Annotated in this window: 59 protein-coding genes and 1 tRNA gene; 28 read left to right on the top strand and 32 right to left on the bottom strand. The window is 68.2% G+C overall.

Annotated features, from left to right (window positions below):
• Positions 1–4: 4 nt before the first annotated feature.
• The 5 genes from EV644_RS35320 to EV644_RS35300 form a co-directional block, all read right to left on the bottom strand.
• Complete coding sequence (locus EV644_RS35320; RefSeq protein ID WP_132194503.1) at positions 5–1,366, bottom strand: dipeptidase; 1,362 nt, start codon at positions 1,364–1,366, stop codon at positions 5–7.
• A gap of 6 nt (positions 1,367–1,372) precedes the next feature.
• The gene (locus EV644_RS35315; protein ID WP_132194505.1) at positions 1,373–1,816 is read right to left on the bottom strand and encodes a hypothetical protein; all 444 of its coding nucleotides are present in this window, start codon (positions 1,814–1,816) and stop codon (positions 1,373–1,375) included.
• On the bottom strand, positions 1,813–3,276 hold the full coding sequence (gene gadC, locus EV644_RS35310) for a glutamate/gamma-aminobutyrate antiporter GadC (protein WP_132194507.1): 1,464 nt from the start codon (positions 3,274–3,276) through the stop codon (positions 1,813–1,815). Before gadC ends, EV644_RS35315 begins: the two co-directional genes overlap by 4 nt.
• Positions 3,277–3,477: 201 nt before the next feature.
• Positions 3,478–4,782: an APC family permease gene (locus tag EV644_RS35305; protein ID WP_132194509.1), complete on the bottom strand. Its 1,305-nt coding sequence runs from the start codon at positions 4,780–4,782 to the stop codon at positions 3,478–3,480.
• A gap of 8 nt (positions 4,783–4,790) precedes the next feature.
• Entirely contained in the window at positions 4,791–5,927 is a 1,137-nt protein-coding gene (locus EV644_RS35300; protein ID WP_132194511.1) for an aminopeptidase P family protein, read from the bottom strand.
• A 184-nt stretch (positions 5,928–6,111) separates the two neighbouring features.
• Between EV644_RS35300 and EV644_RS35295 the strand changes: the two genes are divergently transcribed.
• From EV644_RS35295 to EV644_RS47325, 3 genes are all read left to right on the top strand, one after another.
• Entirely contained in the window at positions 6,112–8,085 is a 1,974-nt protein-coding gene (locus tag EV644_RS35295; RefSeq protein WP_132194613.1) for a thioredoxin domain-containing protein, read from the top strand.
• A gap of 224 nt (positions 8,086–8,309) precedes the next feature.
• Positions 8,310–10,382 carry a M4 family metallopeptidase gene (locus EV644_RS35290; RefSeq protein WP_241999232.1) on the top strand — a complete coding sequence of 691 codons (2,073 nt, stop codon included), beginning with the start codon at positions 8,310–8,312 and terminating at the stop codon, positions 10,380–10,382.
• 163 nt (positions 10,383–10,545) lie between these two features.
• Positions 10,546–10,677 carry a hypothetical protein gene (locus EV644_RS47325; RefSeq protein ID WP_255511420.1) on the top strand — a complete coding sequence of 44 codons (132 nt, stop codon included), beginning with the start codon at positions 10,546–10,548 and terminating at the stop codon, positions 10,675–10,677.
• Between the two features lies 1 nt (position 10,678).
• Here the strand turns inward: EV644_RS47325 and EV644_RS35280 are convergent, their stop codons facing one another.
• Positions 10,679–11,197, bottom strand: coding sequence for a hypothetical protein (locus tag EV644_RS35280; RefSeq protein ID WP_241999235.1), 519 nt, complete (start codon positions 11,195–11,197; stop codon positions 10,679–10,681).
• Between the two features lie 113 nt (positions 11,198–11,310).
• Between EV644_RS35280 and EV644_RS35275 the strand changes: the two genes are divergently transcribed.
• Complete coding sequence (locus EV644_RS35275) at positions 11,311–11,712, top strand: nitroreductase family deazaflavin-dependent oxidoreductase (protein WP_241999238.1); 402 nt, start codon at positions 11,311–11,313, stop codon at positions 11,710–11,712.
• 8 nt (positions 11,713–11,720) lie between these two features.
• Here EV644_RS35275 and EV644_RS35270 read toward each other — a convergent pair whose 3' ends face one another.
• Positions 11,721–12,905, bottom strand: a complete 1,185-nt coding sequence (locus EV644_RS35270; RefSeq protein ID WP_241999239.1) for a phosphotransferase — start codon at positions 12,903–12,905, stop codon at positions 11,721–11,723.
• 139 nt (positions 12,906–13,044) lie between these two features.
• On the opposite strand from EV644_RS35270, the gene EV644_RS35265 reads away from it, so the two are divergent.
• The gene (locus EV644_RS35265; RefSeq protein WP_132194515.1) at positions 13,045–13,530 is read left to right on the top strand and encodes a MarR family winged helix-turn-helix transcriptional regulator; all 486 of its coding nucleotides are present in this window, start codon (positions 13,045–13,047) and stop codon (positions 13,528–13,530) included.
• Positions 13,531–13,551: 21 nt separating this feature from the next.
• Here the strand turns inward: EV644_RS35265 and trhA are convergent, their stop codons facing one another.
• Positions 13,552–14,256: a PAQR family membrane homeostasis protein TrhA gene (gene trhA, locus EV644_RS35260; protein WP_132194517.1), complete on the bottom strand. Its 705-nt coding sequence runs from the start codon at positions 14,254–14,256 to the stop codon at positions 13,552–13,554.
• 216 nt (positions 14,257–14,472) lie between these two features.
• Between trhA and EV644_RS35255 the strand changes: the two genes are divergently transcribed.
• From EV644_RS35255 to EV644_RS35235, 4 genes are all read left to right on the top strand, one after another.
• On the top strand, positions 14,473–15,252 hold the full coding sequence (locus EV644_RS35255) for an isoprenyl transferase (protein WP_132194519.1): 780 nt from the start codon (positions 14,473–14,475) through the stop codon (positions 15,250–15,252).
• Between the two features lie 1,446 nt (positions 15,253–16,698).
• Entirely contained in the window at positions 16,699–18,033 is a 1,335-nt protein-coding gene (gene phoH2, locus EV644_RS35245) for an RNA 5'-3' helicase PhoH2 (protein ID WP_132194521.1), read from the top strand.
• 171 nt (positions 18,034–18,204) lie between these two features.
• Complete coding sequence (locus EV644_RS35240; protein ID WP_132194523.1) at positions 18,205–18,903, top strand: aggregation-promoting factor C-terminal-like domain-containing protein; 699 nt, start codon at positions 18,205–18,207, stop codon at positions 18,901–18,903.
• A gap of 74 nt (positions 18,904–18,977) precedes the next feature.
• Positions 18,978–19,661, top strand: a complete 684-nt coding sequence (locus tag EV644_RS35235; RefSeq protein WP_132194525.1) for a spermidine synthase — start codon at positions 18,978–18,980, stop codon at positions 19,659–19,661.
• Here the strand turns inward: EV644_RS35235 and EV644_RS35230 are convergent.
• The gene (locus EV644_RS35230; RefSeq protein ID WP_132194527.1) at positions 19,646–20,038 is read right to left on the bottom strand and encodes a DUF3224 domain-containing protein; all 393 of its coding nucleotides are present in this window, start codon (positions 20,036–20,038) and stop codon (positions 19,646–19,648) included. The two genes, EV644_RS35235 and EV644_RS35230, sit on opposite strands and share 16 nt — an antisense overlap.
• A 103-nt stretch (positions 20,039–20,141) precedes the next feature.
• Between EV644_RS35230 and EV644_RS35225 the strand changes: the two genes are divergently transcribed.
• The 3 genes from EV644_RS35225 to EV644_RS44855 all read left to right on the top strand — a co-directional run bounded on the left by EV644_RS35225 (position 20,142) and on the right by EV644_RS44855 (position 22,668).
• Positions 20,142–21,545 (top strand): class II fumarate hydratase, encoded by a 1,404-nt coding sequence (locus tag EV644_RS35225; RefSeq protein WP_132194529.1) that lies wholly within the window; start codon positions 20,142–20,144, stop codon positions 21,543–21,545.
• Entirely contained in the window at positions 21,542–22,234 is a 693-nt protein-coding gene (locus tag EV644_RS35220) for a ribonuclease FAU-1 family protein (RefSeq protein ID WP_132194531.1), read from the top strand. Before EV644_RS35225 ends, EV644_RS35220 begins: the two co-directional genes overlap by 4 nt.
• 272 nt (positions 22,235–22,506) lie before the next feature.
• Positions 22,507–22,668, top strand: a complete 162-nt coding sequence (locus EV644_RS44855) for a hypothetical protein (protein WP_158293013.1) — start codon at positions 22,507–22,509, stop codon at positions 22,666–22,668.
• A 188-nt stretch (positions 22,669–22,856) separates the two neighbouring features.
• On the opposite strand, the gene EV644_RS35215 is transcribed toward EV644_RS44855, so the two are convergent.
• Both EV644_RS35215 and EV644_RS35210 read right to left on the bottom strand, forming a co-directional pair.
• Complete coding sequence (locus EV644_RS35215) at positions 22,857–23,282, bottom strand: nitroreductase/quinone reductase family protein (protein ID WP_132194533.1); 426 nt, start codon at positions 23,280–23,282, stop codon at positions 22,857–22,859.
• A gap of 117 nt (positions 23,283–23,399) precedes the next feature.
• Entirely contained in the window at positions 23,400–25,070 is a 1,671-nt protein-coding gene (locus EV644_RS35210; protein ID WP_132194535.1) for a fumarate hydratase, read from the bottom strand.
• Between the two features lie 194 nt (positions 25,071–25,264).
• On the opposite strand from EV644_RS35210, the gene EV644_RS35205 reads away from it, so the two are divergent.
• Complete coding sequence (locus tag EV644_RS35205) at positions 25,265–25,963, top strand: DUF1707 SHOCT-like domain-containing protein (RefSeq protein WP_132194537.1); 699 nt, start codon at positions 25,265–25,267, stop codon at positions 25,961–25,963.
• Between the two features lie 9 nt (positions 25,964–25,972).
• Here EV644_RS35205 and EV644_RS35200 read toward each other — a convergent pair whose 3' ends face one another.
• The 5 genes from EV644_RS35200 to glpX all read right to left on the bottom strand — a co-directional run bounded on the left by EV644_RS35200 (position 25,973) and on the right by glpX (position 29,681).
• The gene (locus tag EV644_RS35200; RefSeq protein WP_132194539.1) at positions 25,973–26,359 is read right to left on the bottom strand and encodes a hypothetical protein; all 387 of its coding nucleotides are present in this window, start codon (positions 26,357–26,359) and stop codon (positions 25,973–25,975) included.
• Positions 26,360–26,637: 278 nt separating this feature from the next.
• Entirely contained in the window at positions 26,638–27,051 is a 414-nt protein-coding gene (locus tag EV644_RS35195) for a hypothetical protein (RefSeq protein ID WP_132194541.1), read from the bottom strand.
• A gap of 136 nt (positions 27,052–27,187) precedes the next feature.
• Positions 27,188–27,688 carry a hypothetical protein gene (locus EV644_RS35190; RefSeq protein WP_132194543.1) on the bottom strand — a complete coding sequence of 167 codons (501 nt, stop codon included), beginning with the start codon at positions 27,686–27,688 and terminating at the stop codon, positions 27,188–27,190.
• Positions 27,689–27,690: 2 nt separating this feature from the next.
• Positions 27,691–28,650 carry a carbohydrate kinase family protein gene (locus EV644_RS35185; protein ID WP_132194545.1) on the bottom strand — a complete coding sequence of 320 codons (960 nt, stop codon included), beginning with the start codon at positions 28,648–28,650 and terminating at the stop codon, positions 27,691–27,693.
• The gene (glpX, locus tag EV644_RS35180; protein ID WP_132194547.1) at positions 28,647–29,681 is read right to left on the bottom strand and encodes a class II fructose-bisphosphatase; all 1,035 of its coding nucleotides are present in this window, start codon (positions 29,679–29,681) and stop codon (positions 28,647–28,649) included. The genes EV644_RS35185 and glpX overlap by 4 nt, the downstream gene beginning before the upstream one ends.
• Positions 29,682–29,743: 62 nt before the next feature.
• Between glpX and EV644_RS35175 the strand changes: the two genes are divergently transcribed.
• Together EV644_RS35175 and EV644_RS35170 are read left to right on the top strand one after the other, a co-directional pair.
• A complete protein-coding gene (locus tag EV644_RS35175) occupies positions 29,744–30,328 on the top strand; it encodes a DUF4245 domain-containing protein (RefSeq protein ID WP_132194549.1) in 585 nt (194 codons plus the stop codon).
• Positions 30,329–30,447: 119 nt separating this feature from the next.
• On the top strand, positions 30,448–31,119 hold the full coding sequence (locus EV644_RS35170) for a nucleotidyltransferase family protein (protein ID WP_132194551.1): 672 nt from the start codon (positions 30,448–30,450) through the stop codon (positions 31,117–31,119).
• Between the two features lie 40 nt (positions 31,120–31,159).
• On the opposite strand, the gene EV644_RS35165 is transcribed toward EV644_RS35170, so the two are convergent.
• A complete protein-coding gene (locus EV644_RS35165) occupies positions 31,160–32,254 on the bottom strand; it encodes an enterochelin esterase domain-containing protein (protein ID WP_158293012.1) in 1,095 nt (364 codons plus the stop codon).
• A gap of 81 nt (positions 32,255–32,335) precedes the next feature.
• Here EV644_RS35165 and EV644_RS35160 point away from each other — a divergent pair, with 81 nt between their 5' ends.
• Positions 32,336–32,941: a TetR/AcrR family transcriptional regulator gene (locus tag EV644_RS35160; protein ID WP_158293011.1), complete on the top strand. Its 606-nt coding sequence runs from the start codon at positions 32,336–32,338 to the stop codon at positions 32,939–32,941.
• On the opposite strand, the gene EV644_RS35155 is transcribed toward EV644_RS35160, so the two are convergent.
• Together EV644_RS35155 and EV644_RS35150 are read right to left on the bottom strand one after the other, a co-directional pair.
• Entirely contained in the window at positions 32,895–33,215 is a 321-nt protein-coding gene (locus EV644_RS35155) for a DMT family transporter (protein WP_132194557.1), read from the bottom strand. The two genes, EV644_RS35160 and EV644_RS35155, sit on opposite strands and share 47 nt — an antisense overlap.
• Positions 33,215–33,814 (bottom strand): flavodoxin family protein, encoded by a 600-nt coding sequence (locus EV644_RS35150; protein WP_132194559.1) that lies wholly within the window; start codon positions 33,812–33,814, stop codon positions 33,215–33,217. Before EV644_RS35150 ends, EV644_RS35155 begins: the two co-directional genes overlap by 1 nt.
• Positions 33,815–33,873: 59 nt before the next feature.
• On the opposite strand from EV644_RS35150, the gene EV644_RS35145 reads away from it, so the two are divergent.
• Positions 33,874–34,518, top strand: a complete 645-nt coding sequence (locus EV644_RS35145) for a TetR/AcrR family transcriptional regulator (protein WP_132194561.1) — start codon at positions 33,874–33,876, stop codon at positions 34,516–34,518.
• On the opposite strand, the gene EV644_RS35140 is transcribed toward EV644_RS35145, so the two are convergent.
• Genes EV644_RS35140 through xseA form a run of 3 tightly spaced genes read right to left on the bottom strand, consistent with a single transcriptional unit; the run spans position 34,459 to position 36,529 of the window.
• Positions 34,459–35,088, bottom strand: coding sequence for a GNAT family N-acetyltransferase (locus EV644_RS35140; RefSeq protein WP_132194563.1), 630 nt, complete (start codon positions 35,086–35,088; stop codon positions 34,459–34,461). The two genes, EV644_RS35145 and EV644_RS35140, sit on opposite strands and share 60 nt — an antisense overlap.
• Before the next feature lie 2 nt (positions 35,089–35,090).
• A complete protein-coding gene (locus tag EV644_RS35135) occupies positions 35,091–35,306 on the bottom strand; it encodes an exodeoxyribonuclease VII small subunit (protein WP_132194565.1) in 216 nt (71 codons plus the stop codon).
• On the bottom strand, positions 35,303–36,529 hold the full coding sequence (gene xseA, locus EV644_RS35130; RefSeq protein WP_132194567.1) for an exodeoxyribonuclease VII large subunit: 1,227 nt from the start codon (positions 36,527–36,529) through the stop codon (positions 35,303–35,305). The genes EV644_RS35135 and xseA overlap by 4 nt, the downstream gene beginning before the upstream one ends.
• 191 nt (positions 36,530–36,720) lie before the next feature.
• On the opposite strand from xseA, the gene EV644_RS35125 reads away from it, so the two are divergent.
• The 4 genes from EV644_RS35125 (at position 36,721) to EV644_RS35110 (ending at position 39,609) form a co-directional block, all read left to right on the top strand.
• Positions 36,721–37,131, top strand: a complete 411-nt coding sequence (locus EV644_RS35125) for a hypothetical protein (protein ID WP_132194569.1) — start codon at positions 36,721–36,723, stop codon at positions 37,129–37,131.
• A 98-nt stretch (positions 37,132–37,229) separates the two neighbouring features.
• Positions 37,230–37,303 (top strand) — tRNA-Met (locus EV644_RS35120).
• A gap of 125 nt (positions 37,304–37,428) precedes the next feature.
• Positions 37,429–38,460, top strand: a complete 1,032-nt coding sequence (locus tag EV644_RS35115) for a 4-hydroxy-3-methylbut-2-enyl diphosphate reductase (RefSeq protein WP_132194571.1) — start codon at positions 37,429–37,431, stop codon at positions 38,458–38,460.
• Between the two features lie 405 nt (positions 38,461–38,865).
• Entirely contained in the window at positions 38,866–39,609 is a 744-nt protein-coding gene (locus tag EV644_RS35110; RefSeq protein WP_132194573.1) for a GNAT family N-acetyltransferase, read from the top strand.
• Here the strand turns inward: EV644_RS35110 and EV644_RS47955 are convergent.
• From EV644_RS47955 to EV644_RS35080, 6 genes are all read right to left on the bottom strand, one after another.
• Positions 39,587–39,880 (bottom strand): ATP-binding protein, encoded by a 294-nt coding sequence (locus tag EV644_RS47955; RefSeq protein WP_369410581.1) that lies wholly within the window; start codon positions 39,878–39,880, stop codon positions 39,587–39,589. The genes EV644_RS35110 and EV644_RS47955 overlap by 23 nt on opposite strands.
• Positions 39,881–39,904: 24 nt before the next feature.
• On the bottom strand, positions 39,905–41,020 hold the full coding sequence (locus EV644_RS35100) for an aromatic ring-hydroxylating oxygenase subunit alpha (RefSeq protein WP_132194575.1): 1,116 nt from the start codon (positions 41,018–41,020) through the stop codon (positions 39,905–39,907).
• A 7-nt stretch (positions 41,021–41,027) separates the two neighbouring features.
• Positions 41,028–41,477 carry an SRPBCC family protein gene (locus tag EV644_RS35095; protein WP_132194577.1) on the bottom strand — a complete coding sequence of 150 codons (450 nt, stop codon included), beginning with the start codon at positions 41,475–41,477 and terminating at the stop codon, positions 41,028–41,030.
• The gene (locus EV644_RS35090; RefSeq protein WP_241999240.1) at positions 41,474–41,875 is read right to left on the bottom strand and encodes an ArsR/SmtB family transcription factor; all 402 of its coding nucleotides are present in this window, start codon (positions 41,873–41,875) and stop codon (positions 41,474–41,476) included. Before EV644_RS35090 ends, EV644_RS35095 begins: the two co-directional genes overlap by 4 nt.
• A gap of 208 nt (positions 41,876–42,083) precedes the next feature.
• A complete protein-coding gene (locus EV644_RS35085) occupies positions 42,084–43,274 on the bottom strand; it encodes a glycoside hydrolase family 64 protein (RefSeq protein WP_132194581.1) in 1,191 nt (396 codons plus the stop codon).
• Positions 43,275–43,872: 598 nt separating this feature from the next.
• Complete coding sequence (locus tag EV644_RS35080; protein ID WP_132194583.1) at positions 43,873–45,096, bottom strand: DNA recombination protein RmuC; 1,224 nt, start codon at positions 45,094–45,096, stop codon at positions 43,873–43,875.
• 129 nt (positions 45,097–45,225) lie between these two features.
• On the opposite strand from EV644_RS35080, the gene EV644_RS35075 reads away from it, so the two are divergent.
• Positions 45,226–45,522 (top strand): hypothetical protein, encoded by a 297-nt coding sequence (locus EV644_RS35075; protein ID WP_132194585.1) that lies wholly within the window; start codon positions 45,226–45,228, stop codon positions 45,520–45,522.
• Between the two features lie 52 nt (positions 45,523–45,574).
• Here EV644_RS35075 and EV644_RS35070 read toward each other — a convergent pair whose 3' ends face one another.
• Both EV644_RS35070 and EV644_RS35065 read right to left on the bottom strand, forming a co-directional pair.
• Complete coding sequence (locus EV644_RS35070; protein WP_132194587.1) at positions 45,575–46,360, bottom strand: polysaccharide deacetylase family protein; 786 nt, start codon at positions 46,358–46,360, stop codon at positions 45,575–45,577.
• Positions 46,361–46,472: 112 nt separating this feature from the next.
• Positions 46,473–47,351, bottom strand: coding sequence for a DUF817 domain-containing protein (locus tag EV644_RS35065; RefSeq protein ID WP_132194589.1), 879 nt, complete (start codon positions 47,349–47,351; stop codon positions 46,473–46,475).
• Positions 47,352–47,459: 108 nt separating this feature from the next.
• On the opposite strand from EV644_RS35065, the gene EV644_RS35060 reads away from it, so the two are divergent.
• The 5 genes from EV644_RS35060 to EV644_RS47950 all read left to right on the top strand — a co-directional run bounded on the left by EV644_RS35060 (position 47,460) and on the right by EV644_RS47950 (position 51,902).
• A complete protein-coding gene (locus tag EV644_RS35060; protein ID WP_132194591.1) occupies positions 47,460–47,987 on the top strand; it encodes a GNAT family N-acetyltransferase in 528 nt (175 codons plus the stop codon).
• Between the two features lie 175 nt (positions 47,988–48,162).
• Positions 48,163–49,239: a redox-regulated ATPase YchF gene (gene ychF / locus EV644_RS35055; RefSeq protein WP_132194593.1), complete on the top strand. Its 1,077-nt coding sequence runs from the start codon at positions 48,163–48,165 to the stop codon at positions 49,237–49,239.
• 73 nt (positions 49,240–49,312) lie between these two features.
• Positions 49,313–49,720: an NUDIX domain-containing protein gene (locus EV644_RS35050; protein WP_132194595.1), complete on the top strand. Its 408-nt coding sequence runs from the start codon at positions 49,313–49,315 to the stop codon at positions 49,718–49,720.
• A gap of 430 nt (positions 49,721–50,150) precedes the next feature.
• A complete protein-coding gene (locus EV644_RS35045) occupies positions 50,151–51,425 on the top strand; it encodes an endonuclease/exonuclease/phosphatase family protein (RefSeq protein ID WP_199240170.1) in 1,275 nt (424 codons plus the stop codon).
• Positions 51,426–51,623: 198 nt separating this feature from the next.
• Positions 51,624–51,902 carry a DUF6881 domain-containing protein gene (locus tag EV644_RS47950; protein WP_369410579.1) on the top strand — a complete coding sequence of 93 codons (279 nt, stop codon included), beginning with the start codon at positions 51,624–51,626 and terminating at the stop codon, positions 51,900–51,902.
• 84 nt (positions 51,903–51,986) lie between these two features.
• On the opposite strand, the gene EV644_RS35040 is transcribed toward EV644_RS47950, so the two are convergent.
• Positions 51,987–52,388, bottom strand: coding sequence for a hypothetical protein (locus EV644_RS35040; protein ID WP_132194597.1), 402 nt, complete (start codon positions 52,386–52,388; stop codon positions 51,987–51,989).
• Positions 52,389–52,717: 329 nt separating this feature from the next.
• Here EV644_RS35040 and EV644_RS35035 point away from each other — a divergent pair, with 329 nt between their 5' ends.
• Positions 52,718–54,037, top strand: coding sequence for an alpha/beta hydrolase (locus EV644_RS35035; protein ID WP_132194599.1), 1,320 nt, complete (start codon positions 52,718–52,720; stop codon positions 54,035–54,037).
• Positions 54,038–54,597: 560 nt separating this feature from the next.
• Here EV644_RS35035 and EV644_RS35030 read toward each other — a convergent pair.
• Positions 54,598–55,149 carry a hypothetical protein gene (locus EV644_RS35030; protein WP_132194601.1) on the bottom strand — a complete coding sequence of 184 codons (552 nt, stop codon included), beginning with the start codon at positions 55,147–55,149 and terminating at the stop codon, positions 54,598–54,600.
• Positions 55,150–55,326 lie beyond the last annotated feature (177 nt).

The following is a 55,326-nucleotide window of genomic DNA, read 5'->3' as shown; positions in this document are numbered from 1 at the left end:
CCTCCTAGTGGTCAGCCTTGTTCGCAGTGCCCGTTGCGTAGCGCTGGAGGAAGAGGGCCTCGGTCAGCGCCATGGCTTCGAGCTCGTTCGGGTCGACGCTCTCGTTCGGCGCGTGGATGAGCGCCTGCGGTTCCTCCACGCCGATCAGGATGAGCTCGGTCCCGGGGTAGGTGTCCGCGAACACGTTGCACAGCGGGATGGATCCGCCCTGTCCCAGTGTGGCCATCGGCGTGCCGTACGCGTCTTGCATCGCCGTCGCCATGGCTGCGTAGGCGGGCCCGTCGATCTCGGCCTTGAAGGGCGCTCCGGCCGCCTCGATCTCCGTGGTGACCCGGACGCCCCAGGGAGCAGCCGCCTGAAGTTGGTCGATCAGGCTGGTCCCGGCATGGTCCGGGCTCACGCCCGGCGGGATTCGCAGGTTCAGCCGCGCCGCCGCCCGCGGCACGATGGCCGCCGCCGACCCGACCACCGGAGGGCAGTCGATGCCCAGGATGGTCACCGCCGGCCGCGCCCACAGCATGTCCGAGACGCTGCCGTCCCCCGACAAGGAGACGCCCTCCACCACCGTCGCGTCGCTGCGGAACTGGTCGGGCGGATAGGGCTCGCCCGACCAGGTCTGGGTGTTGTCCAGCCCTTTGATCGTGGTGTTGCCATGCTCGTCGCGCAGGCTGGCAAGCATCGCGACCAGGGCCGCGAGCGCGTCCGGGGCAGGGCCGCCGAACGTGCCGGAGTGGACCTCGGAGCCGAGCGCCTCGACAGTCACGACCACATTCACCATTCCGCGCAGGCTCACCGTGGCCGCCGGGTGGCCGACGGCCGCGTTGCCGGTGTCACAGACAAGAATCGTGTCCGCGCGGAGCAGATCGGCGTGGTCAGGCACGAACGCCTCGAGGCCACCGGTCCCCTGCTCCTCGGATCCTTCGACCACGAGCTTCAGGTTCACCGGCACCTGCGCACCGAGCGCACGCAGCGCCGTGAGGTGCATGACGATGTTGCCTTTGCAGTCGGCGGTTCCGCGGCCGTACCAGCGGCCGTCCACCTCGGTGAGCTCGAACGGCGGAGTGCGCCAGGCGTCGTCGTCGAGTGGTGGCTGGACGTCGTAGTGGGCGTACAGCAGCACCGTGGGAGCGCTGGGATCCGAGCACGGCCGCGACCCGACGACGGCGCGACTGCCGTCCGCCGTCTCCTGCAGGTTCGCGTCGGAGAATCCCAGCTCCTTGAACTTGTCCAGCACCCAGGTCGCGGCGCGCTCGCATTCCTCAGCAGGGAACTGGCGGGGATCCGCCACGGACTTGATCGCGACGAGCTCGGTGAGCTCGTCCCGAGCCTGCGGCATCAGCTCCGCGATCCGGGTGCGCAGTTCCATCTCCACTCACCCCGCGACGTCGTCGGTCTTGAGGTCGTCGACGAACTCCTGGAAGTCCTGCAGTTCGTCCGGGCAGTAGATCTTGATGATCAACAGCTGGCCTTTGACGACCCGGCTGTCCGCGATCACGGGGCGCATCCCCGGCCCGGCGGCGCCGTTGGACAGCAGCGACAGCAGGATCCCGCGGTTGAGGGCCTCGTTCGGATTGTCGCAGGTCGCGCCTCCGTCGTCGCCCAGAACCCTGACGACCTGGTCGCGGGTCGGTGTTCTCGCCCCCTCGGCCTGGAGGGCAGCGATGAACTGGTCAGCCTTCTGCTCGGCCTGCTGGGTGGACTTCGCGGAGCTGAAGGCGATCAGGCCGATGATCACCAGGATCACGAGGACCACTCCGCCGACGATGTAGATGGTCGAGCGTTCGCGACCGGTCTGTGTCTCCACCTGAGTGCTCATGACTGCGTCACCCCTTCCGGCTCAGGCTGCTTCCATGACTCCTTGCGGAACCGGTAGAACAGGAAAGGCACGAGCAGGCCGAGGCCGAGGGCGCCGCCGCCGACGATCGCGAGGTACACGCCGGAGTTGCCGGACTCGAACTGCGAGGGCGGGATGAACCCGACCAGCAATGCCGCCAGCGAGGCCGCGAACCCGACGCCGCACATCCCGACGAGCATCGGCGCCCGGTAGCCACGGGCGCGGTCCGGGTACTTGCGGCGCAGCTGGACCGCGGCGACGAACATCAGCAGGTACATGATCAGATACACCTGTGTGGTGATCACCGAGAAGATCCAGTAGGCGCTCGACACATCCGGGATGAACGCGTAGGCGAGGCCGATCACGGTGGTGAGCAGGCCTTGGACGACCAGGATGTTCTGCTGGACGCCGTTCTTGTTCAGGCGCTGCAGGTACGGCGGGAGGTAGCCCTCCTGGCGGGAGATGAGCAGCAGGCCCTTGGACGGGCCGGCCAGCCAGGTCAGCATGCCGGCGACAGAGGCCGTGACCAGCATGATCCCGACGATCGGGGTCAGCCACTGCCAGCCGAAGTTGGCGAAGACGGCGTCGAAGGCCTGCATCACCCCGGCGGTGAGGGAGAGCTCTTCGGCGGGGACGATCCAGCTGATCGCCAAGGCGGGGAGGATGAAGATCGCCAGCACCAGGCCCATGGCCAGGAATATCGACTTCGGGAACTCCTTGCCCGGGTTCTTCAGCGACGACACGTGGACCGCGTTCATCTCCATACCGGAGTAGGACAGGAAGTTGTTGACGATCAGGACCAGGCTCGAGAGCCCTGCCCAGACAGGGAAGATGTTGTCCGCGGTCATCGGTGCGGCCGACGGGTTGCCCTGGCCGAGGAAGACGACGCCGAGGGTGACCAGCACGACGCCGGGGATCAGCGTGCCGATGATCAGGCCGCCGCTGGCCAGGCCGGCCACGCCCTTGGTGCCGCGTGAGGAGACCCAGACACCTGACCAGTAGACGACGATGATGACCGCCGCGGTCCACACACCACTGCTGGCCAGCTCGGGGTTGAACACGTAGGCCAGGGTGCTGGCCACGAACCCCAGGAGGCTCGGGTAGTAGAAGATCGTCATCGCGAACTGGCACCACACCGCCAGAAAGCCCATCGGCTTCGAGATGCCTTCCGATACCCAGTTGTAGATCCCGCCCTGCCAACCCGACGCCAACTCCGCGGAAACAAGCGAGGTGGGCAGCAGGAACACGACGGCCGGGAGCAGGTACAGGAAGACGCAGGCCAGTCCATAGACGGCCATGGTCGGCGCGGCCCGGAGGCTGGCCACCGAGCTCGTCGTCATCATCGCCAGCGCCACCCACGAGATCCACGCGGTGGCGGGGAGCTTGGTCTTGGCGGCCGCGGCCGCCAGAGGTGGCTCGACGGGTACGTCTGCTGAGCTCATCGCAACCACGCTCTGAGGGACTTGCTACCGGTTCTGAATCCCTGGCCGGGCGGCCAGCCACAAGATAGAGGAGTGCTTCGAAGTTCCGACACCATCATCGCCCCCTTGGCCACGATGTAGCGCTGGTTAGTGGCCTAAGGCTAGGAATCCGCGATCGGCAGCGGATCATCCACAGCGGATGAAAGGTGACACCCGGTCACCTCACTCGTGAACCGGGTCGCGGCGGCTCCGCAGCCGGCTCCAGATCGCGTCGAGACCGATGGCGAGCACCAGGACGCCGATCATCGCGATGAAGGTCTCGGGGGCGGTCTGCAGGGTCTGCACAGCGAAGACGAGGAGGACCAGGGCCGTCAGCGTGATGCCGGCGATGAGGACCCACGCCCGGGAACCCGTCTCCGCACGGAGTCGGTAGGCCGCGACGGAGGTCACCAGGAAGATGCCCAGGGCCACGACACTGCCCAGGGACGCGATGGCGCTCAGGTCGACGAAGATCCCCAGCAGCAGGATGAGCGCCACTGAGATCAGCAGCCCCCGGGTCCCGCCCACCCGGGCGCGCTGCCCGAAGACCGGCGGGAACATCTCGGACTCGGCCAGCTTCGCGGTGGAGCCGGCGGCGGCGTAGATGTTGGCGTTGACCGACGATGACGTGGCCAGCAGAGCGGCGAGGGCCATCATGGCGAAGCCGGCGTCGCCGAGTGCCGGCTTGGCGGCCAGCGCGAGGGCTGTCTCGCCGTTGTCTATGACCTCCTGGACCGTGAGGGTTCCGAAGACGCCGAGCGAGATGAGGATGTAGAGCGCGGTGGTGACGCCCAGCGCGAGGTACATGGCCCGGGGCAGGTTGCGTTCCGGGTTCGGCAGGTCGGCGCCGGTGAAGCTGATGACCGTGAAGCCCAGGTAGGCGAAGAAGGTCAGCGCGACGCTGGAGAAGATGTCCGTCGTCGGCGGATAGGTCGACGGGGCAAGCAGATCCGGGTCGAGCTGCGCCAGCGTGACGACGATGAAGACCGCGAAGACGGCCAGCAGGACCAGGACGATCAGGCTCTGCACCCGGTCGATGAACCTCGCGCCGGCGATGTTGATCACCGCGACGGCCAGCACCACCACGATGGTCAGGATGGTGGCCCAGCCGGTCGAGTCGTCGAAGAAGAGCGCCGATCCGTAGCTCCCGAACGAGACCGCCACCATCGCGGTGACGATGAGGGCGGCGAAGTAGAGCAGCCATGAGGTGATGGCGGTGATGTGCCCGCGACCGTACCCCTGGAGCAGGAAGGTGACGATCCCTCCCGACGACGGGTACCGCGCGCCCAGCTTGGCCACGGCATACCCCTGCAGGGCGGCCACTATGCCCGCGATGAGGAACGACAACCAGACAGCGGAACCGGCGACCGCACCTGCCTCGCCGAGCAGTGCGAAGATCCCCGCGCCGACCATCGACCCGATGCCGAGGAACGCCGCGCCGCGAACGGTCATGCCCCCCGTCGTGCCGCTCTGCGGGGACGTGGCCATGGCCGCTCCTACTCGACGACGCGGAGGTGGTGGTCCGTGTTGTTGAACCGTCGTCCGGCGTTCTCGGTGACGGTGACGATGTCCTCGATCCTGACCCCGAAGCGGCCGGCCAGGTAGATACCGGGCTCGATGGAGAAGCACATGCCTGGCTCGAGCGGCTGCTCTTCACCCTCCACCATGTAAGGCGGTTCGTGGGTGGTCACACCGATCCCGTGGCCGGTGCGATGGATGAACTGGTCGCCGTAGCCGGCGTCGGTGATGACTGCCCGGGCAGTGCGGTCGATCTCCTGGCACGGAACGCCCGGCTGGACGGCCTCGAACGCCGCTTGTTGCGCCGCCCTGACGATGTCGTGCACCTTCTGCACCTCGGCGCTCGGCTCGCCGACGCAGACAGTGCGCGTGGTGTCGGACCCGTACCCGTGCATCAGGCCGCCGAAGTCGAGCACGACCGAGTCGCCGGGTTGGATGACCCGCTCTCCTGCCTCATGGTGCGGGTTGGCGCCGTTGGGGCCGGATCCGACGACGGTGAAGTCGACCTGTTCATGGCCGAACTCCCGGAGCAGCCGGGCCAGATCGGCCGCGACCTCGGTCTCGCGCCGGCCGGCGAAGCGCACGTGGATGATCTCCAGGTACGTCGAGTCGGCGGCCTCGCCGGCCATGGCCAGCCGCGCCAGTTCGTCGGCGTCCTTGACCGCACGCATCATCGGCATGCCCTGGCTCAACGCGTGGTAGCTCGTCGCAGGTCTCGCCTGTTGCAGCCCGAGCAGGTGCATGGCCCAGGCCGAGTCCGAGATCCCGAACCGGCCGTCGGCCCTCAGCAGGCTTCCGGCCAACGGGTAGGGGTCGGATCCATCGGCCCAGTCGATCATGGTGAGGGCGCCGGCGCCTTCCGCTGACTCCGCATCGGGCCGCTCGAGCGTCGGCACCACCAGCGTGGGTTCTCGATCGGCGGTGAGCACCAGCATCGTGAGCCGCTCCGTGATGGCCGTCGGCTGATAGCCGGTCAGCCACACCAGGTCCGGTCCGGGCGCGACGATGACGCCGGTGAGTCCCGCTCCGACGGCTTCGTCCACGACCCGACTCATTCGTGCGGCGTAGTCGTCCTGGGTGAAGGGGTTGGGTGTCCGCTGCGTGGCCGTCGTCATTTCGCTGCCTCCCGAGTAGCCACGGTAGGACTACCGGTCGCGGCCGGAATCATCCGGAACGGATGATTGCAGCGTCGCGCCGCCGCTGTGTCCGGTCATCCCGGATGGGTAGGGCTGTAGCGAGTGTGTTGTAGTTGATCATGGCGTGGAACGCCCGCACGTGTGATGGGAGACAGCCGCAGTGGTGAACCGCTTGGCGAACGCGACATCGCCGTATCTCCTGCAGCACAAGGACAACCCGGTCGACTGGTACGAGTGGGGACCGGACGCGTTCGAGGTGGCGAAGCGCGACGGCAAACCGATCCTGCTGTCGATCGGGTACTCGGCCTGCCACTGGTGTCACGTGATGGCGCACGAGTCGTTCGAGGACAAGGAGACCGCCGCCTACCTGAACGAGCACTTCGTCACCATCAAGGTGGACCGCGAGGAGCGCCCCGACGTGGACGCGATCTACATGGCGGCGACGGTCGCGATGACGGGCCAGGGCGGCTGGCCGATGACGGTGTTCTTGACGCCGGCGGCCGAGCCGTTCTTCTGCGGCACCTACTTCCCGTCGCAACCGCGCGCGGGGATGGCCACCTTCCGCCAGGTGCTCGAGTCCCTGGTCGAGGCGTGGCGGACCAAGCGCGAGCAGATCGACGGGATCGGCACCCAGGTGGTGTCCCAGCTCGGCGCCCGGACGGCGGCGGCGCAGGGTTCGATCGACGAGCAGACGCTGGAGCGGGCGGTCGCGCTGCTCAAGGTGGACTTTGACCCGGTGGACGGCGGCTTCGGGGCGGCGCCGAAGTTCCCGCCGTCGATGGTGCTCGACTTCCTGCTCCGGCATCACCGCCGGACCGGTTCCGAGGACGCGCTGGCGATGGTGACGCACACCTGCGAGCGAATGGCCCGCGGCGGTATGTACGACCAGCTCGCCGGCGGCTTCGCGCGGTACAGCGTGGACGGGCAGTGGGTCATCCCGCACTTCGAGAAGATGCTGTACGACAACGCGCTGCTCCTGGACGTCTACACCCACTGGTGGGCGATCACCGAGGATCCACTGGCGCGGCGGATCGCCACCGAGACGGCCGACTTCCTGCTCGCCGAGCTCCGCACTCCCGAAGGCGGCTTCGCCTCGGCGCTCGACGCGGACACCGAGGGCGAGGAGGGGCGGTACTACGTCTGGTCGCCCGAGGAGCTCCACCAACTCCTCGGCGAGGACGCCGACTGGGTGATCGACCTCTGCGGCGTGACCGGCACCTTCGAGCACGGCACCTCCGTCCTGCAACTCCGCCGCGACCCCGATGACCCCGCCCGCTGGAAGAAGGTCCAGGCCGTACTGCGCGACGCCCGGAGCACCAGGACCTACCCGGGCCGCGACGACAAGGTGGTTGCCGCCTGGAACGGTCTGGCGATCACCGCGCTCGCGCGGGCGGGCGTAGTACTGGACAAGCCCGAGTACGTCGAGGCGGCGGTGACCGCGGCCGGATTGGTCCGGGAAGTCCACCTCGACGCGTCGGGCCGACTCCACCGGACCTCGCGAGACGGCAAGGTCGGCACCGCGCATGGCGTGCTCGAGGACTACGCCGCCTACGCCCAGGCGTGCCTCACGCTGCTCGGCGTCACCGGTGACGCCGACTGGCTGCGGCTCGCGGAGTCCCTGCTGGACAGGGTTCTCGATCAATTCGTTGCTGAGGGCACCTTCTACGACACGGCCGCGGACGCGGAGTCGCTGGTCTGGCGGCCGCAGGATCCGACCGACAACGCGAGTCCGGCCGGTGTGTCCCTGGCGGCCGAAGCATTGACCACGGCGGCCTCGCTGACCGGATCGGCCCGGTACGAGGCCGCGGCCACGCAGGCGATCAACGCCTCGGCGACGCTGGCCGCGCGGGCGCCGCGGTTCGCCGGCCGGGGACTCGCGGTCGCAGAGACGGTGGCCGCCGGGCCGCTGGAGATCGCCATCGCGGGGGAGTCGGACGAACTGCTGCGGGTCGCGGTCAAGGACTCGCCCTGGGGGACGGCCGTGGTACACGGCGAGCCCGGCCTCGACGTACCGCTGATGGCCGGCCGGGACCTGGTCGGCGGACGGCCCGCGGCGTACGTGTGTCAGAAGTTCACCTGCCGGCTCCCGGTCGTGTTGCCGGAAGACCTTCGACGTGAGTTGACGCCCGCCCGCTGACAACGCGCGCCAGTGCGGGTTTTCCCTGTCGTTTCAGTCCTTTCCCTTGACTCGCGGCCTTGCGAGGGACAGAGTCCTCCCTCAGCCGGATGTAACAGAACTCGCATGTCCTGACACGCAGTGTCACAAGTGCGCAGTGGCACTGTTGCGCCAGATCATCCGGCGTCCCCATTTGAATTGGTCGCTGCGCCCAAACAGCGACCACACCGTGAGGAGATGTTGTCTTGAAACGACTGACATCAGCAGGGGCGGTGGCCATCGTCGCAACAGCGGGATTGGCCGGAGCTTTCACAGGGTCGCCCGCAGGAGCCGCCACCCGTACGGCCCCACTTCCGGCCAGCGGGTTCAACCAGCCGGCCGCCGTCCAGGCCGAGCAGGCGCTGACCGCGCAGACGGCCGCAGCCCTCGGCCTGGGCGGCGGTGAGGTGCTCAAGGTCCGCGACGTCATCAAGGATGCCGACGGCACCGAACACGTCCGCTACGACCGCACCTACAACGGTCTGAAGGTCGTCGGCGGCGACCTGATCGTGGAGCGCAAGAGCGACGCGATCAAGAGCGTGATCTACAACCGCGGCGCGAGCAAGGTGGGTGTCCCGTCCACCAAGCCGACGCTGTCGCAGGCGGCCGCGCTGGCCAAGGGCTCGAAGTCGGCGGACTTCAAGGCCACCAGCAACAAGGGGACGCTGGTCGTCTTCGCGGCCACCGGCAAGCCGGTCCTGGCCTACGAGGTCGTCACCTCGGGCGTCAAGGCCGACCAGACGCCGTCCGTGCTGCACACGTTCGTCGACGCCAAGTCCGGCGCCGTCCTCGCCCAGGACGACGAGATCAAGACCGGTACCGGCAACTCGATGTACGCCGGCACGGTCAGCATCGGCACCTCGGGCAGCTTCACCATGAGCGACCCGAGCCGCGGCGGCAACTACACCACCGACCTGAACGGTGCGACCTCCGGCAGCGGCACCACCTTCACCGACGCCGACGACACCTGGGGCAACGGCAGCACCTCGAGCCGGCAGACCGCCGGTGTCGACGCGCACTACGGCGCCCAGCTCACCTGGGACTACTACAAGAACGTCCACGGCCGCAACGGCATCTTCAACAACGGCCAGGGTGCGCGGTCCCGCGTGCACTACGGCAACGCATACGTGAACGCGTTCTGGGACGGCACCCAGATGACGTACGGCGACGGCTCGGGCAACGCCCGGCCGCTGACCGCCATCGACGTGGCCGGCCACGAGATGAGCCACGGTGTCACCGAGGCGACCGCGAACCTGAACTACTTCGGCGACGCGGGCGGCCTGAACGAATCCACCTCGGACATCTTCGGCACCTCGGTGGAGTTCTCGGCGAACAACTCGTCCGACCCGGGTGACTACCTGATCGGCGAGAAGATCAACATCAACGGCAACGGCACGCCGCTGCGCTACATGGACAAGCCGTCGAAGGACGGGGCCAGCCGGGACTGCTGGAGCACCAGCGTCGGCGGGCTCGACCCGCACTACTCCTCCGGCCCGCTGAACCACTGGTTCTACCTGGCCTCCGAGGGCACCGGCAGCAAGGTGATCGGTGGCGTCACGCACAGCAGCACCGCCTGCGACGGCTCGACCGTGGCCGGCGTCGGCCGCGACGTGGCCGCCAAGGTCTGGTACCGCACGCTGAGCACCAAGCTCACCTCCGGCAGCACCTACAAGGACGCCCGTGAAGGGGCGATCAACTCCGCCAAGGAGCTGTACGGCGCCGACTCCAACCAGTGCAAGGGCATCCAGGCTGCCTTCACCGCCATCTCCGTCCCGGCCGGCGCGGCCGCCTGCACCGGCGACCCCGAGCCGCCGACCGGCGACAACCTGCTGCTCAACCCGGGCTTCGAGTCCGGCCCGGTGAACTGGACCGGCACCGCGGGCCCGATCACCAACAACACCGGGCGTCCGGCCCGGACCGGCACCTGGAAGCTGTGGCTGCAGGGCAACGGCCGGACCACCACGGAGAATATCGGCCAGTCCGTCGCCATCCCGGCGTCGGCGACCTCGGCCAGCCTGTCGTTCTGGATCCGCATCGACACCGCCGAGACCACCAGCTCCACGGTCTACGACACCGCCAAGATCCAGATCGTCGACGGTGGAACCACCACCACGCTGGCGACGTACTCCAACCTCAACAAGAACACCACGTACGTCCAGAAGACGTTCAACGTGACGGCGTACAAGGGCAAGACGGTGACGGTGAAGTTCCTCGGCCAGGAGGACTCCTCCCTGCAGACCAGCTTCGTCATCGACGACACCTCACTGACCGCGAGCTGAATCACCCGGAGTTCGCGTAACACCGCAAGTCCCGCTGTGACCAGTCCGGGGCGTACGGCCTCCGCCCAGGCCGTGCGCCCCGGCTGCCTTCCAGTCCATTGCCACCGGCAACGGCGGCAACCGGTACACCGGCCGGCCCGGCTACCGCGCCTCCGCCGACTGGGTGGAGGCCAAGCTCGACGCGGCCGGCTACACGACCACCCTTCAGTCGTTCTCCACCTCGGCCGGTACGTCGTACAACGTGATCGCGGAGTGGCCGCAGGGCGACGCGAACCAGGTCGTGATGGCCGGCTAGGTCAGACCGGCTTGCAGAGTTTGCCTGGCGGTACGGCGGCCTCGGTGAGCAGCTTGCTCACCGGGGCCACCATCGGCTTCAGCTTCGGGTCCTCCAGCCGGGCCAGGCCACCGCTGGTCGAGACGGCGATGATCATGTCGTCGGGGTGCCGCACGCTCGGCTTGGTGATGCCGACGTCGGCCCAGTCGACCTGCTTCACCGCATCGGTGATGGTGCCGAGGAAGCCTGCGTCCAGCTTGCAGCGCACGGGAGCCTTGCCCCGGGTGCTGACGCTGGCGACTCCGTCGGTGTCGATGAAGACCTTGTCGTTGAACCCGGCGAAGCCTCCGGTCCTGGTCACCGTCAGGGGGAGCGGACCCGCGGCCGTTGTCGGGGTACTGGTGATGGGCGTGCTGGGGGCGGGCGTACTCGTGGCGGGCGCCGAGGGACTGCTCCCGGCGTCGGGAGTCGATTCGTCGCCACACCCGGTCAGGACCAGACCGGCGGTGGCTGCCAGAACTGCGTACCGGATGCTCTTCACACCCTCATCCATACCCGCCTGCGGGGTGACGGCAGACTTCGTGCATGGGCTGGTACACGAATGTCATCCGGTCGTTAGGGCACCGTCCGTGGTTCTCGGCCGTCGGTCGCACAGTGGTACCAATCGATCGCTGGCTGCAGCAGAAGACCAGTGGACGGGTGACCATCCTCGGCCGTTCCGCCTTGCCCACTTTGCTTCTCACCACCCAGGGCAGGAAGTCCGGCCAGCCGCGGACTGTCCCGCTCATCTACGCACCCGACGGAGACGCCTTCGTCGTCACGGCGTCGAACTGGGGCCAGCAACACCACCCCGCATGGTCCGGCAACCTGCTCGCCTGCTCGGACGCCACCGTGGCGTTGTCCGGCGGTAGGGAGGTCCCGGTCCGCGCCACCCTGGCGGAAGGGGCGGAGCGGGACCGGGTCTGGCCCCTGGTCCTCCAGGTCTGGCCCGCCTACGACACGTACGTCGAACGCAGCGGCCGGTCGATCCGCGTCTTCGTACTGACTCCTAGTTGATCTGACTCCTAGTTGATCGTCGAGACCAGGTTCACCAGAGTGCGGGTGAGCCGCACCCGTTGTTCGAACAGCTCGAGGTCACTCTCATTCACCTTGCCGAGTTGCTCGAGTGGCAAGGCAGTGAAGGTGGCACGGGCCAGCAGGGATCCCAGGTAGCCGTAGCGCACCTGTTCCTCCGGTACGACCATTCCTTCGGCGGCCAATCCCTCCATGAACGCCGAAAGAATCACCTCGTGGATCGCCGGCAGTTCCTCCGCCTCCAGCTCGCCGGCATGGGCAAGGCCGATCAGCAGCTGGCCGAGGTCGAAGCCGACGGCCTGCGGGCAGTCGAACCCCCAGTCGATCACCACGAACTCGTCCTGCTTGCCGATCGGGACCAGCAGGTTCTGCGGACTCGCGTCGCCGTGCTGGTAGCACTGCGGCAAAGCATCCAGCGCATCCAGTACCGCGGGCAGCCGCTGACCGAGGTCGAGCAGTTCGTCTCGCAGGCCGTGGTCGCCCGCGTTGCAGACGGCCGTGGCGAGCATGGGGTGCTTCCAGGTCTGGTCGTCAGCAAGCGCGGGCAGGGCGGCCATCATCACCCGCCCATTGGTGTAGTACCGCAACCCGATCCCAGGAGTGGAGATGTCGTCCCGCGGCAGGAACGGCGTGACGAGGTGCGGCTGACGCCGGGCGGACAACCTGCCGAGCAGGTTCGCTGCCCGCTCGAACCTCTCCAGCGGCCAGCAGCCGGGAGCCTGCACCACGTTCTCCATCCAGAGGGTCGCCCGATCGTCGCCGTGCTCGTTGATCGAGTAGAGCGCCGGCAGTCGCAGGCCGTCGGGGAGCACCGACGCGATGTCGCTGCGGTGCACGGCGACCTCGAGCTGCCAGGGCATGTTCTGGATGAAGTTCTCGCGCAACTGCTCGGGCACGAACTGGATGATCGGTGAGTGCCGGACCGACTGGAGCTTCTTGACGAAGCAGGACCAGTCGACGAATGTCCCGTCGGGCAGCTCAGCGGTTCCGAAGACCCGGAGCAGGGCCTCGGTGCTCGGCGTACCAATCGAGTAGTCCACCGGGTCGACCCGCGCGCTGATCGGTTCGGCCTCGGGATGCCCGGTGATGGTCCGGACCAGGCCGGCCAGGGTCTGTTCGTCGGGTGCGTCCCGGCCGAGCGAGGTGAGCGCCTCGGCGGCGATGGTGCTGATCATGGTTCCCCCCGGAGTTGGTGGTCGTGCCTCCGATGCTGCTGCCGAACCTTCAGCTCACCTTCAGATCGATGCCGATCCCCGCGACGATCCCGGCCGAAGAAGTAAAGCAGCCTTACCATCGAGATAGTAAAGTTGCCTTATGACTTCCGTCAACGCCCTTTCGGGCAGTTCAGCATCTTCGCGTGGGCTGCACATCGCCGGTCTGCTCGGGCTCGCACTGAAACGGCTGCGGGCGGAGATCCTCGAGGACTCCGAGGCCGGGTTCCCAGGGTTGCGGGTGTCGCACTTCCGGCTGCTGGAGCTGATGCCCGCGAGCGGTGCCCGGATCACCGACCTGGCCGAGATCGCCGGGATGACGAAACAGGGGCTCGGGCAGCACGTGGACTACCTGCAGGAGCGCGGGTACACGGAGTCAGAGAGGTTGCCCGAGGATCGCCGGGTCCGGCTGGTCCGGCGTACGGCCAAGGGGGACGAGGCGGTGGTGTTCAGCCAGGCGGCGATCGGACGGGTCGAGCGGCACTGGAGGGAACAGCTGGGTCAGGAGCGGTACGAGCTGGTCCGCGAGGCTCTGCTCGAGCTGAGTGGACCGCTCGTCGACGAACTGCGCTGGCTGCAGAAGACCTGAGCTCGGCCGGGGCCGGGTCGGTCAGCCGGCGCGGTAGGTGGCGATGCTGACGGCGACGTAGTGGCAGATGAAGGCGGCCACCGTGCACGCGTGGAAGATCTCGTGGAAGCCGAACCAGGTCGGTGACGGGTTCGGCCGCTTGGTGGCGTAGATGACCGCGCCGATCGAGTACAGGCCGCCGCCGACGGCGAGCAGCGTGACCACGGCCGCGCCGCCCAGGTGGTAGAAGTCGTTCATCCAGAAGATCGCGACCCAGCCGAGCGCCAGGTAGATCGGCGTGTAGAGCCAGCGCGGGGCGTGGACCCAGAAGATCCGGAACAGGATGCCCAGCAGGGCGCCGCCCCAGACCATGCTGAGCAGCAGGACCCGGTCGTCGCCGCGCAGCAGCACCATCCCCAACGGGGTGTAGGTGCCGGCGATCAGCAGGAAGATGTTGCTGTGGTCGAGCCGGCGCAGCACAGCCTCGCCGGTCGGGCCCCAGTAGAACCGGTGGTAGAGCGCGGAGATGCCGAACAACAGGATCGAGCCGAGGGTGTAGACCGCGGCGGCCCAGCGGGCACTCGCGCTCGGGGCCAGGCAGATCAGCACGATGCCGGCGGCGGTGGCGAGCGGGAAGGTGCCGGCGTGCAGCCAGCCCCGCAGCTTGGGCTTGAGCGGGGCCAGCACTTCGGTCAGGCGATGCCCGACTTCCTGGGTCTGATCGCTGGTTGCGGTGCTTGCCGTCATCGCCGTCCCTTCGAGCTCTCGCGGTTCATCCTTACGCAACCGTAACCTACGGAACCGTAGGTTCAATGCTACGTAAGGATGAACTGTAGGCGAGATCACCGCGGCGGACAGTCCACCCGGAGTGTCTGATGCACGAACCAGGCCAAAAGTTCGAACGCCTCCCGGAGCCGAAAACTCCGCTAGCCTCGTAGGCGGGATTCATCGAGGAGAGCATCTGTGCGGACACCTGGCAAGGCAAGGCTGCGCAACGCGGTCTACGGACTGTATGAGCGCCGGCTGGCGCGATCACTGTCGCCGGACCGGATGCCGCGCCACATCGGCGTGATCATCGACGGCAACAGGCGCTGGGCCCGGGCGGTCGGCGACCCGGTGTCACGCGGTCACGAGGCCGGCGCGACGAAGATCTCGGAGTTCCTGGACTGGTGCGACGAGATCGGTGTCAAGGTCGTCACGGTGTGGATGCTGTCCACCGACAACCTGACCCGGCCGGCCGAAGAGCTGGAGCCGCTGCTGCGGATCATCGAGCAGACGGTCGAGGAGCTCGCCTCGATCGGCCGCTGGCGGGTCCACCCGGTCGGCGCGCTCGACCTGCTGCCCGGTGCCACCGCCGAGGTGCTGAAGGGCGCCGAGGCCGCCACCCAGACCGTGGACGGCATGGTGGTCAACGTCGCCGTCGGGTACGGCGGCCGCCGCGAGCTGGCCGACGCGGTCCGCTCGCTGCTGCTCGAGGAGGCCGCCAAGGGCATCTCGATCGAGGAGCTCGCGGAGCGGGTCGACGTCGAGCACATCGCCGAGCACCTCTACACGAAGGGCCAGCCGGACCCGGATCTGGTCATCCGGACGTCGGGGGAGCAGCGGCTGGGCGGGTTCCTGCTCTGGCAGAGCGCACTGAGCGAGTTCTACTTCTGCGAGGCGCTGTGGCCGGACTTCCGGCACGTGGACTTCCTGCGCGCGATCCGGAACTACGCCCAGCGGGAGCGCCGCTTCGGGACGTGAGCACGCTGCCCGGTGCGGAGCCACGCCCGCATCGGCGACACGTCGTACGGCGGCGCAGGTAGTAGGCGTAGGTGGCTGCGCCGAGCGCGGCGCCCCAGACGATCGCCAAGGCACCGGGTGCGGTCAACGCCCAGTTGTCTGGTTCGAACGGCATGCGCAGGTTCATCAAGCCGGCTGGGATCAGCACCAGCGCCACCACGGAGGCCGGCACGATCGCGCGCGACGGGGGCACCCGCTGCCCCGCCTTGAACCAGATCCAGCGGGGGTAGACCTCGCCCCAGCGATGCACCAGACCATGGGTGAGGACGCTGCCTCCGACGCCCATCAACGCCATCGCCAGCCCGATCTCGAGCATGCCCGGCGTGTCCGCCATCATCCGGTGGAACTCGTCGGTGATCCCCAGCGGCCAGCCGAAGTACCAGGCGACTCGGGTGAACTCGTAGGGGAGGTTGGCGACCACTGCGGCCGCCACTGCCCAGCGACCCCACCGCAGGGCCGCAGACGGGGTTGTCCAGGCTCTGTCGGGCTGCTCGCTCCGCCCGCAGCTGATACAGGCCTGGCGGGCTCTGCGGTGGTACGCGAGCGCCGTAGCGGCCCAGAGGAGGCCGCCGACGAACATGAGCACCAGGTTCACCCGGTGCCAGTACAGGATGTCGCCGACCCCGCCCTGCTCACCCGGTACGCCCGTGAAGGCGAACACCACCAGCGCGGGGGACAGGGCGACGATCGCTAACAGCGTGTAGTCGGGGATCACCAGGGCCAGGCCGACCGCCAGTACTCCGGCGAACGCCTGTAGGAGCCACCCCCGCGGCTGCCGTCTCGTCATCACCACCGCGACGACCGCTCCCGTCAGCCCCAGCACCGCCATCGCCGGAGCCACGATGTCCACGGGTGCCCCCTCCAGCAGGGATCCCGTCGAATGGTCCTCATCCACCTTGGCGAAGGGGTAGTCGGCGCCGCCCGCCGCCCAGAAGATCCCCAGGACGCCGTACGCGAGAGACCAGCTGGCTGCCGCATATCCGGACCAGGCCGGCCAGTTCTTCCGCATGGATCCAGCCTCAGCCGGCGGGCCGCAGTACGGGCTCACCCTGGTGGGCGAACGCCGTCCCCCGGTGGAGGGAAGGTGTAACACGCCGTTAACCCCGTGGCCGGGCGTGTCGGGCTGCGGCGTTTGCGGTGCAGATCTACAGTCCTAAGTGACGGTCGGAGGGGAAGCCGGCCGTCCGGGAGGCCCGATCAGATGAGACGTAACTGCTCGCCGGTAGCCCCATGAGGGGCCGAACGGAGTGCCCGAGACCCTCGGTCTCATCCTCGCTGATTTCCGGTTACGCGCGTGCTGCGTGGCGGAGGGGGTCTGCACCAGACCTCCGGGCCCGGACCCGGTCCAACACCTGACCACTGGTGGACCGGGCGTGGTGCACGCCGCGGTCCGAGAGGACGTGCGACATGGCTGCCACCCACGCCAAGGCGTCAAACACCTCATCCACGCCGGAGCAGCGCACTTTCGTGCTGGACACCTCCGTGCTCCTGTCCGATCCGCACGCGATGGTGCGGTTCGACGAGCACGAGGTCGTCATCCCGGTCGTCGTCGTCACCGAACTGGAGGCAAAACGGCATCACCCTGAGCTCGGCTACTTCGCCCGCACCGCGTTGCGCTTGATGGACGAGCTCCGGATCCAGCACGGACGATTGGACGCACCCCTGCCAGTGGGGGAGAAGGGTGGAACTCTCCGGGTCGAGCTCAATCACACCGACCCCGAGAGCCTGCCGGCCGGTTTCCGGCTCGGCGACAACGACAGCCGTATCCTCGCGGTGGCGTGCAACTTCCAGGCCGAGGGCCGCGACGTCACGTTGGTCTCCAAGGACCTGCCGATGCGGGTCAAGGCCTCGGCCTGCGGCCTGGACGCCGAGGAGTACCGCGCCGAGCTCGCGTTGAACTCCGGCTGGACCGGGATGGACGAGCTGGACGTTCCCACCAGCGACGTCGACTCCCTGTACGAGGACGGCGTCCTGGACATCCCGGAGGGCCGGGACTTCCCGACCCACACGGGCCTGGTGCTGCTCTCGGAGCGGGGCAGCGCGCTCGGCCGGGTGATGCCGGACAAGCGGATCCGGCTGGTGCGTGGCGACCGGGAGGCCTTCGGCATCCGCGGCCGCTCCGCGGAGCAGCGGGTCGCGCTGGACCTGCTGCTGGACCCGGACGTCGGGATCATCTCGCTCGGCGGCCGCGCCGGTACCGGTAAGTCGGCGCTGGCGCTGTGCGCCGGACTCGAGGCCGTGATGGAGCGCCGGCAGCACAAGAAGGTGGTCGTGTTCCGGCCGCTGTTCGCCGTCGGCGGCCAGGAGCTCGGGTACCTGCCCGGCTCGGAGTCGGAGAAGATGGCGCCCTGGGCCCAGGCCGTGCACGACACGCTCGGCGCGCTGACCAGCAGCGACGTGATCGACGAGGTGATGGACCGCGGCATGCTCGAGGTGCTGCCGCTGACCCACATCCGCGGCCGTTCGCTGCACGACGCGTTCGTGATCGTGGACGAGGCCCAGTCGCTGGAGCGCAACGTGCTGCTCACCGTGCTCTCGCGGATCGGCGCCAACTCGAGGGTGGTGCTCACCCACGACGTGGCGCAGCGGGACAACCTGCGCGTCGGCCGGCACGACGGGGTCGTCGCGGTGGTCGAGAAGCTGAAGGGTCACCCACTGTTCGCGCACGTCACGCTGACCCGTTCGGAGCGCTCGCCGATCGCCGCGCTGGTCACCGAGATGCTGGAGGATGTGCAGTTGTGACCAGCCGGTAGGGGCTTGGTGTAAAACAAAAGTAAGACTTTCGCGCTACCCGGTGCGGCCACACGCCATGTGGCCGCACCGTTCTCTGTGACCTGCTTGTGATCACGGTTGGTTTAGTCCAGAGTATGTTCCTGTTGCAGCCGACGGGGGTCGGGTATCTCGGAAGGACAGATGAAAGCGAAGCGCTCCGTCGCGGTCCTCGCAGTCAGTGGGATCGCCGTAGTCTCCGTTGTTGCAGGACTCGACCTCTTCAGCTCCCCCGGGAGCAGTGCCGCCTCCGATCCGGTCTCCGGCCGGGCCGAGCTGGCCGTGCTGAACAGCGAGAAGGCGCAGAAGGCCAAGTCGCCGTCGCCGAAGCCGCTGAGCGCCGAGGAGCAGGCCGAGGAGGTCACCCGGCTGCGCAACCAGATCGAGGCCGTCGAGGCCGCCCGGATCGCCCTGCAGAACAAGGCCGACCTGCGCCAGAAGGCGAAGAACACCGCCCTCGCGAGGTACAAGGCGCTGCAGAAGACCGACGAGAACTCCCGCGAGGAGCGCGCCAGCCGCGACGCCGAGCGCAAGAAGATCTCCGGTACGCCGAGGGAGATCGCGATGAACCTGCTCGCGGACCACGGCTGGAAGGAGAGCCAGTTCTCCTGCCTCGACAGCCTGTGGACCAAGGAGTCCCGCTGGAAGGTCAGCGCGGACAACCCGACGTCGAGCGCGTACGGCATCCCCCAGGCGCTCCCCGGCAACCGGATGGCCGCCTACGGCTCCGACTGGCGCACCAACCCGGTCACCCAGATCAAGTGGGGCCTGGACTACATCGAGAACACCTACGGCTCGCCCTGCGGCGCCTGGTCCCACTCGAAGGCCACGGGCTGGTACTGAGTCTCACCGCTGTCACCCTGAAAGACCGTGGGTGCCCCTGGGCGCTCTGCGGTCTTTCGTGCGTCTGCGGCAGGATGTCCGGCGTGGACGAGGTGGCACGCGCGGTCAGTGAGCGGGGAGAACTGGTACTGCGGCGGCGGGGTGACGGCGCGCTGGAACTGAGGGTCAACGGGGTGTTCGTGATGGACGACCGGGAGACCTCCAGTGAGGAGTTGCTCGCCTCCGTCGCGCTGGACGCCGTACTGCGACCGTCGCGCGTGCTTGTCGGCGGGCTGGGGCTCGGGTACACGGTGCGCGCGTTGCTCGCGGATGAGCGGGTGCGCGAGGTGGTCGTGGCGGAGATCGAGCCTGATGTGGTGCGGTGGATGCGGGATGGGGTCGTGCCTTCGGTGCTGGACGATCCGCGGGCTCGGGTCGAGGTCGGGGACGTCCAGGATGTGGTGATGGGGCAACCAGCTGGATCGCTCGATGGGATCCTGCTGGATGTCGACAACGGGCCGGATTTCCTTGTTTACAACGAGAATTCGGCGATCTACCAGGTGGACTTCCTGGTTGAGTGCAGGCGGCGGTTGCGGGCGTCCGGAGTACTGACGGTGTGGTCGTCTTCCGCGTCGGACGCGCTGGCCGGGGCTGTGCGGGACACGTTCGGGGCGTGCGCAGTACGGCCCGTGTCGGTGGAGCTGCAGGGACGGGCCGAGACCTATTACGTCTATCAGGGTCGCTTGGCTGAGGGCGCTGCCGGTCAGAGGAGGTCGTAGTCGAGGGTGAGGCGGGGGCCCTCGTCGTCGTGCTCGAAGAGGACCGTCCCGGTCAGGCCGGTGAGGTCGCCGACCGCGGCCACGATCCTGCCCGGCGAGGACGTCTGGTCCGCGCTCGCGCCGTGCACCATCACGAACGACCCGTCGCGGCCGCCCAGCGTGCCCGTGAAGCGCTCCACCGCCGTGTACGCCGCCGGCCCGGCGCTGGTGCCCACCATCAGCAGCTCCGCCGAACTGGAGCCTTCGAGGCCGCCGCCCTCCTCGTCGCCGGAGGCGAAGTTCTTGGCGACGCTCGCCCGGCCGAGCTCCAGGTCGCCGGAGTCGTCGTAGGTCGACTGGTCCCACATGGTGATCTCGAAAGCCTGGGTGAAGCGCATCCGTACTCCCTCGGGTTTGTCCGTGATCCGTGTCCCATGTGGGGTTGTCCACAACGGTTCTACCAGTCCGGGCGGACAGCCTGGATCGACGTACGCTGCAGGTATGGGTGACAACGTGGAATTCAGGATCGAGCACGACACGATGGGCGAGGTCAGGGTGCCCCGCGAGGCGTTGTGGCGGGCGCAGACCCAGCGTGCGGTGGAGAACTTCCCGATCTCCGGCCAGCCGCTGGCGCCGGCGCTGGTCCACGCGCTCGCGCAGATCAAGGCGTCCGCCGCGGTGGTGAACGCGGAGTTGGGCGTGGTCGAGGCGAAGCTTGCCGACGGCATCGTCGCGGCCGCCGACCGGGTGGCCGGCGGCGAGTTCGACGCCGAGTTCCCGATCGACGTCTTCCAGACCGGCTCGGGGACGTCGACGAACATGAACGTGAACGAGGTGCTCGCCACTCTCGCCACCCGCGAGCTCGGCTCCGAGGTGCACCCGAACGATCACGTCAACGCGAGCCAGTCGAGCAACGACACCTTCCCGTCCGCGATCCACGTCGCGGCCACGGCGGGCGTCGTCCAGGACCTGCTGCCGGCGCTCGAGTACCTGGCGGAATCCCTGTCCCGCAAGGGATCGGAGTTCGCCGAGGTGGTGAAGTCCGGCCGCACCCACCTGATGGACGCGACCCCGGTGACGCTGGGCCAGGAGTTCACCGGCTATGCCACCCAGATCCGCCGCGGCGCCGACCGGGTGCGAGCGACCCTGCCGCGCGTCACCGAGCTGCCGCTGGGCGGCACGGCGGTCGGCACCGGTATCAACACGCCGCCCGGGTTCGCCGCCAAGGTGATCACCGAGCTGAACCGGCGGACCGGCCTGGAGTTGAGCGAGGCCGCGGACCACTTCGAGGCGCAGGGTGCCCGGGACGCGTTGGTGGAGCTGTCGGGTCAGCTGAAGACGATCGCCGTGAGCCTGACCAAGATCTGCAACGACCTACGGTGGATGGGATCCGGCCCGCGCGCCGGCCTCGGCGAGATCGCCCTGCCCGACCTGCAGCCGGGGTCGAGCATCATGCCGGGCAAGGTGAACCCGGTGATCTGCGAGGCGACCCTGATGGCCGCCGCCCAGGTGATCGGCAACGACACCACCATCACCGTGGCCGGTGCCGGAGGCAACTTCGAGCTGAACGTGATGCTCCCGGTGATCGCCCGCAACCTGCTCGAGTCGATCCAGCTGCTCACCAACACCTCGCGGCTGCTCGCCGACCGCTGCGTCGACGGCATTACCGCGAACGTGGACCACGCCCGCGCGCTGGCCGAGTCGTCGCCGTCGATCGTGACACCGCTCAACCGCTACATCGGCTACGAGAACGCGGCCGCTGTGGCGAAGAGCGCGCTCAAGCAGGGCAAGACGATCCGCGAGGTCGTGATCGAGAACGGTCACGTCGAGAAGGGCGACCTGACCGAGGAGCAGCTCGACGCCGCCCTCGACGTCCTCTCCATGACCCGTCCGGCCCAGCCGTGACGGCGGCCGAGGCGGAGACCCGCGTCAGCGAGTTCTGGGAGCCGGGCACCACGATCGAGTGGGTCTACGAAGGCACCGGCCGGCATCGCGAGCTGCCGAACGTGCGGCCGATGACCGTGATCCGCGACGACGAGGAAGGCCTGGTCGCCTGGCTCGCGCCGGGGACACCCCTGATCAAGCCGGTGCTCGTCGACGGCCGTGAGACCCGGCACGCCGGTCCCGAGCGCATGTTCACCGAGGACCGGGTGCTCAAGCTCGACATCTGGCACGGCACCGGCATCCTGAAGGTGTCCCCGACCGGCAAGCCCTGGTCGGTGTGGCACTTCTGGGGCGAGGACGGCACCTTCCGCGGCTGGTACGTGAACCTCGAGGCCGAGCACCGCCGCGACCCCGACGCCCGGCGTACTTCCACCGTCGACTACGTGCTCGACCTGTGGATCAACCCGGACCGCACTGTCGAGTGGAAAGACGAGGACGAACTCGAAGGCGCAGTCGCCGCCGGCCGCTTCACCCAGGCCGAAGCTGACCGCATCACCGCAGACGCCCACGCCGCAGTACGCGACATCAAAGCCTGGACCGCCCCCTTCTCCGACCACTGGCAAACCTTCATCCCCGACCCCCACCTCCGCCTCCCCGAAGCCCCCACCGGCTACACCGTCACCCACATAACCCAACACCTCCTCGGCTGACCCGCGGGTACGTCGAGGGCATCCGGCTGTCGGTTGTTGCCGTCGAGGCGTGGGATCTGTATTCCAGGCGGCTCTGAAGGGTCACGGGACGCTTGCTCACATCGAGGACTTCACCGTCCGCAAACGATCGGCCGTTGGGGGAGGTTGCCGCCGAGATTCTGGTCATGGCCGGATTGGACCTCGGGGGAGGACGGCTGATCCGGGATCAGGGCGTCACAACGGGTCGGTCACGAGGTGGCGCTTTCTGCCTCGGACGGATCTACCTTGGAAATATGTACACAATCGAACTCGATGACGAGGAGCTGCGGTTACTGCGATCCGCTCTGGGGTCGTACCTTCAGGCGTTCGGGCACAAAGAGGCCGATGTGCTCCGTGGGGCGAAGCACCTGATGATCAAGCTCCCCGATCCGGCCGCCGCGGCGGCCGCCAGCTGAGGGCGATCGCGACCGCCGGCTGACCCCGCACAGACGGAGCAGAGTGGGCACAGCGTGCGCCGGGGGCGGACGAGAACTACCTGCGTGCTCTCGACGGACCTCAGCGCACCCAGGTCCGCGTTCGCGCTGAGGACTGGTGCTGGCCGTCGACCTACTGTGCCGGCCTCGCAGTACACGCTGAGCCGGTGCTACTCCTTGAGAGGTGTAAGTAGGGCTACTGGGATGGTGCGGTTGGCCTTGGTGGCGTAGCGGGCGACAGTGGGGGCTGCCGACAGGATGACGTCGGTCCAGGCGGCGTCGCGCTCCTTGCCGGTCAGTTCGCGGGCCTGCACCTGCAGGTGCCGTGCGTCGATCTGGACCTCCGCGGTCGCCGTCGACCGGAGATTGCGGAACCAGTCGGGGTCGTGCGGAGCCCCTGACGCCGTGCCCCAGACGAGGAAACCGTCCGTGGTCGCGAGATAACGCACGCAGGTGGATCGCGGCAGACCCGTGCGCCGGCCGGGGGTGGTGAGCAGCAGGACGTGGGCGTTCCTGGTGCTCGCGAGCCGCCCGTCCAGCTTGCGGTACATCCAGACGCCGATGTGATTCCCGACGCGGGTCATTCCTCGGTTCATCCCACACCACCCCTGAACTGAGCGTCCTGCGATCACCCTGGACCGTCAAGCACCCGCAGTACGCCGTACTGCGGGTCAAGCGAGGTCGTGGGCCAAAGCGAGGGACGGGGGGACGGATCAGCTGCGGGGGCGGACGGTGAGGGGGACGGGCTTGCGGGTGTCGGTGAAGAAGTCGTTGCCCTTGTCGTCGACCACGACGAAGGCCGGGAAGTCCTCGACCTCGATCTTCCAGACCGCTTCCATCCCGAGCTCGGCGTACTCGAGCACGTCCACCGACTTGATGCAGTCCTGCGCGAGCCGCGCCGCCGGGCCGCCGATCGAGCCCAGGTAGAAGCCGCCGTGCTCCTTGCACGCGGCCGTCACCTTGGCCGAACGGTTGCCCTTGGCAAGCATGACGAAGGAGCCGCCCGCGCCCTGGAACTGGTCGACGTACGCGTCCATCCGGCCGGCCGTGGTCGGGCCGAAGGAGCCGGACGCGTAGCCCTCGGGCGTCTTGGCCGGGCCTGCGTAGTACACGGCGTGGTCCTTCAGGTACTGCGGCATCGGTTCGCCGGCGTCGAGGCGTTCCTTGATCTTCGCGTGCGCGATGTCGCGTGCCACCACGAGCGGGCCGCTCAGCGACAGGCGGGTCTTCACCGGCAGCTTCGACAGTTCGGCGCGGATCTCGCTCATCGGCCGGTTCAGGTCGATGCGGACCACGTTGGTGTCATCGGCGAGGTGTTCGTCGGTGGTGTCCGGCAGGAACCGCGCGGGGTCGCGCTCGAGTTGCTCCAGGAAGACGCCCTCGGGGGTGATCTTCGCGAGCGCCTGCCGGTCGGCCGAGCAGGACACCGCGATCGCGACCGGGCAGGACGCGCCATGCCGGGGCAGGCGGATCACCCGGACATCGTGGCAGAAGTACTTGCCGCCGAACTGCGCGCCGATCCCGAACTCCTGGGTCAGCTCGAACACCTGCTGCTCCAGCTCGACGTCGCGGAACCCGTGCCCGAGCTGAGATCCCGTCGTCGGCAGCGAGTCCAGGTAGTGGGCGGACGCGTACTTCGCGGTCTTCAGCGCGTACTCCGCGGAGGTGCCGCCGACCACGATCGCCAAGTGGTACGGCGGGCAGGCCGCAGTACCGAGTGAGCGGATCTTCTCGTCCAGGAAGTTCATCATCCCGGCCGGGTTGAGCACCGCTTTGGTCTCCTGGAACAGGAACGACTTGTTCGCCGAGCCGCCGCCCTTGGCCATGAAGAGGAACTTGTACGCCGGGTCGGCCGTCCCGCCGCCGGGGGTGGAGTAGAGCTCGATCTGGGCCGGGAGGTTGGACCCGGTGTTCTTCTCGTCCCACATGGTCAGCGGCGCCATCTGGGAGTAACGCAGGTTCAGCTTCGTGTACGCGTCGTACACGCCGCGGCTGATCCACTCCTCGTCCACTGCGCCGGTGAGAACGCCTTCGGACTTCTTGCCCATCACGATCGCCGTACCGGTGTCCTGGCACATCGGCAGTACGCCGCCGGCCGAGATGTTCGCGTTCTTCAGCAGGTCGAGCGCGACGAACCGGTCGTTCCCGGACGCCGCCGGGTCGTCGATGATCCGCCGCAGCTGGGCGAGGTGCGCAGTACGGAGGTAGTGCGAGATGTCGTGCATCGCCTCGGCCGTGAGCGCCTGCAGCACGGACGGCTCGATCTGCAGGAAGGTGCGGCCGCCGGCCGTGAAGGTGCTCACTCCCTCGGTGGTGAGGAGCCGGTACTCCGTGTCGTCGGCCCCGAGCGGGAGCAGGTCGGAGTAGGAGAAGTCGGCGGACACCGGGCGTACCTCCAGGCAAGTGGTCTGAGATTTACCCCAAGCCTAGATCGGAGCCGCCCAGGTCGCTGCGACGGGCCGCACACTCCCGCCGGATCGGGCCCTGGGGTCGGGCTCTGGGATCAGGGTCGTGCTCAGGGGTGAATCGGGGGCATAACTCATCTGCGAACAGGCCTTCGCGCGCGTAAGGTCTTGTCGTGGCCCAGGACGAGATTCCCCAGGACGAGACTCCCCAGCCGAACACGCCCGCGCAGCCGACCGGTGATGAGCTGGCGCTGCGCCGCCGGGTCTCCGACCTCGAACGCGAGGAAGTCGCCGACGTGCTCCGAGAGGCCGCCGGCGAGGGCCGACTGAGCTACCCGGAGCTGGAGGACAGGCTGGAGACGCTGTACGCCTCCAAGACCTACGGCGAGCTCGTCCAGATCACCGCCGACCTGCCGAACGGCCTTGCCGTGCCGGCCTCCTCGGACGTGCAGCCCGTCGCGGCGACCGGTCAGCAAGGTGTCACGCACTACACGCCCGTGATGAACGTGTTCCTCTCCGAGGGCAAGCGGACCGGCGGCTGGATCGCCCCGCAGCGCCAGGAGGTGAACGCGGTCCTCGGCGACGTGACGCTCGACTACACCGAGGCCCACCTGCCGTACGACGAGGTCTTCGTCGACGTGAAGTCGATCCTCGCGGACGTGAAGATCCGGGTCCCACAGAACGCCATCGTCCATCTGGACAGCAACCCGATCCTCGGCTCCGTCACGGAGCAGGAGTCCGGCCTCGGCGGCAGCACCACCCAGCCGAACACCGCCGCCCCGAAGGTCTTCCACATCCGGGGCACCGCCATCCTCGGCGAGATCAAGATCAAACGAGGCCCCCGCCTGTCCAAACGCCTCGGCCTCACCTGACCGCTTCGATCACCCCCGTACTCCGGTCCGCCGCTGGTCGATCACCTCGGTCAGCCAGCCCGCGAAGGCGGCCAGGTCCTTCACGTTGTCCTGTCGGATGTCGAACCCCTTGGCCCAGGCGTCGTTCGGGATGACCGGCAGATTCTGTAGGCCCTTCGTCCCTGACACGAAGCCGACCATGCCGATATCGGACCAGCCGAGCCGTCGCCTCCGCGTGCCGAGCCGGATGCCGTCCTGGTCAACTGTGAGCACGGGCCGCTGGGTGATCAACTGCCACCCGAGGAATCCGATCACTCCGACAACCACTGGCGCGTAGACGAGGGTGAACGCACTCCAGCCCGGGTCGACGGCATCGTCGAACATCTGCGAGGTGAGCCCGATGGCGGGGTTCACCACGAGCGCCAGATCAACGCCAAGGTCAAGGCGATCCGCTTCCGTCGAAGCGGAAACACCACCCTCCCATGGCGCTGCCACTCGGCCGCCCAGACCTTCGCGCCCGCTTCGCCCATCCCTGCCACCTTGCCCCCCAGTTGCCGCTCCGCCCCCGAAGCGTCATCACTGTAGACGTCGGATGGTCCCTGGGTGGCGGACACTTCATCCATGGCCCGGATCCGGTCGGTCCTCGGCCTCACTGAGCCGACGCCGGCCCAGCAGACCGAGAACGCCCAGGCCCTTCAGCTCCGTATGTCGTTCTGGCGCTGCTGAGCTAGAACCTCGCCGAGCCAGCCGGCGAAAACCTCCAGATCCTTCACGTTGTCCTGCGGCACGCTCAGCGATTTCGCCCGCTCATCGCGAGGGATGACGGGCAGGGAGCGAAGGGTTTGCCAGCCGGTGATCACGCCGACCTCCCCGACCTCGCCCCACGCGAGCTGGCGTTGACCGAGCCGGATCCCGGTCTGGTCGATGATGAGCATCGGCCGAAGGGTGATCACCGGCCGGATGCAGTCCGCGATGGCAAGGAGGCACCCCACAGACAGGAGCACGCCGAGGGTCTTCCAGCCGAAGCCGCTCTTGCCGAGTGCGTCTGGAGCGTGCGAAAGCACGAGGTTCCCGGTGAGCACCACCATGATCGCCAGTCTGATCGCCATCCGGCGTCTGCGCTGCGGAAACACCACCTGGCCCGTTCGCTCAAACTCGTCCGACCAGGTGTCCGGACCTGCGTCGCCCATTGGCGGCATGTGGTTTCCCCCAGTCACTGTGGACCGTCACTGTAAAGGAAACGGCTTAGTCCGTGGGGGTCTGGCGTTGGGCTAGGAGGGCTCGGAGCCAGTCGGTGAGTTCGGCCAGGTTTTGGACGTTATCCTGGGGGATGCCGAGAGCGGTGGAACCGTGCTTGTCGAGCGGCTGGACCTGGACGGTGCGGAGGCCCGGGAGGCCCGAGGGTGCGTCGATGCGGGCGATTCCTTCCCAGGGGACCAGGCCCTTGGCGCGGTCCATACCCGAGGTGATGCCGACCCGGTCGACGGTGACCACGGGCCGGCGGGTGATCAGTTGCCACACAGTGAGCCCGACGACGCAGACGAATCCCGCGAGCGCCGTGAGCCGCAGTACGCCCAAGGTGCCGGAGACGTCGCCCGCGCGGAGGTGCTGGACGTTGCTCACCAGCGACGCGGCCATCAGCAGGGCGAAGAAGACCAGGCGGATCAGCAGACGGCTGCGGCGCTGGGGGAACACCACCCGGCCGGTGGTCTCGTACTCGCTGGTCCACGTAGCCGCGGTGCTCATCCTCAACCCCAGGTGGACTTGTGCTCGGCCGCGGTCGGCGGATCCGCGCCGTGCCGCGTGCAGGTGATCGCGGCCGCCTTCACCGCGTAGTCGACGACATCGGACAGGGTCTCCTCGTCCAGACCCTCCAGCCGTACTGCGCCCAGCAGGCCGCGGGTATGGAGTCCGGCGATCAGCGCGGACATGAACGAATCGCCCGCACCGACCGTGTCGACCACCTTGATCGCGGGGGCGGCAACCTCGATCCGCGCGGTCCGGCTGATCCCGATCGCGCCCTCGCCACCCCGGGTGATCACCACGCATCTGGTCCGGTCGACGGCCAGCAACTCGGCCGCGATCTCGTCTGGCGTAGCCCCGGGCCGCAGGAACTCGCAGTCCTCGTCACTGAGCTTCACCAGATCGGCGGAGGCAGCAAGACCCCGTACTGCGGCCCAGGTGCTCTCCGCGTCCGGGGTGATCGTCGGGCGGGCGTTCGGGTCCAGCGTGACCGTGACGGGTTGTTCCGCGAGGGAGCCGAGGAAACGGCGGATCGCCTCGGCGCCTGGTTCGAGCACGGTCGCGATCGAGCCCGTGTGGACCGCCGGGCAGCCACGGGACAGGGAGAGCGCAGGAGGCTCCCAGGTGATGTCGAACTGGTACGACGCGACCCCGTCCCCGTCGAGGGTCGCGGTCGCGGTACTGGTGCGGAAGTGCGGGTCGACCGAGCCGGGAGCGAGCTGGACGCCATTGCCGAACAAATGCGCGCCGAGCTGGTCGCCGTACGGGTCGGTGCCGAAGCGGGTGACCAGCTCGGTCGGCAGGCCGAGGCGGGCCAGCCCGACGGCGACGTTGGCGGGGGAGCCGCCGGGGGTCGCCTTGGTCCCGTGCCTGCCGTTGCGGCCGGATCCGCTGCCGTTGGAGCGACCGCCGGTGCCGACGATGTCCACGAGCGCCTCGCCGATGACGAGGACGGGTGCGGTCATCGGGCGTGCTCGAAGTCGATGGCCGAGTAGGCGCGCAGCTTGGAGAGCTGGTGCTCGCTCTCGATGCTGCGGATGGTGCCGCTGCGCGAACGCATCACCAGCGAGTGGGTGCGGGCGATCGAGCTGCGGTAGCGGACGCCGCGGAGCAGTTCGCCGTCGGTGATGCCGGTGGCGACGAAGAAGCAGTCGTCACCGCTGACCAGGTCGTCGGTGGAGAGCACCCGGTCGAGGTCGTGGCCGGCGTCGAGCGCCTTCTGCCGCTCCTCGTCATCACGCGGCCAGAGCTTGCCCTGGATCAGGCCGCCCATGCACTTCATCGCGCACGCCGCGATGATGCCTTCCGGAGTACCGCCGATGCCGACCAGCATGTCCAGGCCGGTGTCCGGCCGGGCCGCCTCCACCGCGCCGGCCACGTCGCCGTCGCTGATGAACTTGATCCGCGCGCCGGTGGCCCGGATCTGCGCTGCCAGGTCCTCATGACGCGGGCGGTCCAGCAGCACGACCGTGACGTCGTCGACCGTGGAGCCCTTCGCCTTCGCCACCCGGCGGATGTTCTCCCCGACCGGCAACCGGATGTCCACCACGTCGGCGGCCTCGGGTCCGACCACCAGCTTCTCCATGTAGAACACCGCGGACGGGTCGTACATCGTGTTGCGCGGCGCCACCGCCATCACGGCGATGCCGTTCGCCATCCCCTTGGCCACCAGCGTGGTCCCGTCGACCGGGTCCACGGCGACGTCGCACTCCGGGCCGACGCCGGAACCGACCTGCTCGCCGTTGTAGAGCATCGGGGCGTTGTCCTTCTCGCCCTCGCCGATCACCACCACGCCGTTCATCCCGACGGTGCCGATCAGCGTGCGCATCGCGTTCACCGCCGCGCCGTCGGCGCCGTTCTTGTCGCCCCGGCCGACCCACCGGCCGGCGGCCATCGCGGCCGCCTCGGTGACCCGGACCAGCTCGAGGGCCAGGTTGCGGTCGGGCGCGTGCTCGTCGACCTCGAGATGGGCAGGTGGCGTGGAGAGGTCGTTCATGCCACGGATCGTAGCCAACGGTCGGTGTCCGGCCGAGATCGGTCTCGGGGGACACTGGTGACATGAGCTCGACGAGTGAGGAGCAGGCGAGGGTCCGCGCGGAGGCCGAGGCCTACCGTGCGCAGAACAAGGTGGACCGGGCGAAGGCCCGCACCCTGACCAACATGTTCTGGGCGCTGCTGGCCTGCTTCATCGTGGTGGCGTTCCTCGCGGTGGTGACGTGGCGGCCCAAGTCGGAGAAGATCAACGCGGTCGAGTACACGGCTCAGCTGGAGGATGCGAGGAAGGTGGCGCCGTGGGTCCGTGGCCCGGCGCCGATGCCGGACGGCTGGACCGCGACCAGCGTGGAATTCCGCGCGCCGGAGCAAAGCCCGATCACCTGGCACCTCGGAATTGTCACCACCGAGAAGAAATACGTCGGCCTGGAACAGTCCAATGTCACCAACAAGGGATTCCAGTCCGACAAGCTGGGCAAGACTGAGGATGACGGTACGACGACCGTGTCCGGGGTGGTCTGGCAGCGGAAAACCCTGCTGGACCGCGAGAACGAGCATGCGCTCGTCCTGAGCGGCTCGGGTGTCACCACGATCGTGGTCGGAAATGCCGGGTATCCCGCGCTTGAAACGTTTGCGGCTACTTTGCGCTGATTGCCGCGAACTAATTCAGACGTTGACACGTCGAGGCGGCTCGGGGTTCGATCAGTTGATCGGCATCGACGAAGGAGCCTGGCGTGCGGTCTGAAAACCAGGTCGGGGGTTGATGCGGCGTGTTCGTCACCGGACTGGTGCTTGCCGCCGATGGGTCGCCGCGGCTCGGCGTGCCCAAAGAGCTGCTGTCCTACCAGGGTGAGACCCTGCTCGGGGCATCGCTGGACACCGCCCGCGAGTGCGGCTTCGACCAGTTGATCGTCACGCTGGGGACGGCGTCGGAGCAGGTCCGCGAACGCGTCGACCTGGACGGCGCCTGGGTGGTGGATTCACCGCACGCGGACACCGGTAGCTCGTCGATCGTGCCCGCCCTGGACGTGGTCGACCGGCGTACGGACGGCATCGTGGTGATGCTGGGCGACCAACCGGGCGTGACTTCGGCCACTGTCTGGTCCCTGGTCGCGGAGGTCGCGGGGCCCGCCACGCCGATCGGGGTGAGCCGCTACGACAACGGCCAGGGGCACCCGTGCTGGTTCGGCCGCGAGCTCTTCGGCGAGTTGCGGCAGCTCCGCAGCGACCTGGACGTCTGGGGCCTGATCCGGGCCGGGCGCCACCCGATCACCGAAGTAGATGCCGCCGGCAACATCCCGCTCCGGGTCGAGACCTGGGAGGACTACCAGACCCTGGTCGCCCTCCCCGACATCGAGGAGGAGGCCCCCGTCGTCCCACCCGCTGCGCTCCCCACCCGAGGCCGCCTGTCCCGTCGCCGCTCCCGCCGCCCCAAGGTCTGACCTCGAACGACCACGAGCCCCACGATGCGGCGAGTGGGGTCTACTTCGGGAGCAAAGTGAGGAGACCGTCGGCAAGGTCTCCTCGCCAGCAGGCGAAGTCGTGGCCGCCTTGGTACTCCCGGTAGGTGAGGTCGTGGGCGGAGAGGGCGTCGCGCATTCTGCGGTTGCCGGTCAGCAGGTCGCGCTCGTGGAGGCCGGCGGTGAGGTGGAATCGGGTCCGCGGACCTGTTTCGACGGCCTCGATCTCCGCCTCACCGATCAGCTCGCCAACCTCCTCGGTGCCAGGCCACCAGAACGAGCAGGACTGGCCGAGGACCGCGCCGAAGCGTTCGGGACGGGTCCGCGCGAGGTGCGTCGAGAGCAACCCGCCCAGGCTCTGCCCGGCGACGACCGTCCTCGCCGGATCCCGGGTCACCTTCCAACCGTCCTCCACGAAGGGGATCAGGTCGTCCACCAGTGGACTGAAGAGCCAGGGCCGCGTGAGCCCGTGGTACCGGCGGGCGCCGCCGATGGTGTCGACCAGCAACACCACGACCGGTTCGAGCAGCCCGTCCGCGACGAAGTTGTCGAGCATCGTCGTGACATCGAGGCTGAGCCACCGGACACCGTCGAAGAGCACCACGAGCGGTGCGTCCACCTCGGCGCCGGGCGCTTGGTAGACGTGCACCGACGAGCTGCCCAGTGCGTGACGAGTCACCCTGCCCGTCGGCGTACCGAGACGGCGGCGCCAGCCTGGTTGGGGCGGTGCGGCAGGCAGTTCGAGTACAGAAGCCGGCCCTTGGTTCCCGAAGGTGCAGCCGGCCGGGAGGATCGCCGGATTGGCCGGATCGGCCAGGCCCGCAGTCATCACGGCGCTCCATCGCTCGTCGTCGATCGGCCCTTCGCGCAGTGAACCGTGCCGCACCGGACACAGCTGGTACGACGTACGCAGGTCCGCCGGGAGCCGGAGTGTTCCGCTCCACACGCCGTCGGGTTGCCGGTCGAGCAGGAACGGCTCCAATCGCCCGTCGTCCTGCGCGTGATCGGTCAACGCGATCAACCGTACGAGCACGTCGTCGACCGGTGGACCGGCCGGCTCGGCCCAGCTGAAGGTGACGAGGCAGAAGGCGGGATCGGGGTCGGGCGTGATCAGCATCGGGCACTCCTCCGGGCGATGGGTGAAACTGCCGTCGTCGTACCATGAGACTGGTTGTTTCATCCATCGCCAGGAGTCGTCGTGGACCAGAAGCTGGTGGCGGTCGCCGTCGAACTGCTCGACGAGGAGGGCTGGCCGGCGCTGAGCCTGGACCGGATCGCCGAGCGTGCAGGCGTGTCCCGCGCGACCGTCTGGCGCCATGGCCTGACCCGAGCCTCGGTCGAAGCCCTGCTCCGCCGGCGACTGGTGGCGGACTACCGCGAACTGATGTGGGCGCCGCTGACGATGGACGGCAGCGGCCGGGACCGCCTGACCGCCGCCCTGCACTCCCTCTGCGCCGTCGCCGAACGCAACCTTCCACTGCTTGCCCACACGGAGGAGGCGTTCCACGGTCCCGACCTGGACGGCGTCGGCGAGCAACTCGACTTCTTCGGCCCTTGGCTCCGCATCCTCGAAGCCGGCGCCGCCGACAGCACCCTCGATCCACCCGAGGACCGCGAACGGTACGTCGTGGCCCTCACCAACCTGACCCTCCTCACTTACGTCCACCTCCGCGCCTTCCACGGCCCCTACGGCTGGACCGCCGCCAGCACGGCCGACTGCCTCATCGACCTTCTCGCCTCGGGCTATCGGCAGGACCTCAGTGGCTGCCGGCCAGGCGGAGGCCCAGGACGCCGGCGACGATGAGGCCGATGCAGGCGATCCGGATGGGTGTGAGTGGTTCGTCGAAGAGGACGACGCCCAGCATGACCACCCCGACGGAACCCAGACCGGTCCAGACGGCGTACGCAGTACCGACGGGCAGGCGGTCCAGGGTCTTCGAGAGCAGGTACACCGAGATGACGCCGAAGACGAGGACGCCGGCGGTCGGCCAGAAGCGGCTGAAGCCGTCGCTGGGCTTGAGGCTCAGAGCGAAGGCGATCTCGCAGGCTGCCGCGGCGACCAGCACCCACCAAGCCATCAGGCCGCCAGCGAACCGCGGAGGTGGCGGATGGTCACCGTGGCGACCCGGGCGCCCAGCGCGGCCGCGGTACGCAGGTCGGTCTCCGGTGGCACCTTCTCGGCCGACAGGTCGGCATCGGACTGCGCCATCGCACCCAGCCAACTGCCGAGCCGGTTGAGGTCCTCGATGCTCGCGGTCGACGTCGCCCAGCCCGGATAGAGGTCCAGGCCGACCCAGATCATCCCGTGCTGAGCGGCGAGGATGGCGAAGTCGACCAGGCTGTTCAGCTTGTCGCCGGACATCGCCTTCGAGTTGGTGAATCCGGCGGCGATCTTGTCCCGCCAGCCGAGGTTGTCGGCCCAGACCGTCGCGCTCGCCTCGGCGAACGCCTTGAAGACCGCGCTCGGGCTGCCCATGTACGTCGGCGCGCCGAAGATGATCGCGTCCGCCTGCGCGAGCCGCTCCCACACCTCATCGGTGAGTTCGTCCAGCGAGACCAAGTCGGCGACAGCCCCCGGTACTCCGGCCGCGCCGGCGGCGACCGCCTCGGCCTGTTTCGCGGTGTGACCGTAGCCGGAGTGGTACGCGACCGCGATCCGGGCGGTGGTGTTGCTCATGGTGCATTCCTCCTGGTGGTAGGTGGCCTCGAGGGGCCGAGCGGACTACAGTCCGTCTTATGAACGACCGTACCGGACCACAGTCCGTTTCACAACAGGGTTTGCCCGTCCTGGGTGAGCCACGTCCCGAACGTGCCGACGCGCGCCGGAACCGGCTGAAGGTGCTGGAGGCCGCGGACCGGCTGTTCGCCGAGCTTGGCGTGAAGAACGTCTCGCTGGACGCGATCGCGGCCGCTGCGGGAGTCGGGAAGGGCACCGTCTTCCGGCGGTTCGGCGACCGGGCCGGGCTCGCGGTGGCGTTGCTGGACGAGCGGGAGCAGGAGTTGCAGGCGAAGATCCTGAGCGGGCCGCCGCCGCTCGGTCCGGGTGCGCCGGCCGTCGAGCGGGTGACAGCGTTCCTCGACGCCTATCTGGACCTGCTGGACCGCCATGTCGAGCTGTTCATGGACAGCGAGAACGCGTCGGACGGCGCGCGTTACCGCATCGGGTCATACCGCCTGTGGCACCGGCACATCGCGATGCTGGTCGAGGAGGCGCGGGCCGAGCTCGACGCCGACTACACCGCCCACGTGATCCTCGCGCCGCTGGCCGCCGACCTCCACAACGCTCTCCGCACCGAGGGCTTCGACCTCGCCCGGATGCAGTCAGGTCTTCGTGCGGTCGCCGTTGCTGTACTCGGGCCGCGCCTGCAGGCGGAGGCGTAGTTCCGGGAGGTTGTTCAGGCTGGAGTGGGTGCGATCCGGCGTCTCGGTGAAGCCATAGCGGCGGTAGAAGGCGCGGGCGCGGATGTTGGCTTCGAGCACCCAGAGCCAAACCTGGTCGCATCCCGCGGCTCTGAGGTCGGCAACCGCGGCGTCAGTCAGGACGCGTGCGGCTCCTGAGCCCCACCAGTCCGGGTGCACGAACAGCGCGTACAACTCGCCGACGTGCTCGGGCGCATCGGCCTCCCGCTCGGGGCCGACGCCCGCATACCCCACGATCTCGCCGCCTGCGACCGCAGCCGCGACGTACAGGCGGGAGCGTCCGGCGGCGATGCTGTCGGCCCAGGAAGCGGCGATCTTCGCGGGATCCATGGCGTCGAGGAAGTCCTGCGGCACCAGTCCGGCGAACGCGCCGCGCCAGCTCGCCACCCGCGCCACGGCCGCGCCGTACAGGTCGCCCGACCGAGCTGCCCGTACGTCGAACGCGGTGCCGGGCCGTACGTCGCCGGGCCGTACGTCGAGCCGGCGGTCGGCGGTGGATCGGCAGTCGGTAGGGGCAGGGTGGTCGGGCAAGGTCAGTCGGTCTTCTCCTGGTGGGCGGCTTGGGCTTCGGCGAGTCGCTTGCGGGCGCCGTCGAGCCACTGCTGGCAGGTCGCCGCCAGCTCCTCGCCGCGCTCCCAGAGCGCGAGGGACTCCTCCAGTGAGGTGCCGCCGGCCTCCAGTTTGCGGACCACCTCGACGAGCTCCTCGCGGGCCTGCTCGTAGGAAATCTCGGGTCGATCGGCGGTCACTTGCTCTCCTTCGAGCTCGAGGTCACTTCCACATCGAATCGGCCATCGCTGACCCGTGCGTTCAGCAGATCACCCACCGACACCTGCCCGACCTCCCGTACTGCGGTGCCGTCGGCGAGCTGGAGCACGGAGTACCCGCGGTCGAGGGTTGCCTTGGGGGACAGGGCGCGCACACTCGCCAGCCGGTGGGCCAGGTCGTCGCCGGCGCGGTCGAGCCGGTGGGTCAAGGTCCGGCGATTGCGCTCCACCAGCGCGACGATCTCGTCGGAACGCCGCTGCAGGTCGGTCGTCGGGGCGGCCAGCGCCGGACGGCTCCGGATCGCGGCCAACGCGTGGATCTCCCGCTCGAGCCAGCCCCGCACGGCGCGGTTGGCGCGCTCGCGCAGCAGGCGAACCCCATCCAGCTCCTCGCGCACGTCCGGCACGATCCGCTTGGCGGCATCGGTCGGCGTCGACGCGCGCAGGTCGGCGACCAGGTCGAGCAGCGGGGAATCAGGCTCATGACCGATCGCGCTGACGATCGGCGTACGGGCCTGGGAGACGGCGCGGATCAGGCCTTCGTCCGAGAACGGCAGCAGGTCCTCCAGGGAGCCGCCGCCGCGGGCGATGACGATCACCTCGACGGACTCGTCCGCGTCCAGCCGGCGCAGCGCGGTCATCACCTCGCCGGCCGCGGACGGCCCCTGGACCGACGCGTACTCGACGCGGAAGACGACTGCGGGCCAGCGGCGCTTGGCGTTCTCCAGGACGTCGCGCTCCGCTGCCGAGTCGCGGCCGCAGATCAGCCCGATCGTGTGCGGCAGGAACGGCAACGCCTTCTTGCGGTACGCCGCGAAGAGTCCCTCGGCCGCGAGTAGTTGCTTCAGGCGCTCGATCCGGGCGAGGAGTTCACCGATGCCGACGTGCCGGATCTCGCTGACCGCCAGGGCGAGCGTGCCACGTTTGGCGAAGAAGTTGGGCTTGGCGTTCACGACGACGCGCGAGCCGTCGGTGACGGGTGGATCGACCGCGTCGAAGATCCGCCGGTTGCAGGTGAAGCGCAGCGAGATGTCCGCGTCGGTGTCGCGCAGCGTGCCGAACACCGTCGACATGCCACGCCCCGCCGACACGTCCGTCAGCTGTCCCTCGACCCAGACGGCGCCGAGCTGGTTGATCCAGCCGGCAATGCCGTTCGCGATCGTGCGAACGGCCGCAGGCGCATCCGGCGAGGTTTCCAAAGCCACCCGGCGACTCTACGGCCACCCGCCGACAATCCCTCCCAGCCCCTGTGGATGGCGCGCCGGGTAGGGCCTGTGGATGACGGGTCGGGGGAGTAGCGCCGACCCGTACATTCTCTGGCATGCCGAACTGAACGCCCTGTCCGAGACGTTTCGAGCTGGTCTGGGCGACGAGCTCGGAACACGGTGCGAATCGCTTGATCGCTCCGCGGCTCGGTCTGCTCGACGACCTCCCGGTGATCCTCTGGCCGGCAGACGCCAGGGGCAACCCGAGTCGACGCTCCTGGAAGACGCCGCACGTCGCCGAGTGGGTCGGTGCGCGGCCGATCGTCTGGATCGACGACGAGGTCAACCGCTACGACCGTTTCTACCTCGACGCGGTCGAACGGCTCGGCCCGTACCTCTTGCACCGCGTCGAGGCCAACCGTGGCCTTGTGCCTGCGGACTTCGATGTGATCCAGGCCTGGGCGCAAGACGCCTTCGAGCCGCGCAGTATTCGGTTGACAGACCACCAGATCTACCAGAGCGGCGTCGCCGTCTTGACCTACCACAAAGGCCTGAAAACCCTTTGCGCACCAGGGGATCCGCCCGCATCCTTGAGGCAGTGAACACCTCCTGGGAAGGAGCCGCCCGGACAGGGCGGGCGGCTCCCGACTTCCGGCTCGTTGCCAACAGCAACGGCATTCCCGGTGACAACAGTTCACGCGCCAGGGTGGCGCAGCTGGCTAGCGTGCACCCCTCATAAGGGTGAGGTCGCCGGTTCGATCCCGGCCCCTGGTACGCGTCATCCGGTCATGTCCTCAACACCTCACGCTTGCCGGTGAGGCGGTGGTTGGTGAGGTGGGTCACGCTGTGGCTGGTGATGTCCGCCACGGCCGGGAGGGCGTCCGGCAGGGGCCCGTACCATGGGAGCCGTGACTGTCCAGCCTGAAGACTCCGGTACGCCGACCGCGCTCAAGACGAAGCGGGTGCTGCTCGCGGCCCCACGCGGGTACTGCGCGGGCGTGGACCGGGCGGTCGTCGCCGTCGAGAAGGCGCTCGACCTGTACGGGCCGCCGGTCTACGTGCGCAAGGAGATCGTGCACAACAAGCACGTCGTGCAGACGCTGCAGGCGCGCGGCGCGATCTTCGTGGACGAGACCGTCGAGGTGCCGGAGGGCGAGACGGTGATCTTCTCCGCGCACGGCGTGGCGCCGGTGGTGCACGAGGAGGCGGCCGCGCGGCAGTTGAAGACGATCGACGCGACCTGCCCGCTGGTGACGAAGGTGCACCACGAGGCGAAGCGGTTCGCCGCCACCGACTTCGACATCCTGCTGATCGGTCACGAGGGCCACGAAGAGGTCATCGGCACCAGCGGCGAGGCCCCGGACCACATCCACCTGGTGGACGGCCCCGGCGACGTCCCGAACGTCGTCGTCCGCGACCCCGAGAAGGTCGTCTGGCTGTCCCAGACCACGCTCTCGGTGGACGAGACGATGGAGACCGTACGCCGGCTGCGCGAGCGGTTCCCCGCGCTGCAGGACCCGCCGAGCGACGACATCTGCTACGCCACCCAGAACCGCCAGGCGGCGGTGAAGAAGCTGGCTCCCGACGCGGACCTGATGATCGTGGTCGGCTCGCGCAACTCCTCGAACTCGGTCCGCCTGGTCGAGGTCGCCGTCGAGCACGGCGCCAAGGCGGGCTACCTGGTCGACTACGCGGCCGAGATCGACGAGGCCTGGCTGGAGGGTGTCGACTCGGTCGGCGTCACCAGCGGTGCGAGCGTGCCGGAGTTGCTGGTGCGCGACGTGCTCAGCTGGCTGGCCGAGCGCGGCTACGCGGAGGTGCAGGAAGTCACCACCGCGGAGGAGAGCCTGGTGTTCTCCCTGCCCCGCGAGCTCCGCACCGACCTGAAGGCCGCCGGCCTGGCGACCACTGGCACCTCCGACCACGCCTGAAGGCTAGGCGTCGTCCTCACGATCTTCAGCTTCGCCGTCTTGACGACCTCCTGTACGCCGTTCGGCCCGCAGTACTGGATCGTGTAGGTGAAGGTGTAGGTGCCTGGCGTGGCGTAGGTGTGCGGTCGGCCGACCACGTTCGACCAGTCGCCCTCGACGCGGTTGGTGATCGGCGCCAGCATCGAGCCCCACTCGCGGTACCGCATCGAGACCGTCATCCCGTCGATCGTCGGCGACAGCGTGAGGTTGAGCTCATGCAATTCCCTCGGGGTCGGCTCACGTAATAGGACCGTGCAAGACAGATGGTCGCGTTTGTGCGGCAGCGTCGATGTCCATCTAGCGCCTCCTCGCCGCACCGAAAACCCACAGGTCCGCCCAAAATGTCAGCACTGGCATCATCACCCCATGCCCCGCACCAGCCTCCTCTCCCAAGCCCGCGACCTATGGACCGACATCGCCTCGACCGACGTCGCCTTCCCGTCCACCGGCCTGACGGTCGTCACGTCTCCGACCTCGAAGATGTGCCCACCAGGCTGGATGGGTCTCGTCATCCTCGGCGAAGCGGCGATCGCCACCGCCCCGGATGACGAAAACGCGGAGAGGGCCCGTAAAGTCCTCGCCAACCTGTCGATCGCCCAACTCCGCAGCGACAAGGGAGTGGCCCAAGCCCTCACCCCGACCGCCGTCCTCGGCCCGACGGCACTCGCCTACCTCACCGCCGACGACTTCCGGCCCGCCGACTCCGCCGCCCTCGCCGCAGGCCAGACCATCGAGGAACTCCCCGCAGACCACGAAGACCTCCGAGCCCTGGAACGGCTATGCAGCCGACGCGACACCGACGAGGCGGGAATCGACAAGATCACTTCCCCAGTCTTCGTCATCCGCGAAGCAGACGAAAGCAATGAGGTCATCGCAGCATCCGGCCACACCAGCTGGCCTCGAAACACTGCCCACCTCAGCGTCCTCACTGCACCCTCAGCCCGAGGCAGAGGACTGGCCCGCGCCACTGCGTCCGCCGCGGTCGCCCACGCACTCGCGGCCGGGATGCTCCCGCAGTGGCGCGCCCGCGTGCCGGAATCCCTCAGTGTCGCCCGCGCTTTGGGTTTCAGCGAACTCGGGACCCAGATCAGGGTCCAGCTCGATTCGTGACGCAGGAACCACGCTCATTGGACCGACCCCGGATTGGTGATCGGTCAGGTGGTCGCGGTCTTCGCTTTGGTAGCTTGTTCGGCCGGTAGAACGGCCCGTTCACGAACACTTGGTGGCCCGTGTTGATGAGCCTGTCCAGGAGGGACTCGGCCACGACCGGGTTCAGAAACAGCGGATACCAGTCCTGGGGTGCGCGATTGGCGGTGATCGCGATCGAGCGGTCCTCGGCGAGGCCCTTGGAGATGAGGTCGTAGAGGTCGTCGGCCTGAATGGGGTGAATTCACCGCTGTGTCGGCTACTGGGTGAGGCTCTTGCCGAGGTAGGCGCGGGCGATCATCGTCACCCACTGGTAGACGGCGTCCTCGGCGGGGGCGAGCGGGCCGGGGCGGAAGTGCGGTGACTCCGCGCCCCGCTGCACCGACTCGCAGGCGGCCCAGTCCTCGCGGTTCGTGACATCCCAGAACTCGACCGCGTACGACGGGTCGTCCACCTCGTCGGGGAAGTACCACGAGCACTCGATCGCGGTGACTCCCGATGAGCGCGGCTCGAGTCGGTGCGTCATCACGTAGTCGGGGTGGAGCGAGATCAGCAGGTTCGGGAACAGCCCGAGGTAGTTCACCGTCCGCGGATCCACACCAGGTAGCGGGATCCCGCGGGACCGCCCGTCGAGCGACATCGTCTCGACTCCCGGACGAAGATCCATCAGCCCGCCGACCCAGGCGCCGGGGAGGTTCCAGTTGTCGCCGGAGGTCGGCGGGGACACCTTGCACAGTTCCGGGTGGATCAGCGGGCAGTGGTAACACTCGTGGTAGTTCTCCACGATCGTCTTCCAGTTCGACGCCACGTCGTAGCTGTGCCGCGCCTTCAGCGACAACGCCTCCGGCCGGTACGGCGCGACGAGGTCGGTGATCCCGCCGAGGTGCTCGGAGAACGGCGCCGCCGTGCCGAGCGCGTTGACGAAGAGCCACCCGTGCCAGACCTCCGACGGGAGTTCGGTCAGTCCGTACGGCGCGGGGTCGAACGTGTCGCCCATCCGCGGCGCCGCCTTCACCGCGCCGTCCAGTTCGTACGACCAGCCGTGGTACGGGCAGACCACCGAGCGGCGGTCGCTCGTACCACCCTGGCCGAGGAGTTCGTGGCCGCGATGCCTGCAGGTGTTGGCGAACGCGCGCGGGCGCTCCCCGAACGTGAGGATCACCCCGACGTCGCCGACCACCGTCGCGCGGTACGTCGTACCGGCTGCCAGTTCGTCGGCGCGGCCGAGGCAGGTCCAGGTGGCGGCGAAGAAGTTGCGGCGTTCCCAGGCGAGCACGGCCGGGTCTGTGTACGCCGCCTGCGGCAGCATGACGGACTCGCCGTGCGGGCGGAGTGAGGCTGCCAGGGCGGTGGGGTCGACCGGTGCGTTCGCCATCCAGTCACTATCGGGTGCTGGTCGCATAGAAGTCGAGCACGTAGTCCCAGCCGGAGTCGTAGCCGGCGCGCGCCTGGACACCGTCCGGACGACGCTCCCAGCCGCGGTGCGTCAGGACGACCTCGGTGCCGTCGGCGACGGGCCGGAAGGTGACGGTGACGTGGCCGGCCTGCTTCGGGTCGTTGCCGGGGTGCCAGGTGAAGCTGACCGTCTGGGGCGGGTCCCAGTCCGACACGGTGCCCCAGTAGCAGGTCGGGCCGTGTTTGTCGTATTCCACGATCCGGCCGCCGACAGCGCCTTCCAGCCGTACGTCTGTCGCCTTCTCGAGGCCGACCGAGTGGGTGACGAGCGGCCACCACGCCGCCATCTCCGCCGTGAACAGCTCGAACGCCCGCCCCGGCGACGCCGGCACCACCACTGTCTTCACCAGCGGCGCGATCTCCTGATTGATGCTCATCGCCCTTCCTCGCTCTCTCCCGTACTCCGCCCGCCGCCGTCTTCGGTATTGCGGCTGCCGCGGTCTTCGGTACTGCGGCTGCCCTCGGTTTCGGTGGTCCCCTCGACGCGGCGTACGTGCTCCGCGAAGGCGTCCAGTGCGTCGCCCCAGAACTGGTCGAGCCAGTCCCGCACCTCGGCGAGTCCGCTCCGGTCGATCCGGTAGATGTTCCGGGTGCCCTGCGGCTCGTGATCCACCAGACCGGCGAGGCCGAGCACCTTCAGGTGCTGCGAGATCGCCGGTCTGCTGACCGGCACCCGATCGGCCAGCACCGCCACGGAGCTCGGCCCCTGCCGCCGCAATGTGTCCAGGATCGCCCGCCGGGTCGGATCGCCCAGCGCGTCGAGCACGGTGCTCACTTGGTAAGTCCCCACGAACGGTAAGCTGCCACTAACCGATGCGCGCGTCAAGGTCCAGGCAGAAAGAGACCCCGGGTCCCGGCCGGGCAGCTGGCGGGACCCGGGGTGGCTGGTGGGTCGCTCTATGGACGGCGGGCAGGTTCCGCTGGGGTGGCTGGTGGGCCGGCGGGGGTCCGCTGGGTCGTGGAACCTGCCCGCCGGGCCCGGATCAGTTGAAGGGGTCGAGGGTGATGGAGGCCTGCTGCGGGTTGCCGTCGTGGACGAGCGACTCGTGCGCGCCGACGTCGTCGAAGGCGAACGCGTACGCCTTGCCGTCCGCCATCCGCGCGTGGATCTTCCGGGCGTAGTGGTTGGTCACCACGTCCTGGTAGAAGTTCGCGTTGCTGCTGTCCGGCTGGTTCGGGTTGACCAGCAGGGTGGAGCGGTTGAACCCGGCGCAGAGCGTCCGCGAGATCGGCCCGCGGACCAGGTCGTTCGGGGCGTCGAGGAGTCCGGCGCAACCGAAGATGCTGGGTGCGTTCGGCTTCTGGAACGACGTGACCACCGAGCCCGAGCTGTTGGTGAAGTTCATGACGTTGCCGGACACGCGACCGAAGTACTTGGTGTTCGGCTGGTCGGTGAACGGCGTCACCGTGAGCGTCTCGTTGCTGTACTTCGACCAGACCCGATTGATGTAGTCGTCCATCACGTTGGCGGGCAGCAGTCCGGTCTCGACCCCGTACGTCGGGGCCAGCGCGCGCAGTACCGAGCCGTCGGGTCCTGTCTGGATCAGGTTGGCCCAGCCGCCCGGCTGACCACGGAGTGCGTCGAAGAACCCGTTGTAGCCGCCCGGCTTGAGATGCCCGGTGGTCTTGGTGGAACCGTCGCCGGCCTGCACGCCGACGGCGTACGGGGCGGAGAACATGTCCACCTGGGTGCTGTTGATCCACAGGCCGGAGTCGTTCAGCGTGTACTCGGTCCAGTTGAACAGGGTGTTGCGGTTCGGGTCGCTCGGGTTCTGGACCGCGGGCTGGACCAGGCCGCCGGTGGTCAGCTTGAAGACCAGCTTCTGGCCGTAGGAGAAGTAGACCCGGCCGGAGAACTTCGGCATCTGGATCGTGATCGACTGGCCGTTCGACGGTCCGGCGATCGACGCGTCCGGCGCCGGGGTCGGCGGGTTGCCGCCGGCCGGCCAGGCATGGAAGGTACCTCCTCCGTCGGCCCAGCCCTGCTGGCCGGTCGCGAGGTTGGTGCCCAGGTTGTAGATGTAGACCGGGTCTCCGCGGCCCGAGTTGTTGGTGATCTTCAGCGGAATGGTGTTCGGCACAGCCTCGGCCGGGACCGCGATGATCGCGGTGAGCCCGGCGGCGACAGTGGCCGCTGCGGCGAGGACCGCCAGCAGTTTGTGTTTGACGCGCACAACTCCTCCTCAGGTCTGTCCCATGCGAGAGGAAGGCGGAGCATCGGGGTGGAAGTCGCCGCGTTACCAGGTCGCAGCAACCCCCGAGGTCCCGCGAAGGGCAGGCTTCGCGAGCCAGGATGAGCCCGATGCCCACGGCTCATCCGATGAGGGACGGTAGACCACCGGACGAGTGAGAGCGCTCTCATCCTTTCGACCCCCCGACACCGATGTCAACACCTCACCCCTGTCGGCTTTCCGACGCAACGGTGTGGTTGCCGAACGCGGCACGGCTGCCCGGCCATCGCTAGCCCACGCGAGCGGCTGACGGGGTGCCGGCTGACACAAGTAGGTCCCGGTTGCTGTGGATCAACCCTCGCGGGGCGGCTGATCGTCAGCGGTCGTCGGCAGGTAGGTGCCGGCTGCCACTTCTTGCCCTTCAACGGTCGCCTGCACCCGCCGCCGCCCGGCGTACCGGGCAAGAAGCACCACCCGTCGCCCCGGAGTACTCCGAGTCCGTGGCCCGCCTCAGCTTCCTGTGGTACCGGACTGCCCACCCACCCCGCGCCCCCTCAGCACGTGCACAAGTGCGGCCATGTCCCTGCCCATTGGGGCGGTGTTAGCCGGTTCGGGTGTCGATGCCGGGGAGGGGTGGGGGTTCGCGGTGGGTTTTGTCGATGGGTTGGGTGGGGAGCCAGCGGTGGGTGGGGGGTGGGTCGTCCAGGGGGAGGAGTTCGGGGGCTGTTAGAGGGCGGACTGAGGCTTCGATGGTTTCTATGGCGGCTAGTTCGGCTTCGGTTACGTGGAGGTCGCGGAGTTTGCGGGCGCTGGTGAAGACTCGGCGTTCGAAGGAGCCGACGGTGCTGTTGTAGGCGTCGACGGCTGAGGTGAGGGACCGGCCGACTCGGCCGAGGTGGTCGCCCATGGTGCTGAGGCGTTCGTAGAGTTCGCGGCCGAGTTCGAAGACCTGTTGGGCCGATTCGGTCAGGGCGGACTGGTTCCAGGCGTAGGCGGCTGCGCGCAAAGTCGCGATCAGGGTGGTCGGCGTCGCGAGGATCACGCGGCGCTCGGCGGCGTACTCGAGTAAGGAGGGCTCCACATCCAGCGCGGCCGACAGGAACGACTCGCCAGGCACGAACAGGATGACGAACTCGGGTGTCGACGGCAGCCGCGACCAGTAGGCCTTCGCGGAGAGTTGATCGACGTGCGTGCGGAGATGCCGGGCATGGGCTCGCAGTCGCTCCTCGCGGAAGTCGGCGTCCTCGCTCTCGGCGGCTTCAAGGAAGGCGGCGAGCGGGACCTTCGAGTCGACGACCAGATTCTTGCCCTCGGCAAGCCTCACCACCATGTCGGGCCGCAGCATCCCGTCGTCGGTCGTGGTGGTCGTCTGCTCGGTGAAGTCGCAGTGCGCCACCATGCCGGCCAGCTCGACCGTACGGCGCAGGTGGAGCTCACCCCAGCGGCCACGCACCTGCGGTTTCCGCAACGCGGTGGACAGGGACGCGGTCTCCCGGCGCAGCGCCTCGCCGCTCATCCGCACCTCGTTCACCTGCTGGTGCAGTTGGCTCTGCCAGGCGGCGCGACCCTTCTCCAGTTGACTCAGCTCGGCGTGCAACCGGTCGAGGGCCTCCTTCACGACCGCCTGCCCCGACATCTGCTGACCGACGGTCTGCCGCTCCTGCGTCAGCTCGACCACCCGGTCTTCGGCAGCATCACGCTCAGCCGTGATCCGGGCCAGCTCCGCCCCGTCCTTCCCGCGAGACCAGAGCACGCCGAACACCGCGCCGAGCAACAGCCCGACCAGGAGGAAAACGAGCAGCAACAACACCGTCGTACCGGTCATGTCACAGACAGTGGCAGACCCCACCGACAATTTCCGGTCACGGTCCGGTGTGGGCGCGCCGGATGGGGTGTCGGGCCGGAGTGGAGTGGACTAGCTTGCGAGCGAGGTAGGACGTCAGGGAGTTGGGACATGTTCAAGGCACTCGCCGTGGTCGGCGCGCTGATGATGGTGGTCGGCGCCGGGGCTGGGTTCGGTCCGATCAACGTCGGGAGTGTGTCGTGCGGCTCGAGTCTCAACCGGGCTGATGATCTGCGCCCTGGTCCGGCAGCGACGGAATGCGATGCCCGGCGGCACGACCGTGAGGGCATCGCGATCGTGCTGCTGATCGTCGGTGCCGCCGCCGCGCTCGGTGGGGCGATGGGGCTGGTCTCGGAGGGCGAGGAAGAGAGCTCCGCCAAGGACGGCTCCAGCCCGACCGGCAGCTGAGTTCCCCACTGACTGGCTGTACTCCGGGACGCTGGCGGCTGCACGCGAACTCTCAGCAGTCCATGGCGGGGAAGGTGTAGCCCCGGGACTTGAGGATGCGGAGGGCCTTGTCCAGGGCTGCGACAGTTTGGCTGCGTTCGCCGCCGCCGTCGTGCATCAGGATGATGTTGCGGTGGTGGGCGTGGTGGAGGATGTTGTTGACGATCGCCTGGGTGCCGGGGCGGCTCCAGTCGCGTGGGTCGACGTCCCAGAGAACCTGGACCATGCCGGCCGCTTTGATGTCGGCGCGGACCTTCGGGTTCGACGCGCCGTACGGCGGGCGGAAGCACTTGGACTTCGGGCCGTCGAAGATCTCGTGATTCCGTTTCGCCGCCGGGATCGCGGTCAGCTGCGGGTGCGTGATCGAGTGGCTGCCGATGGTGTTGCCTGCGGCAAGGATCTGCTCGCGCAGTCCGGGGTGCTCGGCCTGCATCATGCCGAGCTCGAAGAAGGTCGCGTGGGCGCCGTGCTTCGCCAGCACCTGCAGGATCCTCGGCGTCCAGACCGGGTCGGGACCGTCGTCGAAGCTGAAGAAGAGCACCTTCTTGTTGCCTGCGGCAGCGGCCGCGGTCGGGTTGCCGGCCGGCGTACCAGGGCTCTTGACAGGATCGGCGCCGCCTGTGCCAGGCCCGGCATCGCCTGTGGGCGTGGGAGTCGGGGTCGGCGACATCGGCGTGACGTTGGAAGCGACGGTCGGCTGCGGCGGGTTCGAACGTCCCACGGCCAAGGCGATCAGCGAGCCGAACACCAGGACGGCGGTGGTGCTGGTCGCGATGACGGCAGCAAGCTTTCGGGACATGACGCTCCCTCGATCAGGCGGATAGTTCCCCAGTCGCTCCCCGCTCAGGAGCCCCACTCAGTGGTGTGTTGGAGGTAGCTCGAGTGCTGGCGTTACCTGCAACACACATCACTTAGGAGACGCCCGGAGTCCTGACCTGGTTGGCGGTGCTGTGTTGCGGGGAGATCTCAGTCGCCTCCGGAGTCACGACCGTGGCAAGGGTGCCGCGGTGGTAAAGCCTGCCCTCCAAGGACTTCACGCTGGCGACGAGGACGAAGCTCATGCTCACCAGCAACGCCCACGCGCCGAACTTCGCCTGGTGGACGAGCCGCCAGACATCGACCTGGTCGGGGTAGTTCCACGCGTCCAGGAACGTGCCCGCGTTCTCCGCGATCCAGAGGAAGAACCCGATCAGCAGGAACGACAGCGCTAGCGGCATCCGGTACCGCCGTACGCCGACGGTGTAGAAGACCCACGTGGTCCGCAGTACGACGAGCAGCAGCAGCGCGACCGGGATCCGCAGGTCCACGATCCAGTGGTGGGTGAAGAAGTTGGCGTAGATCAGTACAGCGAGCACGGTGGTCAGCACCGGCCGGTATCCGCTCACCCGTAGGTCGAACCGCCGCCACGCCTGGCAGATGTAGCTGCCGACCGCGGCGTACATGAACCCCGCGAACAGCGGCACCCCGGCGAACTTCGTCACCGCGTCGCCCGGGTACTGCCAGGAGCCCACCTGGACCTTGAAGAGTTCCAGCGCGAGCCCCACCAGGTGGAACCCGAAGATCACTGCGATCTCGCGCCACGTCTCGAGCCGGACCACCCAGAACCCGAAGGTGAGGAGCAGGCAGTAGACCAGCAGAGCGTCGTACCGGGCGATCGGGAGGTCGACGTACTTCGAGATCGCGAGCCCGGCGAACAGGGCGGCGGGGAAGAGGCAGGACACCAGTTCCAGGCCGCCGAACCTCAACAACTGCACGCATCCGAACACGATGCGTGACGGCCGCCCACTCATAACAGGACCCTAGCTTTCCGTGCGGTCACAGCTTGGCCGGTTCGCTTGCGGCGGGCGGGTCGCGCTGGGTAGACCTCTTGGCTCAGGCTGATGGGGGAGGAGCGCGCGATGGATCCCAAAGTGGTCTTCGAGACCGACCGGCTGGTGGTGCGCGACTGGACCGACGCCGACGGGGACCGGGTGTTCGACATCTACCGTCGCTGGGAGGTGTCGCGCTGGCTCGGCGCCGACCCGAAGGTGATGAGTGACCGCGACGCCGCGTCCCGCGTGATCGAACGCTGGAACGAGCGCAACAAGGACCCGCTGTACGGCGTGTGGGCGGTCGAGGAGAAGTCCACCGGGATCGTGGCGGGGACGGTGCTCCTGGTGCCGTTGCCCGAACCGGCCGACGGGTCGGGCAAGGGCGAGGTCGAGGTGGGCTGGCACTTCCACCCGGATGCCTGGGGGCGCGGGCTGGCGACGGAGTCCGCGCGGGCGGCGATCGCGCACGGCTTCCGGGGTGGGCTCGGCGAGATCTACGCGGTGGTCCGCCCGGACAACCACCCGTCCCTCGCGGTCTGCCGCCGGCTGGGGATGCACCCGCTCGGCCGGACGGACCGCTGGTACGGCGCGGAGCTCGAGTCCTTCGTGATCTGACCTGCCGCCGGTTCGCCTGTACTGCGTTGTGCCCGGGCTCGGGTTGATCGTCGTACTGGGTGGCGGTTCGCCGGTCCCGCGGGCGGTTCGCAGTACCGGGGCGGCGGGTTCGCAGTACGGGGGCCGGGTGCTCGGATTGGGGTCGGGCGGGTCCGGCCGCGTACCCTTGACCCCCGTGGCACTCACCATCGGAATCGTCGGGCTCCCCAATGCGGGCAAGTCCACGCTCTTCAACGCGCTGACCAAGAACAACGTGCTCGCGGCGAACTACCCGTTCGCGACGATCGAGCCCAACGTCGGAGTGGTCGGCGTGCCGGACGCGCGGCTGGGCAAGCTCGCCGAGATCTTCGGATCGGCCAAGCAACTGCCCGCGACCGTGCAGTTCGTCGACATCGCCGGCATCGTGCGCGGCGCGTCCGAGGGTGAGGGGCTGGGCAACAAGTTCCTCAGCCACATCCGCGAGTCCGACGCGATCTGCCAGGTCACCCGGGTGTTCCGCGACGACGACGTCACCCACGTCGACGGCAAGGTCTCGCCCGCGGACGACATCTCCACGATCCAGACCGAGCTGATCCTGGCCGACCTGCAGACCGTCGAGAAGGCGATCCCGCGGCTGGAGAAGGAGGCGCGCCTGAAGAAGGAGAGCGCCGTCGTGCTGGAGGCCGTGCGGGAGGCGCAGAAGCACCTCGAGGCCGGTACGCCGATCATCGCGACGTCGGTCGACCGGGACGCGATCCGCGAACTGATGCTGATGACGGCCAAGCCGTACCTGTTCGTCTTCAACTGCGACGCGGACGAGCTCGCCGACGAGGCGCTCAAGCAGCAGATGCGCGACCTGGTCGCGCCGGCCGAGGCGATCTTCCTGGACGCCAAGTTCGAGGCCGAGCTGGTCGAGCTCGGCGACGAGGACGAGGCCCGCGAGATGCTCGCCGAGATGGGCGTCGACGAGCCCGGCCTGGACGTGCTCGCCCGGGTCGGCTTCGAGACCCTCGGCCTGCAGACGTACCTGACCGCCGGCCCCAAGGAATCCCGCGCCTGGACCATCCGCAAGGGCGCGACCGCTCCCGAGGCCGCAGGCGTCATCCACACCGACTTCCAGCGAGGCTTCATCAAGGCCGAGATCGTCTCGTACGACGACCTCGTCGAAGCCGGCTCCATGGCCGCCGCCAAAGCTGCCGGCAAGGTCCGGATGGAAGGCAAGGACTACATCATGTCCGACGGCGACGTAGTCGAGTTCCGCTTCAACGTCTGACCCGAAGCAGCCTCGAGGCCAACCACGCGCGTGGATCGCGGCATGAGAGTGCGTTCGCGCTTAGAGTGCCGCCATGGTTGCCCAGATTACGATCTCAGTCGCTGTACTTGTGCGCGACGGTCTCGTGCTCCTTGTGCATCGCCATCCATCGCGTCGGTGGTATCCCGACTGCTGGAGCTTCTCCGCCGGCGGACATGTCGACTCGGGTGAGTTGCCTCACCAGGCCGTCAGTCGGGAATGCCTCGAAGAACTCGGTGTCCACGTCCACGACCCTGTACCCATCCCGATGACGGTCAGCGACCCGACCCTCGACGTGCACGCGTTCCTCATTACGCGCTGGGACGGAGAACCTGTCAACGCCGCACCCGAGGAGCACGACGATCTTCGCTGGTTCCGGCCCAGTGATCTCGCGGACTTGAAGATGGGCCACCCGGAGAGCCTGTCGAGCATCCTGAGCGCCGTCCAGGTCGCAACCGATTAGCAGCCACGAACCGCCCGCTCATCGGCTGCGTGCGACGTGCGGGCCACTACGCCATCAGCGGGGAACTCGTGCAGGGCGGGCAACTGCTCGCACTGCACGTCCCACCCGGCAAGTTCTGAAGCTGGGTCCCAATGCCAGTCGATGTCGACCCGTGGATCTGGTGCGAACGCACTGATCCGCGGGCCGGCCGGGCGGCCGCCCGCTGGGCAGATGTGGTCTGTCGGAGAACGATGTAAGCGGCGGTTGTCATCTGAGAGGTTCTCGGCCCTCGGCATCCGGTCCCCGAAGGTGATCGCAAGCGCCGGGGGCCTCCGGCCGGCAGTACGGGCCGCTGCACCGCGCGGTTCAGGCCGTGTTTCACCGCTCGATGTTCCCAAGCCCGACCGGTCGTGCCAGCATCGGGACCAGTCGATTCCGCAAGGAGACAGCGATGGCTTGGCACACTCAGGTTTCGGGTCGTCGGCGGCTGGCCGCCGTCCTCGCCTTCGGCTTGTCAATGCTGGCTGTGGCACAACCGGCCGCTGCGACGCGCGGCGATGCGGACGCGCGCGCTACGGTGCGGTTCGCGACGTTCAATGCCTCGTTGAACCGCGGCGCGGCCGGCCAACTGGTGGCCGACCTGTCCACGCCAGCGAACGCCCAGGCGCAAACCATTGCCGAGATCGTCCAGCGAACCCGGCCCGACGTCCTGCTCATCAATGAGTTCGATTTCGTCGAAGGCGGCGTCGCAGCGCGGCTGTTCCAACAGAACTACCTGTCGATTGGACACAACGGCGCGGACCCGATCGAGTACGGCTACCGGTTCGTCGCACCGAGCAACACCGGCATCGCATCCGGCTTCGACCTCAACAACGACGGCCGGATCGTGACCGTGCCCGGCGCACCCGGGTACGGCGACGACGCGCTGGGGTTCGGAGCCTTCCCAGGACAGTTCGGCATGGCTGTCTACTCGCGTTACCCCATCGACTACGAGCGGATCCGCACCTTCCAGCACTTCTTGTGGAGGGACATGCCGGGCGCGCTGCTGCCCGACGACACGGCCACCGCGGCACCGGCAGACTGGTACTCCTCGGCGGAGCTTGACGTCTTCCCGCTGTCGTCCAAGAGCCACTGGGACGTCCCGATCCGGATCGGCAACCACGCAGTGCACTTCCTGGTCAGCCATCCGACGCCACCGGTGTTCGATGGACCCGAGGACCGCAACGGGCGGCGCAACTTCGACGAGATCCGGCTGTGGGCCGACTATGTCAGGCCCGGGCACGGAAACTACATCTATGACGATCAGGGCCGCCGCGGCGGCCTCACCCCGGGGGCGGAGTTCGTCATCGCCGGGGACCAGAACTCCGATCCGGTGGATGGGGACAGCCTGCCCGGCTCGGCCCAACTCCTGCTCGACAACCCCAGAATCAATGCGGCCTTCACGCCAGCCAGCCAGGGCGCCGTGGAGGCGGCCACGCTCCAGGGCGGCGCGAACCTGACCCACCTGGGCAACCCCGCCTTCGACACCGCGGACTTCGCCGACAGCACACCCGGCAACTTGCGGGCGGACTACGTCCTCCCGTCCCGTCAACTGCGGGTCACCGACGGCGCAGTCTTCTGGCCGTTGCTTGCCGACCCGCTGTCCAGGCTGACCGGCGTGTTTCCATTCCCGAGCTCGGACCACCGACTGGTATGGATCGACGTCAGCCCGCCCAGCCTCAACTGAGCCGCGCCTGATCCGAATTCTGTAACGCCCATCGGGAGCACGCAGTGCTTGCCTACGGACGTGGGGAGGAGGACGCCGCGAATTAGTGCGACCCGCCGGGCTAGGTCGGCCAGATCTCCGCGGTATCAACGAATCGTGTAACCCGTCCGGCAGGCGGACGCGAGGTCCGCGAGAAGTTGAGCAGCGGACCGGCAGCGAGTGCTCGTCGGACAGCTCGTCTGGCCTGCGTTCGCCAGGCCCGGTCACCGAGCCGGACACCGACCAAGCCGGCGCGTGCCCAACGAGTATTTGCCGGAACGTCGGCGGTTTCCCCTTGCCAATGCGCTGCGGGACCGAATCAGTGACCTGAGTACAAGCCTCGCCTGGGTACCTGTGCCGCCAGAGGACGAGATCGCCAGCCAACGTGAGTTCGAAGTCCTGCCCCTGAGCGCCGAGGAGTTTGAGGAGGTATGGCGTAGGGCGATCGAAGCGAGCTGAGGGCGAAGGTGCGTGCGGCGGCTCGGCCGCGTGGTGACTGGCCCGGCGGCGCGCACGATCAGCGGCATGTCCGGACGTCGGCCGTCACAGGCGAGACCAAGAACCCAGCTCACCCGCGTCGGCACCACGCGCGAACGCGTCCATGATGGCGGCGGCGCGAGTTGACGTTGAGATGAAGTCACCGGTAAACGACACCAGAGCATCCTGGATCGGGAAGTCACGGGATTTGTCCGCGGGAACCACGTCCTCACCGTCCAGGAGGAAGCATGCCTCGGCGTCAACGAAGCGATGAACTATCGCCAAATCGTCGCTGATCGACAGCGTTATGGTCGGGTACACCGTCCCCGCCTCCCAGACCTCGGAGTAGCCCCAGCGTTGCTGCACCAACTGCGTTAGCCGGTTGCGGTACGCCTCGGCGTCCGAACGCGTCGGCGAAGGGGCAGCCAGACCTGACCCGGGACTCGCAACTGTCCACTCGACGTCCATACAGGCTCCTTCCGACGGCATCGTCGCGCATTTGTACCAGCAGCCCAACGCTCCTATCTCTAGGCATGACCGCGCGGATCGCGGCAGAAGAGGGCGTTCTCGAGGCGGCAGACTGTCGCGGTTCCTCCCAGCATCGACCGCGGCGAAAGAGTGGGTGGTGTGCCTTCACCAAAGGCGACCACTTTCCACGCGTCGAACGTGACGGCTCGGGGTGGGCCTGGAACCATTGTGAGCGGTGGGGCTGGCCGCACGGACAACCGCGTGATGGCCGCCGCGGGCGTGCGGGCAGCCACCTGCCTGGTTGCACGCGTCCGTCCTAGCGTCGATTCATGGACACCGACCCTGCGTTAGCCCCCACCCGGTCAGCCGCGATCGACGACGCCGCACCGGGGAGATTGTCCGGCCGGTATCGGGTCTTCCTCGGCGCGACAGCAGTCGTCGGCCTGCACGTGGTCGACGACAACTTTCTGCAACCCGCAGCCGGAACCCACGCCCTCGACCACCTGGCGAGCGGGCTCGTTCCGCTGGCCCTGCTGGCGCTCGGCGGCTGGTTCCACCTGCGGGTGCGGGCCGGCGCACGCGCCCTGATCGCGATCGCGACCGGCATCTTCGGGGTCATGATCGGCGGCTTCGAAGCCGGCTACTACTCGGTCGCGATCGGCCCGTCCGGCGACGACTTCACCGGACTCCTGGCGATCCCGGCGGGACTGGTCCTCGTCGGGGTCGGCGTTTCGGTGCTGTGGCGCTCCCGGCGGCGTACGCCGCGGCTCTGGTGGCGATACAGCCGCAGGCTCCTGCTCGGGCTGGTGGGCGTCGTTGCGCTCTACGAGGTTGTCCTCCCCGTCGGCGTGGCCTACATGTCGACCCACACGGCGCGCGCCGTCGTACCAGACGCCGACCTTGGTGCGCCGTACGAGAACGTGACGCTCAAGACGAGCGACGGTCTCTCCCTGGAGGGCTGGTACGTCCCCTCGAAGAACGGCGCCGCCGTCATCTCGTTCCCCGGGCGCAAGGGGTCGGGGACCCAGGCGCAGGCCCGGATGCTCGTGGAGCACGGCTACGGCGTGTTGCTGTTCGACCGTCGAGGCGAGGGCGTCAGCGAGGGTGACGGCAACATGTTCGGCTGGGGCGGTGAGCGCGACATCTTCGCGGCGCTCGACTTTCTCGAGCAGCGACCCGACGTCGACCCAGCACGGATCGGCGGGATCGGCCTTTCCGTCGGTGGCGAGCTGATGGTGCAGGCGGCCGCTCAGGACGAGAGGCTGGCGGCCGTGGTCTCCGAGGGTTCGGGCACCCGCAGCCTGCCCGAGGAGCTGGAGGAGTACACCGCCGTCGAGGTGGCCCTCAACTTCCCGCTCCTCGCCCTCAAGACCGCTGCGGTGGCGGTTTTCTCCAACACCGCCGTACCCCCCAAGCTGACCGACCTGATCCCTCGGATCACGCCCCGCCCGACCATGTTCATCTGGGCGCCCAATGGTGGCAACGTGGAGTGGATGAACCCCACGTACAACCGGCTCGCAGGCGCGAACTCGTCGATCTGGGAGATCGACGACGTCAGGCATATCCGCGGCTTGGCGGGTCATCCCGACGAGTACCAGAAGCGGGTCGTGGGCTTCTTCGACGCAGCCCTGCTCCAGGCCCAGCCCTGAAAGAGTTGTCCACAGCCGCGTGATCGTCTGGGTGGCGGTTCGTCTCCAGTCTGCGTATACAAGTGGCAGGGGTCCTCACTCGGGACAGGGACCTCCATGACACTGACCTATCCGGATGCCGGCGGCGAACTCGTCGAGATGGGCCAGAACGGCGGGGCCTCATGCGTCTCCGAGTGATGGCCGAGTCACGCGCATCGACGGCCGGTTCGGTGCTCATCTGGCTGGGGGACTGACTTCGCGGTCCCATCAGCTCATCGGTATGACCGCTCGCTCTGCGGCATAGGACCGGACGTGCCGCGCGGTCTACGGTGGTGGTCGTGAGCGATCGAGGTTGCGAATTCTGTGCCGATGACGAGAACATGCATTTCGGCCATGTCAAACAGGTCGCGGAGGATGACCAACGAGGAGCCCTCCTGCAATGCCCGCGATGCGGCTGGTTGTACCTGGATCCGCGGGACGGCCTCTCAGAACCGCGACACATCGAACCCGCCGACGCGGCGAGCTGGTTCGGATTCACCACCTGACGGCGGCAGATGAGTGCGTTCGAGCGTGAGCTTGGATCAATCCTCCTTGGGGAGGCGCCAACCCCATTGCCACGGCCAGCGGGACCTTCGGCCCTCGTTCGCAAGCTGGTCATACGGCAGCCCGGCAACTCGCTCAGCGGCATCGCTGACCACGTCGAGGTAGATGCGGCTGGAGAAGCTGAGGCGCTCCGATGGCACGTGGATCGAAGTGCTCGGCGTGGCCCCGTCCTCCCACCTGAAGTCCGCCCAGGTTGTCGTCGTCTGGCCGACATCCAAGGCAGTAGTGACGGCGCCGCACGCGAGGTCGCCGCACTCGCCACAAACGAGCAGCGGTACTCGACCGGGAGCGAGGTCCGTACAGGGCTTCCGACCGCGCAACTGCTCGACCGCTTCGGGAACCGTGGCCAGCCAAGGGCGGTTGAACGGGGTCACCAGGCCCTGGCCCTCCGGGATCAGATCGGACAGCGACTGACCATCGATCACGAAATCGAGGAAGTGCGACTCCGGGTGGCGAACCTCGTTCCTGTCGTGGACAGTCCGACGGAGGAGCGCCGGCCTTAGCGCCAGCAGGTTCTCCGCAGCGTTCATAGGCCCACGGTAGAGTCCCTACCCCAATGGCTGCACCCGGCTTTGGCCAGTGCCCGCCGAGAGGATTGGCTGCGCACTATCGGCGGCATGAGAGTGCGTTTCGGCCTCGTGCGACACAGGATGTACAGCATGGGTCATCACGGGGTCGTGACGAACGACGCGATGCGCGAACTCCTC

Origin of the sequence: Kribbella orskensis (assembly GCF_004342085.1) — a bacterium.
GTDB classification, from domain to species: Bacteria; Actinomycetota; Actinomycetes; order Propionibacteriales; family Kribbellaceae; genus Kribbella; species Kribbella orskensis.
This window is presented reverse-complemented; position numbering and strand designations above follow the sequence as displayed.

What these genes read in the sequence shown, in the direction of transcription:
- EV644_RS35095 (WP_132194577.1), bottom strand. Translation starts at nt 41,477, where the DNA reads ATGAGCATCAATCAGGAGATCGCGCCGCTGGTGAAGACAGTGGTGGTG.
- EV644_RS35110 (WP_132194573.1), top strand. Translation starts at nt 38,866, where the DNA reads ATGCCCCGCACCAGCCTCCTCTCCCAAGCCCGCGACCTATGGACCGAC.
- trhA (WP_132194517.1), bottom strand. Translation starts at nt 14,256, where the DNA reads ATGACGGCAAGCACCGCAACCAGCGATCAGACCCAGGAAGTCGGGCAT.
- EV644_RS35270 (WP_241999239.1), bottom strand. Translation starts at nt 12,905, where the DNA reads ATGATCAGCACCATCGCCGCCGAGGCGCTCACCTCGCTCGGCCGGGAC.
- EV644_RS44855 (WP_158293013.1), top strand. Translation starts at nt 22,507, where the DNA reads ATGTACACAATCGAACTCGATGACGAGGAGCTGCGGTTACTGCGATCC.
- EV644_RS35235 (WP_132194525.1), top strand. Translation starts at nt 18,978, where the DNA reads ATGTCCGGCGTGGACGAGGTGGCACGCGCGGTCAGTGAGCGGGGAGAA.
- EV644_RS35060 (WP_132194591.1), top strand. Translation starts at nt 47,460, where the DNA reads ATGGATCCCAAAGTGGTCTTCGAGACCGACCGGCTGGTGGTGCGCGAC.
- EV644_RS35225 (WP_132194529.1), top strand. Translation starts at nt 20,142, where the DNA reads ATGGGTGACAACGTGGAATTCAGGATCGAGCACGACACGATGGGCGAG.
- glpX (WP_132194547.1), bottom strand. Translation starts at nt 29,681, where the DNA reads ATGAACGACCTCTCCACGCCACCTGCCCATCTCGAGGTCGACGAGCAC.
- EV644_RS35050 (WP_132194595.1), top strand. Translation starts at nt 49,313, where the DNA reads ATGGTTGCCCAGATTACGATCTCAGTCGCTGTACTTGTGCGCGACGGT.
- EV644_RS35150 (WP_132194559.1), bottom strand. Translation starts at nt 33,814, where the DNA reads ATGAGCAACACCACCGCCCGGATCGCGGTCGCGTACCACTCCGGCTAC.
- EV644_RS35030 (WP_132194601.1), bottom strand. Translation starts at nt 55,149, where the DNA reads ATGAACGCTGCGGAGAACCTGCTGGCGCTAAGGCCGGCGCTCCTCCGT.
- EV644_RS35070 (WP_132194587.1), bottom strand. Translation starts at nt 46,360, where the DNA reads ATGTCCCGAAAGCTTGCTGCCGTCATCGCGACCAGCACCACCGCCGTC.
- EV644_RS35175 (WP_132194549.1), top strand. Translation starts at nt 29,744, where the DNA reads ATGAGCTCGACGAGTGAGGAGCAGGCGAGGGTCCGCGCGGAGGCCGAG.
- gadC (WP_132194507.1), bottom strand. Translation starts at nt 3,276, where the DNA reads ATGAGCTCAGCAGACGTACCCGTCGAGCCACCTCTGGCGGCCGCGGCC.
- EV644_RS35155 (WP_132194557.1), bottom strand. Translation starts at nt 33,215, where the DNA reads ATGGCTTGGTGGGTGCTGGTCGCCGCGGCAGCCTGCGAGATCGCCTTC.
- EV644_RS35045 (WP_199240170.1), top strand. Translation starts at nt 50,151, where the DNA reads ATGGCTTGGCACACTCAGGTTTCGGGTCGTCGGCGGCTGGCCGCCGTC.
- EV644_RS35080 (WP_132194583.1), bottom strand. Translation starts at nt 45,096, where the DNA reads ATGACCGGTACGACGGTGTTGTTGCTGCTCGTTTTCCTCCTGGTCGGG.
- EV644_RS35215 (WP_132194533.1), bottom strand. Translation starts at nt 23,282, where the DNA reads ATGAACCGAGGAATGACCCGCGTCGGGAATCACATCGGCGTCTGGATG.
- EV644_RS35065 (WP_132194589.1), bottom strand. Translation starts at nt 47,351, where the DNA reads ATGAGTGGGCGGCCGTCACGCATCGTGTTCGGATGCGTGCAGTTGTTG.
- EV644_RS35145 (WP_132194561.1), top strand. Translation starts at nt 33,874, where the DNA reads ATGAACGACCGTACCGGACCACAGTCCGTTTCACAACAGGGTTTGCCC.
- EV644_RS35100 (WP_132194575.1), bottom strand. Translation starts at nt 41,020, where the DNA reads ATGGCGAACGCACCGGTCGACCCCACCGCCCTGGCAGCCTCACTCCGC.
- phoH2 (WP_132194521.1), top strand. Translation starts at nt 16,699, where the DNA reads ATGGCTGCCACCCACGCCAAGGCGTCAAACACCTCATCCACGCCGGAG.
- EV644_RS35300 (WP_132194511.1), bottom strand. Translation starts at nt 5,927, where the DNA reads ATGACGACGGCCACGCAGCGGACACCCAACCCCTTCACCCAGGACGAC.
- EV644_RS35075 (WP_132194585.1), top strand. Translation starts at nt 45,226, where the DNA reads ATGTTCAAGGCACTCGCCGTGGTCGGCGCGCTGATGATGGTGGTCGGC.
- EV644_RS35195 (WP_132194541.1), bottom strand. Translation starts at nt 27,051, where the DNA reads ATGGCGATCAGACTGGCGATCATGGTGGTGCTCACCGGGAACCTCGTG.
- EV644_RS35240 (WP_132194523.1), top strand. Translation starts at nt 18,205, where the DNA reads ATGAAAGCGAAGCGCTCCGTCGCGGTCCTCGCAGTCAGTGGGATCGCC.
- EV644_RS35165 (WP_158293012.1), bottom strand. Translation starts at nt 32,254, where the DNA reads ATGCTGATCACGCCCGACCCCGATCCCGCCTTCTGCCTCGTCACCTTC.
- EV644_RS35320 (WP_132194503.1), bottom strand. Translation starts at nt 1,366, where the DNA reads ATGGAACTGCGCACCCGGATCGCGGAGCTGATGCCGCAGGCTCGGGAC.
- EV644_RS35305 (WP_132194509.1), bottom strand. Translation starts at nt 4,782, where the DNA reads ATGGCCACGTCCCCGCAGAGCGGCACGACGGGGGGCATGACCGTTCGC.
- EV644_RS35115 (WP_132194571.1), top strand. Translation starts at nt 37,429, where the DNA reads ATGGGAGCCGTGACTGTCCAGCCTGAAGACTCCGGTACGCCGACCGCG.
- EV644_RS35040 (WP_132194597.1), bottom strand. Translation starts at nt 52,388, where the DNA reads ATGGACGTCGAGTGGACAGTTGCGAGTCCCGGGTCAGGTCTGGCTGCC.
- EV644_RS35265 (WP_132194515.1), top strand. Translation starts at nt 13,045, where the DNA reads ATGACTTCCGTCAACGCCCTTTCGGGCAGTTCAGCATCTTCGCGTGGG.
- EV644_RS35035 (WP_132194599.1), top strand. Translation starts at nt 52,718, where the DNA reads ATGGACACCGACCCTGCGTTAGCCCCCACCCGGTCAGCCGCGATCGAC.
- EV644_RS35315 (WP_132194505.1), bottom strand. Translation starts at nt 1,816, where the DNA reads ATGAGCACTCAGGTGGAGACACAGACCGGTCGCGAACGCTCGACCATC.
- EV644_RS35185 (WP_132194545.1), bottom strand. Translation starts at nt 28,650, where the DNA reads ATGACCGCACCCGTCCTCGTCATCGGCGAGGCGCTCGTGGACATCGTC.
- EV644_RS35230 (WP_132194527.1), bottom strand. Translation starts at nt 20,038, where the DNA reads ATGCGCTTCACCCAGGCTTTCGAGATCACCATGTGGGACCAGTCGACC.
- EV644_RS35190 (WP_132194543.1), bottom strand. Translation starts at nt 27,688, where the DNA reads ATGAGCACCGCGGCTACGTGGACCAGCGAGTACGAGACCACCGGCCGG.